We start from the raw sequence: 50,193 nt of genomic DNA, 5'->3' as shown, positions 1-50,193 counted from the left end.
ACCAAATCTCCTGCTCGTAGAGTTAATGCACAAGTTAACCATATTTTTGCTTCTATTCTTGCGGTCTTTAACATGGAAAAGCTTAAGATTAAATCCAAATTTTGCCATTCGTTCTAAACTTTATCTCAAGGCTATTCAATCTGCTTTTCAAGAACTCCAAATTTTTAAACACAAAATCCTTTCTGCGTAACTTGAGTTAATTAATACCAAAAAACCTAATTTACTGGGCTGCGACTATTCATCTATGGGTATACTTAATAATGAAGATTTCCCGATTGAAAAATTTGATTGTCCAATTTAGCCCGCGTAGGGTGTATAAGCGCAGCGTCATACACCTTTTGGAAACACAAACATATCTAAAATTTTGATATTGAATTGGCAATATGAGGAATAGGATATTTCAGCGTTGATGGATGATGCTATCGCTTACCCATTCTACATATTAATAGATAATTTACACTCAAAATTGCCAACGAACATTTAACCAATAAGAACGACCTGCTTGAGGAATTAACGAGTTTTGATAACCTAAGGAACGTTGGCTAAAGTCATCGCCTGCACTGGCGGCCTCTGCACCAGGGTGATAATAATCCTCATCTAAGGCATTTAACACCTTCAATGTGACCGAAAAAGGCTCATATTCATAACTCAAAGCGGTATTTAAAGTGAAATAATCCTCAATCACCCGTTTTCCACGCAACGGATTACGTAAGTAAGGTTCACGTTCACCCACATAATTAGCTCGTAGATTTAAATTCCAATGCGAATCCAATGGCAAATTAAGCCCCACATTCCATTTGTGTGGTGCAATATCACCTAATTCCGCTTCCCCAATAAGCCAAGCAGCTTGTTCATGATTGTAATACATAGAACTTTTTACATGGGTATAGGTGTAATTGAAATACATATCAATATCATCAGCATCTAAAAAATTATTCAATGAGCTTTGTAAACGATATTCCAAGCCGTAAATATCACGCTGTCCTGCATTTTCTGCTTCCTCCTTAATAACATCACTGTAATGGGCTTTGTAAATGGACAACTCATGAAATACATTTTCCCATTGATGTAAAATCACGGCTTCCAAATTTTGTACACGTTCAGGTTTTAAGTCCTCATTAGCCAGACGACCACTCCAGCCACCCCATAATTGTAACGGTGCAGGCTCTTGGAACGCATGTCCGTACAATAATTTGAATGTCCATGCACTATCATGTTTATAAATCGCTGAAAAACGCGGATTAATAACTTGTCCATAAATCGAGTTTTTATCATAACGCACCCCTAAATTAAAACGGAATGGCTCAACATCAAAAATTGCTTGTACATAGCCGCCAATATCATGCGTGTATGCTAAATTTGATTCAAGCATGTCTCGATAAGGTGGCGGTGGTGGTGTGTAACTTGGGTCGCTGCTGTGTCCAATACCACTGCCTGATTCTGTACTGGAACTGACTGAGGACTCCCAATAACCAGGCACATCATAGGCTTTTGTTAATTCTTTACGTTGATATTTCAAACCTGATAAGAACAACAGCGTGTCATTGAGTCGATATTCAAAATCTTGCTTAAATAACCAGCTATAATTGATAGAATTCCACTGAGTTAAACTGATAAAAGATGTAGCATTTCCATCAGGTTCAGCCTCTCCCCAATAGCCATAATGACGACTGGTTTGATGGGATATAAAGCTTTTAGATTGTAGTTTATCGCTTAAATCTGTTTCATATTCTAAATAATATTGGGCATTGAATTTATTCCAAAAAAGATTGCTCTGAGTGCGATCAGACGCATAATAACCACCATACGCTTCTTTAGTCCGCCAATTAATTAAACCTAATTTTAAACCCTTATAAGTTACATCCGCCATAACCCCATAATCATTGGTTGGGTCATAATAATGTCCAAGCTGTTGCCCTTCATGCTCAAAATCTAAAATGCTACCCCAAATAGATTGATTGCTAAGTTGCTCATTTGAGGTAAATCCCCAACGATAACTTAAATCAGCTTCGTTACTTTTAAATAATTTCGCTGCGATAGAAAAAGATAAATCTTCAACAGGTTTACCTTGAGCATTAATATCAAGCCCACGGGACTTAAAACTACCCGCTAGTGTATTGACCTCGCCTGTATATTCACCCACGTCTAAATCAGAGCCATCATACGTAATCACATTGATTACACCTAAAAACGCATTAGGCCCATACACAGCACTGGCAGGCCCATATAAGATTTCAATATGTTTGATATTGGACAATGGATATTGACGGGACAACGCGCCTTCATGTGACCACAGTAAATTATCGACGATACCATTAAACATTAATAAGGTACGACTCATAAAAGGCAGCCGATAACCACGTTGATAACTATTTGAATACATAGGCCCATTTGTGATGATGACATCAAACCCCGGTACATCTTGTAGCACTTCAACTAAGCTGTGATAACCACGCTGTGCAATCTGTTCAGCAGTTATAATCATCATACTGGCAGGCGCATCAATCAGATTTTCTTCTGTACCTGAGGCGGTTTCAACCACGATTTCAAGTAATGAGGCAAGGTCTAAACTTTGTAATTCTTTAATGGAGAGACTTTGCGCCCATAAGTTTGAGCAGAAACAGGTAACAGCTAAAGTGGCAATGGTGGCATAATCGCGCATTTGATAATACTCTAAAATATTCAAAATGTTAGTGTTTATAATTGAATGATAAACAGTATATTAAAAAATAGCAATTTACTAATATTTACGCAATATTTTAACCTGAAACAACCTTTTTATAATCTTTGGAATTATCGATTTTATATTGTTTTTTCAAGCTATCACCGATTGGGTATCGATTATTAAATAATATTTATTTTTCTGGGATTTAAATTAGCTGCTCAAATAAGTTATAAGAAAATGGCTATTATTCATAGGCTGCGATTTTACAGTTTACTCTACGCTGATGATTTACATTACAGATTCAGGTTTTCAGTATGCTGATATTTTTGCTGATTGATGAAACCACGAATCATTATAAAACTATGTTAAAATAGACGTTTAATTAGATTGAGTTTAAGCAGACCATGCCTTTGAATAGTCAACAAATTCGTAAATTACGTGCATTGGCACATCATTTAAAACCTGTCATTATGGTGGGTGATAAAGGGATTAGCGAGAATTTACTAAAAGAATTAGATCGCGCACTGGAAACTCATGAATTAATAAAAGTGAGTATTGCAGGTGCAGATAAGGCAAGTAGATTGGAAATGACACAGGCGTTATGTGAAGCCAGTAAAGCTGAAACCGTGCAAATAATTGGTCGAATCAGTATTTTATATCGTAAAAATAAAGAGCCTAAAATTCGGGTTTAACTGAGCGATTTAGGAGTGCGTGCTTTTAGCTAACAATAGGTTATTTCATCAAATAAACCTTGCACTCCTAGCACTGTTAATTTACTCAGGTAAACTGTCCCGTAATGTGTCACGGTCAACCCACCAGTCATCTTGTACCATCACGTTTAATACTTGTCCTAACCGATTCAAAAATCTAGCAGGTTCATTTAATTCCATCTTGTCAAACCATGCGTCAAATTGCGCTTGGCTTTGGATTTCACTATGACGGCGAGCCACTTTACCCAATAATTGATTAGTGAAAAATAACAAATTCTCACGCTGTTTCTCATCCTCAACCCGCAAATCACTAATATAATGTGCAGTCACTGCGGCCACCGCTGCACCGTCAGATTCAGGCGGGGTTTCATCCACAATATGTTCTAACACCATGATGGTTAATTCGGGATCAATCGGAAAAGTCACCGCCAACCATACCGCATTGCCCAAAGCCACCAACGATTCGGGCTGATTAGCTTTGAACATCACATCACAGGCTTGCACTGCTCCTTCCCAATTCTCCAGTGGGGCAAATAAACCAAAGGCCTGTCGGCCGACGCGCCAAGCTTCCTCATTTTTATCTTGGTTTTCTAATTTAAGATATTCATAACCCAACTGTAACAATAATTCACCACGCTGCTCGGCATCTGCGCCAAACCCTAAATTGACCAAATTTTGTTGTAATTCTATGATCTTTTGCTCAACAACTTCAGTCGGTTGTTTTACATCTTCCGCATCTTCCGCGCCCATTGACGCATCGCTATCATTTAAAAATTTCATATATACCCTTCCGCTCAGTAAATGATCCTTCATGAATAATGATAATGGCGAGAAAGTACTATTTTGCAAACTAAATCTTTTTCAAGCATATAGATTATTTTTATGAATGAGTCATTTTAACCAATACCGCTTTATTCATAAGGATGTAAATACAGGATAAATCTGCTATTCTACTCAGTTAAACTTATTTATGATTAAACACTTAAGTGCTGGAACACAATGGGACAAAAACTATTTATTAAAACGTTTGGCTGCCAAATGAATGAATATGATTCAGCTCGGATGGCACAAGCCTTAGAAGTATCAGACGGGGCTGAGTTGACCCAAGATGCGGAACAAGCAGATATTTTATTACTTAATACCTGTTCGGTGCGAGAAAAGCCACAAGAGAAAGTCTTCTCACAACTCGGCATGTGGCGTGAGTTAAAGAAGAAAAATCCAAATATTGTGATTGGGGTCGGTGGCTGTGTCGCAAGCCAAGAGGGTGAAGTGATTCGCCGACGTGCGCCTTATGTTGATATTGTGTTTGGCCCTCAGACTTTGCATCGTTTGCCAGAAATGCTGAAAAATGTGCGGACGGTACATAAACCCCAAATTGATATTTCATTCCCAGAAATCGAAAAATTTGATTGCCTACCTGAACCTAAAGCTGATGGCGTGAGTGCATTTGTTTCTATTATGGAAGGTTGCAGCCATTATTGTACATTCTGCGTCGTGCCTTATACCCGTGGCGAAGAAGTTAGCCGCCCGTTTGATGACGTATTAGCCGAGGTTGTTAGTTTAGCTGAACAAGACGTGCGTGAAATTCATTTGTTGGGACAAAATGTCAATGGCTATCGTGGCAAAATGGCTGATGGCGATATGGCAGATTTGGCGTTATTGATTCGCTATGTGGCAGAAGTGGAAGGCATTGAACGCATCCGTTTTACGACTTCACATCCGATTGAAATGAATGATAATTTAGTCCAAGTATTTGCCGATGTGCCGCAATTAGTTAGCTTCTTACATTTACCTGTACAAAGTGGTTCTGACCGTATTTTGATGCAAATGAAGCGTGGCCATACTCGTATCGAATATAAAAGCATGATTCGTAAATTACGCGAAGCCCGACCTGATTTAAGTTTATCTTCTGATTTTATTATTGGCTTTCCAAATGAAACGGATGAGGATTTTCAAGACACGATAGATTTAATTGCTGAAGTCGGTTTTGACCATTCTTATAGCTTTATTTATAGCCCACGTCCCGGTACACCTGCTGCGGAATTGGAAGATAATGTGCCAGCGGATGTGAAAAAACAGCGTTTGTCTATTTTACAAAATCGCATTAATCAGATGTCGATGGATATTAGTCGTGGCATGATAGGAAGCGTACAAAAAGTATTAGTTGAAAAACCGTCTAAAAAAGACCCAACTCAAATTGCTGGGCGTACGGAAAACAATCGGGTGGTGAATTTTGAAGGTTCACAGGCATTAATTGGTCAATTCGTTGAGGTGAAAATCACGAAAGCTTTGCCTAATTCTTTGCGTGGTGAACTGATTAGTTAATTGTTTTATAAATAGCGATATAAAAAGGCTGTTATTTGGGACTGTCACTGTTTTAAGAATGGGCAGTCCTAATAATTTACAAGATATAGTCAATTCTATCTTGAGTGTTAGGACTGGCAGTCCTGTTATTTTTTAAATATCAATCAGTTTTAAAATCTAAGACTGCCAGTCCTGTATCACTTTAAAGTAAAATGACTATATAAAATCAGCAACTAAGCTATCATCCACACTCGTATTAGAGAGAGTAATTTATCAGTATCTACAGGTTTTGATAAATAATCATTTGCACCTGCTTCAATACATTTAGTTGCATCGCCTTTCATGGCTTTTGCCGTCAGAGCGATAATGGGCACTTTATGATAATGGGTTTTCTCACGGATTCGGTGAATTGCTTCAAAACCATCCATTTCAGGCATCATAATATCCATCAAAATCATATCAACACTGCTCATTTTCTCTAACTCGTCTAAAGCTAATTTGCCATTACTCGCCATAAAAACTTCCATGCCTTTCTGTTCTAATACAGCAGTTAATGCAAAAATATTTCGTGCATCATCATCAACTAACAAGATTTTTTTACCCTGTAAATGCACTTCTTTATCATGCACCATTCTTAATATTCGGCGTTGTTGCTCTGGTAAACTAGATTCCACTTCATGTAAAAACAAGGTTGCTTCATCTAGTAAATGTTCTGAAGAATGTACCGCTTTCACAGTCAAATCACTGTAAGAACGCAATGCAACCTCCTCTTGTTCGGTTAATTCACGTTCGGTATAAATCACGATGGGAACTTGCAATAAATCGCTTTCTTGGCTCAGCTTACCTAATAACTCAATACCACTATCGTGTTCAATACTCACATCCACCACCATACATTCAAAGCTATGGATTAATAGTTGTTGTGCCTCTTGAATCGTGCTAACAATGCTTATATCGACTTGCTCATTATCGATCGTCTCAATAATGGATTGCTGATGCTGTGCATTATCTGTTAACAATAAGAGATTTTTGACTGTTTTATTAACAAAATGCTTCACCTAATTCCGCCATGCTCACAGGCTTCAAAGCATAGCCAATCGCCCCCATTTTTTTTGCTTCCTGATGATCTGAGCCACCAGATATAAAATGTACAGGAATATGGCGAGTATTAGGATTATCTTTTAACTGCTCCATCACACTCCAACCATCCAATTGAGGTAAACCCACATCTAACATAATTGCTTTGGGTAAATATATTTTAGCTAACTCTAAACCTGTTTTACCATCAGCCGCCCGCAAACATTTAAAAGCCTTCTCTTTTGCTAAATCCGCTAAATCCATTAAAGCTTGTGCAAAATGCTTATCATCCTCAATAATTAACAGGGTGCGATTATCAGATCGTCATTTTTGTAATCGGACCAGCAATGCTTTTACTAAAAAATAGTGCGAGAATGATTACAATACTGGCGCAAATCAATATAAACATATAAATGGCCATTTGTAAGGCTTCAGTGGTTTGATGAATTTCTTGCTCATCAATTTTGGCAATTAATATCCAATGTACATCGGGGATTGCTAATGGCATGTAGGCGGTTAAACTGAGTACATCCTGATTTAATACGTCTTGCACACCACTATGCCTTTAGCCACAGTTCAAATAGCTTCAGTTTCAGTTTTTCTGCGTAAAATAGTTTCCGAATCAAAAAACCGTGAATTCGAGCGCAATAAAAAATCATCTCCACCGACTAATAAGGTTTCACCCGTCTCACCCATGCCTGTGCTTTCTTGCATAATCTGATTAATTTTATCTATTGAGAGCTGGAAAGCTAAAACACCAATCAGTTGATTGTCTTTGAATATCGGAGAGCTAATAAAAGCGGCCGCCACACGGTTTAATGGAACATATAGATGCAAAATCTTTAAGTTGGGTAAAATGAGGATCATTCACAGCCGAGGTGATATTAAATGTTTCAGCTAAATTACTATGTGCATATTTGCCTGTTAGCAGACTTGAGCCATAATCATCTTCTTTAGAGACAGAATAAATAATAATCCCTTCATGAGGTTCGATCAGAAAAATTCAGATATTTTTTATAATTGATTGTTTTTTAAAATATTTCAATATCTCCAGTCAAAATATGAAATTCTTTATTTTTTAAATTGTTACGATTTTTGGTGGTAGGGATTTTCAAAAACTGTCTTCTGAAGTATTACTTTCATAAAACTATTGTTGTATTGAGTAGAACATAAGACGTATTTCGAACGAAAATCAATTGCTTCTCGGTATTTAAATTATGTACACTGATTACGCTCTTTTAATTTAAACTTGGTGAATATAATGATTACACTTTCTTCCGCACTGATTCAAGCTATTATTTCTCTATTTGCGGGTGTCCTAATCTTGATTAAACCTCAGATATTAAACCTTATTGTTGCGCTGTTTTTAATTGCAACAGGGGCTATTGGTATTGCGAACGCAATGGGATTCTTATAAGTTTTTGATTCAGGCAATGTGGTGAGAATTTAAACCGCAGCACATTGCCTGATTTTGAGAATACAATATCAACCCATAAAAATATATTTAAATCCGACACTATTTTCCAAGGCGATTTAAACGAATTGATGATGGAACTTAGTGTTGCTCTTTATCGATTTGACTGCCTAGCGGTTCGCTCTGGCCGATATATTTTGCATGAGATTTACTGGTATAAGGACGGGCTGACGGTGAGGTTAACGGCTCAAAACTAATTGCACAAATGCGCATATTAGGACGCAAAGCTAATGGAATCTGCCCAATATTGACGAATTCCAAAGTAATATTACCATCCCAACCAGGGTCAATCGTATGTGCGGTGATATGCACCATCAAACCTAATCGCGCCAAGCTACTACGACCATCAAGCCAACCGACTAAATCATTAGGTAAGGCCAATCTTTCTATAGTTACCCCTAATGCTAATTCACCTGAATGCAAATAAAACGCGCCATCATCAGGAATATGAATATGTTCCATCAACTGATCTGACATTGCATAAGCACTGTCGACTGCCCCTAAATCAATATAAGGACTTTTAGTTGGTTTAAAAATACGAAAATGATTACCCAAACGCAAATCAATGGAAAATGAGCCGATTTGATGGTCAGAAAGAGGAGGGTCGACGATAATTTCACCCGTTTTGATTTTTTCACGTACATGTACGTCAGACAATTTCATAGTGTTTTTTGACAATATTTTAGAGATAGATAGCGTTGCGCTTATACAGGTTATAAACACTTTGTTCAAGCTTGGGACGAGTAAAAAATGAGATGATAAGACTGGCAATCTTTGAGAAATCACCAGTCTTGAGAGATCAAATTAAACCCCTGTTAATACACTAATAAACTGATTAAATTTTCACCGTTATATACAATCGTACCATTGCTTAAACGATAACCTACAGCGATTCGAAGCACACCTGCTTGACCTGTAAAGCTGCCTTTAAAAATCTTAATCAATTCGACTTCGGTTAAAGTAACACCCGTTTGAAATGCAGTTAAAGCAGCCCCTGGTGTCCAAGCATCCAAACGTTGTGGCGTGTTATAAGTGTAATAAGTTTCTAAAGCATCTTCTGGAAATGCGGGAGTCACACCAACGACCACTAAAATATCCGCAACCTGTCCAATATGCTTAGGGTCGACATTGATATAAGCTTGGATATCCGCCACATCATCTGATAACTGGGCATTTTCAATCGTAAATACACCACCATTTACCGATGTGCCACCATGTACAGATGCTTGTTTATTTAAACTGAATTGTCCCAAAGCATCAATCATTCCCATAAAACCTAAGCTTGGTAACGAAGGCAATGGCTCAGTGATGAACATATTAGTGGATGTTTTAATCTCTTCATTGCTGGCTAACTTTCCTGATAACAAATAAGTATCTTGCAAGGTATTGGCATTGAACTGCACCGTAATTTGTCCATTGGCATTGGTCACACCATGATTGGGTTCAACGCTGCTGGCTAATATATTGCCCGCCGAATTTGTCACGCTAAAATTCACTGTTTTACCTGTGACGGTATTGCCGTAAACATCACTTAATTCAAAGATAACAGGCTTTGCAGTCCGACCCGCTGGCAACACTTGTCCAGCCCCGTCAGTCACAGTTAAACGTGCAGCTTCTGCGGCAACAATTGTTAATGGTAAAATTTGAGTAATATTCGCATCGGATGCTAAAGCCGCTCTTAAACTATAAAGGCCATCTTCGTTCAATGGTGCAAGCTGTAAAGTGACTTCGCCAAAACTATCCGTGGTGGCATTGGGGTTTAAAATCCCATCCGTCATTAATTGGCCTGAAGGATTATATAAGTAAAAAACCACACCGACATTATTGGCTAACGTACCATTGGCGTTAATCACTTTGAATCTAATATTCTCAGGTTTCGTGCCAGCAACTAAGATTGAGAAATAACCCGTTAATACGTAAATCCCTGTATTGCTATCAGTTACAATCACGCTCACTGTATCGGTTTTGCTCTTATCACTGACTAAGACAGCTTGAATCCGATAACTGCCTAATACTGACGTGGCTTTTAATTGAGTTGAGACTAAGCCTTGTTTATCAGTGGTGGCGGTTTGAACCGTGATTAAATTAGCATCTGCCTGACCCGATGGCGTTGTCATAATAAAGTTAACCACTTCGTCCCGAATCGCATTACCAAAAGCATCCACCGCTTTAAAAGTAATCGCATCAGATTCCGTATTCACAGCAAGATTTTGATCTTTAGCCGAGATTGCCACCAAATTATCCACATCCGCTGCAACCACATTCATCGTGGTATTCACTGATTTAGTACTGTCATTGGTTAGCTGGGCAATTAAAGCATAAGTCCCTAAAAGTTGAGTGGCTTGGGCTTTAATTTGAGTGGTGGCTTGTCCTTCTGGATTCACATCAATTTGTTCCAGCGTCAGCGCATCGACCGTTACTTCTCCTGCTGGATTAATCAAACTAAAGTTAACATTGATACCTGTCACAGGATTACCAAAACTATCTGATACTTGAAAAACAACAGGTTTAGAGGCCTGTCCTGCTTTGACGGTTTGCTGTGCACCAGAAGAAATCACAATATTAGAATTCGCCGCTTTAGAAATCACATTAATGGTGGTAAAGCCTGATTCTGTTGGCTCTCCAATCAAACTACTGTAAATCGTATAAGTCCCCGTGATAAAACTGCCTACTTCTGTTAATTTAGTAAACGCTTCGGCATTACTGCTGACAGGGGCTAAAGTGACGCTCAAGCCTTGAGTAGTCGGCGTGCCTAATGGGGTCAACATGGAAAATTGCATCACCACACCCGTGCGTGGATTGCCTGCTGCATCAGCGACTTTAAAAATAATATTAGTGGAAGGGCTGCCGATGGTAATGGTTTGATTACCGCCTGACACCACCCCTATATCAGCATAAGCCGCTTGCCAACATAGTCCGATCAATAACACCAAAAAACGCCCGAAAAAGGCCGCATTAGCTTGCATGATAAACCTCGCTTAAAAGTTGAAAACTAAGTCATTTAACTTAATCTAATCACAAAATGAAGGATTATAAAAGATATTTGTCATCATTCAGTGCATTTGAGTTTATAAGAGGTGTTGATTTACAAACAGATAAGTCGATGAGGTCGCGCTAAAATTTTAGATTTAAGCCAAACAAATATAAAAAAACTTTAAAAATTATGCTAGCCTAATGAGATTATCCAGTCTCGGCACGGAATCCAGTTAAAAATGTTACTAGCCAAACTCGGTATTATGTTTACTGTTTACGCAGGCGTGAAGGCTTATAAAACCTGTTTCAAAGCCAAACCAATTGCAATACAAACAAATCAATCAATACCAGAATCAGAACATAATCAGACTATTGAACATGCAAAAGCCAATCATGACCATTATTTTGCAGCCAGTTCCGTTGGTCTTGGGGTCAGCATTGCCAGTTATGCGTATCCGCCACTTATTCCTGTCAGCGTAGTGGTTGTGAGCTATACCACGATTCCTATTATTGATGATGCGGTCAAAACAATTCGAAATGAAAAACGCATTCGCAATGATACCTTGACTGCAACCACTGGGGTATTAGCCATCGCATTGAATCAAGCCTTTGCAGGGGCGATTGAAGCGTGGGTTTATCATTTTGGTGAGAAGATGGTGAGTAAGACTAAGGATACGTCTAAAAAAATCCTGACTAATGTATTTGAACAGCAGCCGAATAAAGTGTGGATATTGCGTGACAATACAGAAATTGAAGTCGATTTAGAAATCATACAATTAGATGATGTGGTGATTGTCAATACAGGTATGGTCATTCCTGTCGATGGCATTATTCAGCAAGGTATGGCAGTGATTGACCAACACGCGCTAACAGGTGAAGCCGTGCCCGTTGAATGTGGTGTTGGAGACAAAGTATTTGCCTCGACCTTATTAATCAGTGGCAAAGTGTACTTGCAGGTTGAACAAACAGGGGCTGAAACCACGGTGGCAAAATTGGGTGAATTACTCAATCATACTGCTACCTTTAAAACCAGTTTGCAGCTTGAAGGTGAAAAATGGGCTGACCAAGCATCCACACCATTATTGGCTTTCAGTGCCTTATCTGTGCCTTTCATTGGTTTATCTTCGGCCGCCTCTATTTTAATCAGTGCCCCAACCAATACAATTAAAATTTTGACTTCAATGCAAACCTTTAATTATCTCAACGTCATGGCTTCGAAAGGTATTTTGATTAAAGATGGTCGTGCATTGGAAGAATCAACCAAAGTCGACACGGTTTTATTTGATAAAACAGGCACTTTAACCACTGACCAGCCTGTTGTTGGACGAATTGTGGTGTGTGATGATTTGAATGAAGAGCAGGTTTTAACTTATGCTGCCTCGGTTGAATGTCGTTTTGCTCATCCTGTTGCTAATGCGATTTTAAATGAGGCGCAGCATTATAATTTGCCTCTGTTTAATATTGACGATGCGCATTACAAAGTGGGTTATGGCATCACCGTGCATTATCAACAGCAAGTGATTCAAGTCGGCAGTGCGCGATTTATGCAAACGGAACAGATTGAATTACCAGAAATCATTATGCAAGCTCAACAACACGCTGATGAACAAGGTTATTCTTTAATCATGGTTGCAATCGACCAGCAAGTCAAAGGCGTGTTAGAGCTACGGCCACAAGTTCGCCCAGAAGTGAAGCAGGTTTTAAAGACTTTGCGTGACAGCGGGATTCAGCACATTGCGATTGTATCAGGCGATCACAAACAAGCCACTCGTAAATTAGCCGAATCGTTGGGGATTGACGACTATTTTTACGAAGTATTACCGCAAGACAAAGCCGCTTTAGTCAAGCAATTACAGGAACAAGGCCGCCATGTGTGTTTTGTCGGTGATGGAATTAATGATGCAATTGCGATGAAACAGGCAAATGTCTCGGTTTCTCTCAGTGGTGCATCTTCGATTGCAATGGATATGGCACAAGTCGTATTACTTGATGGCAGTTTAAGCCAGTTTACCGATATATTTGAGATTTCGAATAAACTGAATAATAGTCTACGCTATAGCTTATTGTTCTGGGCGGGTTATGGGGTGACAAACTTAGCCGCTGCGTCTATTTTACGTTACAGCCTCACCCGTTCTGTGGTGATATTTTCTGGTGTATTCGGTGTTGGTGTTGGCCATGCTATGTTGCCATTACGAGAAATTGAAGCGGAAACCGTTGAAGATATTTTAGAAATGACTGAAGTTATTGTGTAAATAGAGAGAGATTTTAGTGTAAGGTATTAAGTTAAATTCTTTCTTCATTATGAGGCTGCCCATTCTTCCAAGCATAGGCAGTCTTAAGCAATCTACTGTAGTCATTTTATTTTAAGATGATATAGGACTAGCAGTCCTAGGTTTTAAAACTATTTGATATTTAAAATATTTAAGGACTGCCAGTCCTCATACTTAAGATCGAATTGATCTATAACCCTATTTTATGAATAATAATGTGTTTCGTTCCAAACAAATTGACAACACATAATCTATTTATTTTCAAACTGTGCCGTTTTTATAAATAACTCAAGTTACGCAAAAAATATCTGGTTGCAAATAATACATAATATTTATAGTGTAGGGCGGGATAGCGCAGCGTTTTCCACCAATGGGGTGGTGGGAGACTATCGCAAAAGGTGGAATACGGTGTGTGATATTATTCAAATATTTTAAGGTTTGAGGCACACCTATTCCACCCTACATTTTCAAGCTTTTTTAAATTTTGCAGAAATTGAGTTAATAATTACACGTTTGCGATGATGATAGCGATATTAAAAAATACTCTGTTCAAATGATCTAGGTAAAATAGACCAGACAGAGAGATAAAAGCCTCTATCTAATTGCATAAATTTAGACATAGAATTGACTTGAAACGCGTATTGCCCCAGATTTTAAAACTTATCAGGTTAACTTTAATCCAATGCTGTTGCACTTCGAAATAATCATCAACTATGTATAACTCATTAAAAGTCAAACAACGGTTTCATGAATTACAGCAATGGTATGCTGAGCATCGGCAACGCCATGTCAATTATTTGCAAACGATAGAACGTGGCCGGGTTGAATGGTCAATTTCACAATTGCTACAACAAAAAAACAAGTCGGTTGAAGTTTACAGCCATATTAAAACCAAAAAACTGAGAACATTGAGTAAGAAACTATTAAAACAGCATCGCTTATCTTTTCCCATTTATAGAAAATATCGACGTATTATTATTTCCCTTGTAGTCAGTTTTATGCTGGTGCTGATGATATTAACGGCCATTGTCGCGTTTAAAATGTATCATTTACGAGCAACTGAGCAATTTGCCCTGACTGAAGCGAATCGTATTCAACGTTTGCACTCAAAGTTTTTAGCCAATTTATCTGCCCAGCAAACAACACAAGGCAATGCAACCAATGGCATACTTATCGCACTGGCCGCCTTACCTGATGAACAAACTCAATATCAGCGGCCTTATAGCCCTGAAGCCGAACAACAATTATATAATGCACTGATTCAGCCGCGTGAACACCGTACTTTATTAGGGCATCAACTGACGATAGATAAAGCGATTTTTAGCCCTAATGGACAATATGTACTGACCTTAGCTAAAGACCATAGTGCACGTTTGTGGGAAGTGGCAACAGGGCAATTGATGGCGATTCTTACCCACAATCCAAATAGTTCAGCCCAATATCCAATGCAAGCCCATTTTAGCCTAAATAATCAGTGGCTGGTGACGGTAGCAGGGGATAAAACCGCTCAAGTATGGGATATACATAGTGGCGATCAAGTTTATACATTACGCCAACAACATAGTGATATTGTCACCTCTGCTGCATTTAGTCCTGATAATCAATATGTCGTCACTGGTTCAGTAGATCATACCGTGCGAATTTGGCAATTTAATACGGAGCAGTTGACTTTAGTTTTAGATCAATATCAATCTCCGATTCAACACGTCCAGTTTTCTCCCAATGGTGCTTACATTCTGGCTTCGGAACAAAATGGCATGGTCAGCGTATCGGATGCAACGACGGGGCAACTTGTTTTATCTGTTCAGTCTAGTGCCTTAAATAAGCAAAGCATTTTTAGTGCTGACAGCCAAGCGTTAATTGTCCCTATATCTGAATCTGACATTGGGGTCTGGCAACTTGACACCGCACAGCAAATACATTTATTGCCTAACTTAACTAAATTAGTTCAAATCCAGCTTGATCTTGATGGAACACAATTAGCGGCACTTTATGATAATCAAACCATTGGTATTTGGGACACCGCTACCGCTCAAATAAAGCACACTTTATATCCTCAACAAAAAATTAAAAGCATCGATTTTAGTAATGATGGGGCTTGGGTGGTTACCAGCAGTTGGGATAAAAATATTTCGATTTGGAGCACTAAAACCCAGATAAAATGCGCTGAGTTGGCAGGGCATCAAGCCATTGTCAATAATGCTTATTTCAGTCCAGATAACCGTTATATTATCAGTACAGCCAAGGATGCAACCGCTAAGCTATGGCATTTTAATAATGGAAAACAACGTGTTGCCTTTACCCATCAACCAAAGCCGATAAAATATGCTGCATTCAGTCCCAACTTAGATTATTTAGCCACGGCACATGAACAAGGTTTAATTAATTTATGGCATTTCAATGCAAGAATTAGCCAACTTAAAGGCCATGAAGCTGCGATTAATCAGGTTGCCTTTAGTATGGATAATGAGTATTTGCTCAGTGCCTCAGATGATAAAACCATGCGTTTATGGCATGTGATTACAGGTAAGCAAATTGCAATTTTATCTGATTATGAAGGTGCAGTGCATCAGGCTATGTTTAGCCCATTGGGACATCGGATGTTGAGTGTTGATGATGCCAATGCTTATTTGCATGATGTTTCTAGCCGTGAGTTGATAAAAAAATTTACAGGGCGTAACAATCCCATCACTTACACAGGTTTTAACCAAGATGGCAGTTATATTGTCAGCATAGAAAATGATACGGCCTCATTGTGGGATGGATATGATGGTGAGCCATTAACCGATTTGATTGGACATGAAAATGCGATTACACACGCTGAATTTAGTCATGACAGCCAATATCTTGCAACAACATCTTATGATAAAACCGTACGTTTATGGCATTTGCAGCGGCGTTTCCATAATATTTCCTCTATGGTATTACTTGGCCACACTAATGTTGTGACTCATGCGGCATTCAGTCCTGATGACCGTTATTTAGCCACCGCAGGATACGACAAAACTGCACGTTTATGGTCAGTAAGAACAGGTGAGGAAGTGCAAATCTTTGGTGAACACGCGGGTATGGTGGTGCATGTGGCATTTAGTCCTGATGGACAGCGTTTATTGACCATGGATTATGGCCAAAGTGCGCATTTATGGGATATCAATACAGGACATGAGGTGGTGCGATTTGCAGGGTCTGAAGCGGTACAATTTGCTTTATTCCGCCCTGATGGAGAGTATATTTTTACAGGCTTAAAAGATGGCAGCTTATTTTTATATCCTTATTTTGCTTCGACACAAGATTTAATTGAATATGCCCGTATGACAGTTTCACGCCAATTAACTGAAGTACAAAGAAAACAGTTTTTCATTGAGTGATATGGCTTTTTTATTGCTTCATTACTCTATTTTGAAGTTGTTGTAATACGATTTTATAATACTTCGGACAGTTTTTAAAAATTCCCATCGCCTAAAATTGTAACTGTTTTAAAAATAAGCAATTTTTCAGTTTAATTGGGAATTTAAATATACTAAAAAAACAAATAGTTATAAAAAATATCCGATCCATTGATTTTATCGTGTTACTGATTTTGAATGCTACACACAAACTGTTTCACAGACCAGAGGGAATATTTATGCTATGTAAAACCATAGTGTTAGGCTTGTGCCTTGCGTCCTGCTCATCGTTTGCTAACGCTGACACATGCAAAAATTTAGAAGTTGAAACTGTTACGGGGAAAGATTTTCATGTTATTTCAACGATTGTGATGGCAGAAGAGAAAGCCATTGTCGTTGATGCTCAAATGAAATTATCTCAAGCGACTAAGGTTGCTGATTTAATTGAATCCAAGGGTAAGGATTTACAAGCAATTTGGATTAGTCATGCCCATCCTGACCATTATCTTGGTTTATCGGCGTTAACCGCTCGGTTTCCAAATGCCAAAGTCTATGCCACCACATCAACTGTAGAGAAGATCAAAGCTTCAGGTCAAGGCAATATTGATCGTTACGGCAGTGATGCAGATATTAGTAATACCTTAGTTGTGCCAACACCTTATGATGAAGCTAAAGTGATTTTTGGTGACTGTTCATTTGATATTATCCGTTTTGATCGTGGTGATACTTCAGACGAAACCACGATTTATCTACCTGAGAGCAAAACCTTAATTGCAACAGACATGATATATGATCGCAATCATCTTTGGTTAGCGGAAAATAATCATGATGCTCGGATGCAGTGGATTGAAAACTTGAAAAAAATCAAGGAAAAAGCGGCTGATGTCAAAACAATTATACCAGGTCACAAACCAGTCGATGCAGGTTTAAGCGACATTAGTATTGTAGATACAATGATTGAGTATTTGAATCAATTCGATAAAATCTTGGCTGAAGGCACAAGTATCGAAGATGTTGTTGGGAAAATGAAAGCTTTATATCCTGACTATGGCTTAGTAAATTTACTAGAACTCAGTGTTAAATTACGTTTTGCTGATGAGCATCCTAAGTAGTTTTGAATAAGCTTTCGTAGAAATATAGCTCGCTATTACACTCTGGTTTTGGCGGGCTATTTTTTTGGCTCAAGATTATTGGGATATGGGAGATTTATTTGGATAGATTCTACTTTCAGATATAGTCAATTTCGGTTTATGTGTTAGGACTGGCAGTCCTTTTACACTTTAAATATCAATCAGTTTCAAAATCGAGGACTGCTAGTCCTATATCACTTTAGAATAAAATGACTATATTACATGTTTTCTGGGATAGCTAATTCATGCACCCATAACTGTTCTGTAGATTGCTGTGCAATTTCAACTAAACGGCTATGATGGGTAAAAAACAAAATCTGCATTTTCTGACTTAAGTTTCCCAATACTTCTAATGTTGCTTTTGCTCGTAAATCATCGAAATTAATCAAAATATCATCTAATACCAAAGGCAAAGTCATATTTTTCTGCAAATAATGTTCAATGCTGGCCAAACGTAATGCTAAATATAATTGGTCTCGTGTGCCATCACTCATGGCTGAGGTGGGAATGCCTTCTTGTTGTTGCAAACGTGCTCCTAAAATAATTGGCTGATCGCTACTGTTATAGCCCACGCGCAAACGCTGGAAACTACCCAAAGTTAAATGACTAAATAATTCACTGGCGCGGTTTAACAATGGGGCTTGGTGCTGCTCTCGATAACGGTCTATTGATTTGCGTAACACAGATGCTGCCAAAGTCACTTGCATATAACGCTCACTCAAATCTTGCATTTCTGCTAATGCCAATTGCGCCTCATCGGCTGCTTGTGCCGCCGTATCATTACCATCCATTTGTTTAAGCAGTGTCCGCAACTCACCAATCGTTTGGTCAAGTTCCGAGCGTTCTGATTCTAATTGCTGAACTTGTTCCTGAGTTTGTTGCAATAATGCAGGTACTTCTATCATATCAACACTGTTTACATCAGTTGCCAATTCATTGGTGGACATACCTTCACCCAATTCAAGTAGCCGTTTTTTCGTTTCTCGCTCATCATGTGATAGCGATTGTTTTTGCAGCGATAATTGTTCAGCTTGTTCCAACTCGTCTAAATGTTCACAATGTGCTTGTGATAACAAAGCATCTAATTTGACTTGAGCGTGTTGGGTCTGAGTTTGGGCTTTATTTAAATCTTGTTGCTCTGCTTGCAAACGTTGTTGGATTTGCTCGTATAAAGTTGCATCTTTTTCAGCCTGACTTAAACGGGCAGATAATTTAGGAATCACTTGTTCAACTTCTTCATTCACCCATTCAGGTACAAGTGCGGTTAATACTTTATTTACCTCATCGCGGAAGTGTTCTGCATCTTCTTCCATCCGTTCAATCCGTCGTTTTAAACCATTGATTTTGTCTAATTTATTGAGGATTTTATCCAAACTATCCAATACATTGCGCACGGTTTCAGGCCGAGTTTCAGCTTCTAGTTGCAATGGCTCAATCGCTTTTAACCAATCCCGTTGCCAATCATCCAAAGCCTGTTGAATTTGCTGTTTTGCCAATCCCCAACGTTGTTGTTCAGTATCCATCATTTTGATTTGGCGGCTTAAATCATCGCGTTGCAATTTAAGCTGATTGACTTCATCAATGCTGGCTTGAGTCTGTTCGGTTAAATCGATCAAACGAGTTAGCGGCATCACGCCTTCTGGTAATTGTGCCAATGCTTGACTTAATTCCTGACATAAATCTGCAATTAATTCCTGACGGGTTTCTAACTGCTGGCGACGTTCACGTAAAATATTAATTTGTTGACGCAATGCTAAACATTCAGCCAACCAACTGCGCATTTCCGTTGGTGACCATGGTTTAATACCCACAGATTGCCAACATTGTTCCCATTCAGCCTGTAAATCTGCTAATAATTCATCGCTTTTACGCCATTTGCGGGTTTGATTTTCTTGTTCATGTTGTGCGCTGTCCCGTTCTGCCATATAAGCAGCTTGTTCTGCAACTCGATGTGCTTCACGGCGTAAACGGTCGGATAATTCATCAACGCGCTTCATTGCTTGCTCGAACCCTTGAAACATATCTTGGGTTGGTTGTGCATGTTTGAGACTTTGCCAACGTTGGTCACGGTCTTGGCGGGCTTGGGTTAACATGCTTTCAGTCGGGACTTCTCCAGCCCAGCGCAATGCGTCAATTTTCTGTGAAGCTAAAGTATAACGTTGTCGCGCATCAAGTAATTTTTCTTTAATCCGTTGCCGATCATTTTCTTGCTCTTTAAAGCAGCGGTCAAAAGTTTCAATCCGTTCTAAATTGGGTAATGGCAATTGTTCTAATTCTTCTAATGTACCCATCCATAAACCGAGTTGTTTTAAGCTAATTTCAGCTTGAGCGGTTAATAATCGGACTTCTTTATCATCTTTTGCTAATAATTGTTCTAAATCACCTTGTCTTAAGGCGCGACTTAATGCTGCTTTCAATTGGGTTAAATCATGCGGCAAAGGTAAGGATTCTAAATTTTTCTGTAATTGTAAAAATTGCTGGGTGGTTTTATCTAAACGTTCGTGGATATTGGCTTGTTTTTCACGTAATGCGGGATAGTCATCTGCCAGTTGTTTGATTTGTTCGCGTTGTGGGTCAGTAATGGCCAAATCAGTTAAATCATGTAATGCCAATTGAGGATAGACCCGTTTTAACAAGTCTTGGGCTTCATTTTCGATGGTTCGACGTTCAGTACGGACACCAGGTAAATCGCGAGCGGCTTTTAAATGACTGCCCAGTTGTTCCCGTAAGGTATCAATGGTGGATTTTTGGCCGAGTAATTCACTAGGAATATTGATAATGGCTAATTGCGTTTGTAATTGCTCAATCAGTTGCTGACTTTGTTTGGTTTGAGCTTGAGCTGTATGCAATGCTAAATGGGCTTCGATACGTTGGGCTTTTGCGTCATCGGGTAAAATAATGACATTTGTTAATGTATCAAGTTGTTGTTGTAATTCGGTATAGCGTTGTAATAAAGGTCGTGTACGTTGAATTCGAGCCAATCTTGCTTGTTCAGCACGCGAATTTTGCAGTTGTTGGTTTAATTTGTTTTGGGTTTCATAGGCTTGCTCTAAACGAGAATCATAGTCTTTGAATTTGCTGGCGGGCAATGCGGAGCTTTTGACTTTTTGGCAGGCTTCTTTGTAATTTTTGATGGTTTGATTCAGTTTTGGTTTGCTACCGCGTGCTTTAAATAATGTATCGGCTTCTTTGTCTAAATCTGTCAGTAATTCATGTAGTTTCAGCGTACCCGTGCCTGCTTCAAATAAACTTTCGCCCACATCGCCACTACTGTTAAGTAAATCTTCACCTCCTTGAACAAGGCGTTCATGATTTAAGCAAAATAGGGCATTGTATTGGGTTTCTGTAATACCGCCAAGTAATTGTTTTAATAGTTCTTCATCGATGGGGTTGTTATTGGCAGTGAGTAGGGTATTTTTACGTCCTTTGCGTCGATAAGCGTGTAGAACTTCATCATTATATTGCAATTTCGCGCCAATTCGCAGTTTTTCATTGCTGTGATAATAGGCATCTTGGGTGCGTTCGGGAATACCAAATAATACGGCATTGATGGCACGGCGTGCAGTGCTTTTACCCGCTTCATTGTCACCATAAATAATGTGTAAACCTTGGTTTTGACTTAAATCTAAAGTTTTGTTGGTAAAATTACCGTAAGCGCTGAGTTCAAGTTGATTTAATCGCATATTTTTATTTGAAAACGGGTGTTGAGCATCAATTTAAAAAACATCATTTTATTCAGTATAATCAAATAAACGCAAGAATCAATGTAATTCATTTATATTGGGCTTTGAGTTTCAAAAATAAGGTATTTTAGATAACATTGGTTTGTAGGCTTGTTTTGGACATTGTTTGTTGTTATTTTATGATTTAAAATTGGTTTTTAATGTTGTTTGGGGATTAAATTAAAAATGAGGTGGATATGTCTTTTTCTAATTGGGTTTCGCTAATTTCTGCAATTTTAGGTATTCCTGCCGCAATATTAGCAATCTTTGCTGCATTTGGTATGACTCCTAAAGTCTTATATCGTAAAATCAAAGCTAAATTTAAACCTGCTCCACCAGACAACCCCTTTCGCAAAAAAGGACGACTTGATAATCCACAAGCTTTTTATAAACGTGAATCATTGTTGCGGGAGATTTATGGAGAGTTGAAAAAAGGCAGTAGTGTAGTGTTATTGGCTGATGAGCAAATGGGTAAGTCTTCGATTTTGTATCATATTTTTCAGCTTGGAAAACAGGAACAATCTGCTTTATCACAGCATCAATTTGTGTATTTGGATTTGAATCAGATTCATGATGGTAAGGATTTTTTTAGCGCGTTGTGTGATGAGTTGCAATTGCCTGTTGATAAGATTCCAAATTGTCGCGGTTATGATTTGCACAAGTATTTGCAGGGTAAAAAGTATGTGTTGTGTTTGGATGAAATTGAGCGTTTAACTTGTGATAAGTTTGACCGTGAGATGCGTGATGAGTTACGCGGTTTGGCAGAGGGGGAAAGTACGCCTTTTACTTTGTTGATTGCCAGTCACAAGCCTTTAAATGAGGTGTTTGCTGATTTAGCGCATTATCAGTCGCCATTAGCGAATATTTGTCATACGATTAATATCAAGCCATTGCGTTTGGATGAGGTTGTGGGTTTGATTGAGCAGTATTTGCAGGGACAGCGGATTCAGTTTAGTGAAGAAGAAATTGCAGGTATTTTTGAGCAAAGTCAGGGGCATCCGTATCAAGTGCAGCAGCTTGCTAGTGATTTGTATGTTAAAAAACAAGGTTCTTATTCAGGAGTGCAAATTTAAATTTGCAAAACGAGTTTTGCACTCCTAATGATTTTAAAGGATACCCCATGCCCACTTTTCCCACTGATGACAGTTTGCCACGTTGTTTAAATGTGTTTAATCCCACCCATCATGCCCTGTTTTTATATTGGTTATTTTTCCATCCTTCCAGTTTAAAAATCTATTTATATCAAATTGATAAAGAGTTATTTTTCAAAAAAGGCTTAGCTATTTTCAGAACTTTGATTATGCCTGCCTATTTAAATTTTTACTTGATTGCACTGGTTCAAGCGTTTTTTCTCCCAAGCATGGTTATTTTACTATTTTGGAGTTTTGAAACCCTTGTGTTGCAAGCACCTGTCAGTTATATTTTTAAAAATTTAGATATAAATATCCTGCAAACGGTTACGCCCTTGATGAATTTAGCGGTGATGTTCAAAGGAATGGCGGTCGGTGTGGCAGTCGTTGTGGCATTCGGTGTGGCAGGAGGTGTGGCAGTCGGTGTGGCAATCGGTGTGGCATTCGGTGTGGCATTCGGTGTGGCAGTCGTTGTGGCATTCGGTGTGGCATACGGTGTGGCAGGAGGTGTGGCATACGGTGTGGCATACGGTGTGGCATTAGGTGTGGCATACGGTGTGGCATTCGGTGTGGCATACGGTGTGGCATTCGGTGTGGCAGTCGGTGTGGCAGGAGGTGTGGCAGTCGGTGTGGCAGGAGGTGTGGCAGTCGGTGTGGCAGTCGGTGTGGGTAGTAGCCGTGCTATCTTTTACCCTTGGCAATGGATAATGCAACAACTAAATTTAACTCCTCAAGTTATTTATTATGATGAGTATTTAATTTTACCAATTACTCCCTCTCGTACTTATTTTGAGCAACAATGGAAAGAGTCTGAATCCGAAACTTTACTGCAACTTGCTCATATTGCAGCTAATCCTTTTCAGCGTTATCAAGCACAACGCATTTTATTCGATTATTATTTTCAAAAACCTTTACCATTACTTTACCAAATATTGCAGCAATCAGATTTAGAAACCTATGCAATTTTGCCTGTTACTAGTGTAGATACTAAAAGATTCCAAGATAAACGCGTTCTTTTATTGTCTGAATTAGCTTGTTTCTATTTTTCTGTTGCCAATTCATTTGCCGATTCATTAGACAAGTGGGTTTGGAAATTAACAAAACATCTTCGTTATACAGATTCAAATAGAGTATTAATTACTAAGCCAGAACTATTGTTACCTGCTAAATTTGGGTTGGAAAAAACTTTCAACGATTTTAAAACGCTTTTATTAAACAAAAAATTTGAAAATTCATTATTAATGATAAAAGAATTAGAATCAACGCTTGGCTATTTGTACACTAGAGCACAATGGAAGGCAGTAGGGATTATTTTTATACTTTATAAAGCAAGACCAGATAAGTTAAAAACAGAATTAAATGGCTTAATTAAAGATGATATGAGTATTGTATCATTTTTAACACTTTGTCCTTATGGTGATGAAATCGCAAACAGCTTAATTGCCTTTAAAGACTGCTTAAATATTCAACAACTTGAAGCCATTAGCCAACAACATAAATCACTGACCCAAACCCCAATCAACGACAACAACTTACGCCCCAAAGTCATCCAAGCCCAACATCAACTCGCCCGTGCCAGCCGCGACATTCAAGCCTATTGCGATGCCACCAGCCGTCAAAACAAACTCGCTGCAATTGCCCGTAGTCTCGATACGCTCGAAACCCTAGAACAAAACATCAAAACCCTGCATCAACCCGAACAAAAAATCATCCAAGCCATCATTGACCATTGGCAACCGCTACTCACAGCACAAGGCGGCACAGTCGGTCGCTTCAGCATTGAAAAACCAATTGAAAATCCTTACGTCGCTGGCAACCCCGTAACAGGAAAACTGTTTGTCGGACGTGACGATATTTTCCGCGAACTTGAATCACTATGGATGAGCAAAAACCCTGCATCCGTTGTACTCTATGGACACCGCCGCATGGGCAAAACCTCAATTCTGCACAATCTTGGCTGCCGCTTTGGCGACCAAAAACATATTATTGACTTCAACCTACAACGCATCCGCGCCAAAACCCTGCAAAGCTTGTTATATCAATTGGCTGACAGTTGCTACTTAAAAACAAAAAAAATATTCAAATTATCCAAACCTCAATCCGCCGATTTTGCTGACGACCCTTATTACAGTTTTGATTGTTTTTTACAGGAAATAAATGAACAACAAACCACTAATCATTATGAATATCTGATTGTCACACTCGACGAATTTGAAAACTTAGAAATCCGCATCAATGACGGCACACTCGACAAAGGATTACTTGAATATTTCCGCAGCGTGATTCAAACCTATCCATGGTTTATACTCGTATTTGCAGGATTGCACACACTTGACGAAATGCGTAAAGACTATTTTAATCCCCTGTTTGGCAGCATCAAAACCATCAAAGTCAGCTTTCTTGAAAACGCACCCGCACGCTTACTCATCACCGAACCCGCCGAAGACTTCCCATTAGACTACGACCAAAACGTGATTGATGAAATTATCCGACTCACTCACGGACAAGCCTATTTAATCCAACAAATATGTCACAACTTGCTGAGCCTCTATAACGAACAAAAATTTGACCAAAGCCAACAACGTGCCGACCGTTTCAGCATCAAAGACTTAGAAATGGTGCTTACTGAATCCCGTTTTTTCCAAGACAGCGATTACTATTTTACAGGCGTATGGGGACAAGCGGATGAGGTGCAAAAACAAGTTTTAATCCAATTGGCACAAGCAGATATAGATTTGAATTGTATGGAATTAACCCCAAAATTAGACATGGATCCAGAAATGCTGACCACTGCAATCGATACATTACAAAAACATGATGTGATTGCTTTAAATCAGGACAACGATTCTTTTCAAATCAAAGTCCCATTAATGCAACAATGGATAAACACCTTGGATTGATGATATTTATTTCTAACAATCAAGATAATAAATTGAAACTATTCTGAATTTGTGAGTTGAATTGCTTTTAAGATTTGTTTTTTTGCCGCCAAAATATATAAGCGTAAATTAACATTACCATGTTTCCACTGATTATCAGCGGATTCTGCTAAATCCAAAGCCCGTAATGCGGCATCCAATTCTTGCAAAACAAAATGATTTCGATCATCCTCTTCTTCGTCAAATTCATCAAAATCGTCCAATTCATCTTCAAACTCTTCAAAATCCATATTTTTTTCAATTTCTCGAAATAAATTATTAGGATGATAAGGAGCTGCCTTAGTGGTTGGCATCGAGGTTTTAGTCGGTGTGAATTGAGTTTTTTCCAGCCAAGTTATATCAATAAAGTGTTTTTCTTCTTCAGACAGTTGATTGACTAACCAATTTTGCATCATTGCAACGCTGGCTTCAGAAATTCCCCAAATCGAAAAATGTTCGCTAATCGTTGAACCCTCATCTATTTGCTCGACAAAAAGTACACCAACAGTAAAGCGAATCCCTGTAAAATAACCATAGATTTCAGGTTCTTCTTCAAAGCCACTTGCATCAAATACTTCTAAGCTGGGTTCTTCTTTGTCATAGATAAACGCATCGTCGTCGCCATACGCATCATCTTTACGTAGCAGGCGCACCATAAGCAATAAGCCATCTTCATTGGTAAGCTGTAAGGGTTTAGTCATGTGTATTCTCTTCACACCATCACGCCAACTCATAACATACTCTGTGTTTGTGATAAATTCAAGTTGGGGAAATGGCGATGATAAATCACCTTTATTTCTTGGCTAAATAGATTGATATGTGGATTGATTTGAGATTTTTCAAAAGAGGCTAAAACTGAGTTAGTCCAATTGAGAATCGAAAAAAGGTGTCGTATACAAGTAGTCAGAATCAAGTATAGCTGAGTAATTTTCTAACCTTTTCTTCAATACTTTATTCGGTGGGTCTTACTTCAATCTACCCACCCTACATGTGTAAGGTGAGTGATTCAAAAGCTTAATTTATAATCATTGTTAAAAACAAATATAAATTATCTTAATTTCCGCGAGCTTCTAACATCTCAACAGCAGGTAATTTTTTGCCTTCTAAGAATTCCAAGAACGCGCCACCACCTGTTGAAATATAAGAAATTTTATCTTCAACGCCATATTTATCCACAGCCGCTAACGTATCGCCACCGCCTGCAATTGAAAACGCATTACTTGCTGCAATTGCTTCTGCCATGGCTTTTGTGCCATCGCCAAATTGGTCAAATTCAAATACGCCAACAGGACCATTCCATACAATCGTTCCCGCATTTTTCAAAATATCGCCCAACATTTTTGCCGTGTCAGGGCCAATATCAAAAATCATATCGTCTTCAGCCACTTCATCAACTTTCTTCAATGTCGCTGGTGTTGATTCACTAAATTCTTTACCCACAACCACATCGGTCGGGACTGGAATGCTACCACCACGGGCTTCTGCTGCTGCAGTTAATTTTTGTGCTGTGCCCACTAAATCGTCTTCACACAAGGATTTACCTACGCCATGACCGATTGATTTAATAAAGGTATTCGCAATACCACCACCGACAATTAATTGATCTACTACAGTCGATAACGATTCTAAAACAGTTAATTTTGTTGAGACTTTAGAGCCTGCCACAATCGCAACCATCGGGCGAGCAGGTTCTTTCAAGGCCTTGCCTAAAGCTTCTAACTCACCCGCAAGCAAAGGTCCTGCACAGGCTACAGATGCAAATTGACCTACGCCGTGAGTCGAAGCTTGGGCACGGTGGGCAGTTCCAAACGCATCCATTACATACACATCACATAACGCGGCCATTTGTTTTGACAAAGCTTCATCATTTTTCTTTTCGCCTTTGTTAAAACGCACGTTTTCGCATAAAACCACTTCACCTTCAGCCATTTCAACGCCATCTAACCAATCTTTGACTAAACGCACTTCTTTGCCTAATAAGCGACCCATGTGATCTGCAACAGGTTGTAATGAAAATTCTTCTGCATACTCGCCTTCAGTTGGGCGGCCTAAATGCGACATTACCATCACTTTTGCGCCTGCATCTACTGCAAGTTTAATTGTGGGTAAAGAGGCAGTAATCCGTTTGTCACTGGTGACTTTGCCATCTTTGACAGGAACATTGAGGTCTTCACGAATTAAAACTCGTTTACCTTTGAGGTCTAAATCAGCCATTTTGATGATTGCCATTCAAAACATCTCCTTATAGTATTTATTAATAATATTAATATATTCTGATAGATATATTCAATTCCAGTGAATCATACAAAAAAAATTACAAATTGCTAAATATTAGTCTTTAAAAAGGGGATATTTATTTTTAAATGTTTAAATCTGATCTGATAGATGTCCGTTATCAAGTGAGCTTAGTCGTGTAGATTTGAGAGGTCTGTTTTAGAATTAAATTTTTTGCGTAACACCTGTTATTAATAAATACATTACAGCGTACAGAAATTCAAGCAGAACTTGCCAGTATTAATGCAGAAGAGAAAAAACGCCATGACGCTATTCAAATTTGGCAAACATAGGCATCACTCCCTGAGGATGAGCGCGATAAGGTGAAAGCTGTTTTAGAGCAATTTGTGAAATAGCATTTCGACTATAGCAATAGCAGTGTCATTACAGGAAAAACCATGATTAGTGCAAATCAAGCTTGTGAAACATTTGACCAATTGATTGAGGAAACGGCGGCATCCATAGGGAATGGGTCAACATTATATAATATTGACCCATTCCCCAGTTAAGCAACTAAATAAGCATTACTAATTTGTAATATGTATGAAAATGATGTAAGTAAGGCAATATTTCTATATATTGCAAAAAGTTATCTCCATGCTTTCGCTTGAAATATTGGCATTAAGCCTGATTCCTCAAACAAAACATCAAGGATGTTCCTTGCTATCAGCTCTTCAATGTCTTTTTCAAGATGTCCAAAACTTAAAAAATCTTTAAATGCTACTAGCTAAAGATAACAATCAACAAACTCACTTATAAACAATAAAATTCAAAATTTTAACAATCCAAAGTCACAAATCAAAAAACACAAGTCAAACGTCATACTGATGTCATAAAAAATAGCTACTCTAGTAGTCTATGAGTACAGCAGCCGACAAACCTTCATTCGATATCAAAAGCGCATTAAATGACCCTGCTATTGTGCGGTTACGCCATTGGCGCACGTTCAAAGACCACCTAGTACGTCATGCTATGACTATAGGTGGTCTTAGCGTCATTTTTGCGATATTGCTAATCTTCTTTTACCTCTTATATGTGGTCTTCCCGCTACTCACTCCCGCGAGTTATGAGGAAGTCAACACGGTCACTGCACCGCACCCTGAAATGGGTAAAACCGTGCATTTAGCTGTCGAAGAGAAAAATGAGATTGGTGTCCGCTTTACTGATAAAGCCCATGCAATATTTTTCAATTTAGAGCACGGCAATATCATTAAAGAACAAGCTTTAACCCCAGAAAATACTGAAGTCTCTAGCTTTGGTTATGGTGATACCGCCGTTGCATCCATTGTATATGGTTTAAGCGATGGACGTGCCGTCATAGCAAAACATGCCTACGACATCAGCTATGCCAAAGATAAAAACGATGAAAACGTGCGTACTATTGCACCTAGCGTTGAATTTCCTCTGGGACAAGAACCTCTCACCGTTGACGAACAAGGTCAAGCCTTAACCCATGTTGATGTACAGTTAACTGAAGAAGCCAATATGATTGCGGCCATCACCACAGATAATCGTTTTATTTTATCGGGTTTTGTCAAAGAAATTGATTTTTTAACTGAAGAAGAAACGTTTACACGGATTGCAGGCGAGCTAAATCTGGCAGATTTAGGACTGGGTAAAGTCACACATGTGTTATTAGACAAAGAAGAAAAACTGGCTTATTTGGCCGATGCACAAGGGTATATCGCACGGATTAATATTCAAGATAAAGAGAATCCTCAATTTATCGAGAAAAGACAAGTCGTAACAGATGGTCAAACCATTTCGGCGATTGAGTTTTTAACAGGTGATATTTCACTGTTAATTGCAAGCTCTGACGGTACAGTTGCACAATGGTTTCCTGTTCGGGATGCTGAGGGGGACAAACATTTAACCAAAATCAGAGAGTTTAAACAGCATAAAGGTCAACAAATCCTTAGTATTGCCCCTGAAGAACGTCGCAAAGGCTTTTTATTAGCAGATAATTCAGGTCAAGTGGGTATTTATCATTCAACGGCACATCGTCAATTGTTGGTAGACAGTTTCACTAAACCAGAGGAAATGCAAAATATCGCTGTATCACCGCGTGCAGATGTGGTGTTGATTGAACAAAAAGATGGCAATATTCAAGTTTGGGATATTCATAACGAACACCCTGAAATCTCATTTTACGCTTTGTGGGGCAAAGTATGGTACGAAAGCCATGAAAAACCCAAATACTTATGGCAGTCCTCTTCTGCCAGTAATGATTTCGAACCTAAATTCAGTATGATGCCTTTGGCATTTGGTACATTGAAAGCTGCATTTTACGCTATGTTAGTGGCCGTACCGATTGCGATTTTTGGTGCAATTTACGCCGCTTATTTCATGTCATCAGGTATGCGCAAAGTGGTGAAACCTACGATTGAAATCATGGAAGCATTACCGACGGTCATTTTAGGCTTCTTAGCAGGTTTATGGTTAGCCCCTGTGATTGAAATGAATTTACCTGGTGTGTTCATGTTGTTGATTATGCTGCCGACTGTAGTGTTAGCCACGGCTTATATATGGTGGAAATTCATTCCTAAACCTATTAAGTATAAAATTCCACCGGGTTGGGAAGCCGCTTTATTAATCCCGAGTATTTTATTTGCAGGCTGGTTAGCATTTACATTGAGCTACCCTGTTGAAGTCTGGTTATTTAATGGCGACATGCGTTTATGGCTTGGGTCAATCGGACTTGATTTTGACCAACGTAATGCCTTAGTGGTTGGGGTTGCGATGGGCTTAGCAGTGATTCCAAGTATTTTCTCTATCACTGAAGATGCCGTCTTTAGCGTACCGAAACATTTAACCGTAGGCTCATTGGCTTTAGGTGCAACCTTGTGGCAAACCATGATTAAAGTGGTGATTTTAACTGCCAGTCCGGGGATATTCTCAGCGGTAATGATTGGTATTGGTCGTGCGGTGGGTGAAACCATGATTGTACTGATGGCAACGGGCAATACACCTGTAATGGACTTCAGTATTTTCCAAGGCTTACGCACATTATCAGCCAATATTGCGGTTGAAATGCCAGAGTCTGAAGTGAATAGTACCCATTATCGTATTTTATTCTTGTCTGGCCTAGTGTTGTTTGTGTTTACCTTCTTCTTTAACACATTAGCGGAAATTGTCAGACATAGATTGCGCCGTAAATACAGCTCACTTTAGTCAATGAACAGTTAACCTGTTTTAGGACTGGCAGCCTGAAAATAGTTTAGATTGTTAAAATCTAAGATTGCGAGTCCTTTACATCAGGTTAATTGCTCACTGTTAACTGAATTATTCGGGATTGATTTTTATGAAAGATTGGTGGAAAAGTGGCGACCCTTGGATTTGGCTAACAGCCTCTGCGGTGTCGATTAGTATTATTGTCGTTGTCGGCTTGCTGTCGTTGATTGCAGTGCGCGGTTTAGGTCATTTCTGGCCGAGTGCAGTGGTTCAAGCCAATTACGTCAATGATGGTGAAACAACACGCTTAATCGGTGAAATCCGCAGCGAAGAAGTGCTTCCAGCCTCTCGTTTACGTGCTGCTGGCGAAAAAGATATAGAAGGCGAATGGGTAACACGCTATTTATTCAAAACAGGTAATCGTGATTTAGTCGGTTTGGATTTTCGTCCTGTCTTAGAAGATAAATTACAAGATATGACTTACCCTGAAAATATCATGGTGGTTGAACGTCATGAATGGGGTAATTTCTACGGTTATTTAAAATCAGTTAAAGAAAATGGACAAGTCATTGCTGAGGGAGATGCCGCCAAAGCCGCCTTTGTTGAGCATTTAGCACGTTCCTCTGAGTTGCATCATCAAATTTCACGGATTGAAAAACATAAAATCGGCAAAATTAATTATGCTTTAGAACGCTTACGTTTATATGAACGTCGTTTAGAACTTGATGGTCGCCAAGATGACCCCGAAGAACAAGTGTATTTAGCAGAAAAACGTTCTGAGTATGATATTCAATACCAAGCCTTACGCAAAGAACTCGCGGTATTATATCAAGACATCAAACGTGATAGCTTTACCGCTGAAGTCATGGATGGCAAGATTGTTGAAATTGCATTTTCTAAAGTGGTTTATGCTTACTGGCCAAATGCCTTATCTTTAGGTGGTAAAATAGGTCATTATGGGTGGAAAGCATGGGAATTTGTCTCAGACGAACCGCGTGAAGCCAATACAGAAGGCGGGATTTTCCCAGCTATTTTCGGTACAGTGATGATGGTGTTTATCATGTCAATCATCGTCACTCCATTTGGCGTAGTTGCTGCGGTGTATTTACGTGAATATGCGAAACAGGGCTTTATGACCCGTGCGATTCGGGTTGCAGTAAATAATCTTGCGGGCGTACCTTCTATCGTATATGGTGTGTTTGGCTTAGGATTTTTTGTGTACTTAGTCGGTGGTACGATTGACCAAGTATTTTTTCCTGAAGCATTACCCGCACCTACATTTGGCACAGGCGGTATTATTTGGGCATCACTCACATTAGCGATTTTAACTGTACCTGTGGTTATCGTTTCAACAGAAGAGGGTTTAACCCGTATTCCACGTTCGATTCGTGAAGGCAGTTTAGCACTCGGCGCGACTAAAGCTGAAACTTTATGGCGTACCGTATTACCTATGGCAAGCCCTGCAATGATGACAGGTTTGATTCTTGCGATTGCACGTGCAGCGGGTGAAGTTGCCCCTCTGATGCTAGTGGGTGTGGTAAAATTAGCCCCTTCATTAGTCGTAGATGCTAATTATCCTTTTGCTCATTTAGACAGAAAATTTATGCACTTAGGTTTTCATATTTATGACGTTGGCTTCCAAAGCCCTAACGTAGAAGCTGCCCGACCTTTGGTATATGCCACTGCGTTCTTGTTAGTTGCAGTTATTATTTTACTCAATATTTCAGCGATTTGGATTCGTAACCACTTACGTGAACAATACAAATCTTTAGAAACAATGTAACTGCTAACGCGATAATTGCCGAGACGAAATTTTAATTTTTAGGATAATATTATGAGTCAAAACAATACGCTAACTCGTGGTGTAGACATTGCTTCTATCGGACGTGGCGAGCCTGCACTTGATTTAGAAAATGAAAGCATTTGTGTAAAAGTAAAAGATTTAAATCTTTACTACGGTAATGGCGATAAGCACGCGCTTAAAGGCATTAATATGCATATTCCTGAAAAGCGTGTCACAGCTTACATCGGGCCTAGTGGTTGTGGTAAATCCACTTTATTACGCTGCTTTAACCGTATGAATGATTTAGTGGATGGGGTTAAAATCGAAGGTGAAATTTTATTACATGATGAAGAAATTCATGCACCTTCACTCAATGTGGCGGATTTACGTCGTCGCGTGGGCATGGTATTCCAAAAGCCAAATCCTTTCCCTAAATCGATTTATGAAAACGTGGCTTATGGTTTACGTTTGCAAGGGATTAACGACCGTCGTGTGTTAGATGAAGTGGTTGAGGCTTCTTTAAAAGGGGCTGCGTTGTGGGATGAAGTCAAAGATCGCTTGCATGATAATGCCCTGGGTATGTCAGGTGGTCAGCAACAACGTTTAGTGATTGCGCGTGCGATTGCAATTGAGCCTGAAATCTTGTTACTAGATGAGCCTGCTTCTGCATTAGACCCTATTTCAACCTTGAAAATTGAAGAACTGATTCATGAGTTGAAAGACCATTATACAATTGTAATTGTCACCCATAACATGCAACAAGCTGCGCGTGTATCTGATTATACCGCCTTTATGTATTTGGGCGAATTGATTGAATTTAGTGATACCAGCAGTATATTCACTAATCCACGTGAGAAACAAACTGAAGACTATATTACAGGACGTTACGGCTAACAATGTCAATTTATCAATTAACAACGATCAGTAAACAGTATCGAGGGTAAATACAGAACTGTGTTTAAATAGAAAATGACTATTTTATAAAGATGCTTGGTATTAATTGCTTGTTGTTAATTGAACATTGTTTTAAGGAGAAATTAAATATGTCAGACGTAAGAGATGTAACGCAGCACATATCACAACGTTTTAATGCTGAGTTGCGCCATTTGCATAACCAAGTGTTGGGCATGGGTGGTTTAGTTGAAGAGCAATTAGCCAATGCCATTACTGCATTAACTGATGGTGATGAGCAACTTGCTAAAAAAGTATATAACAATGACTACACGGTGAATGCCTTGGAAGTCTCTATTGATGAAGAATGTACACAAGTCATTGTACGTCGTCAGCCTGCTGCCAGTGATTTACGTTTGATTATGGCTGTGATTAAAACCATCAATGATTTAGAGCGCATTGGTGACGAAGCTGAAGGCATTGCCCGTCAATCGATTAAAATATCGGGATTGACTCAGAAACATTCCATAAGCTTTATACATTTAAGTGAGCGTGTGCGTGAAGTATTGCATGGTGCATTAGATGCATTTGCTCGTTCTGATACTGATGAAGCAGTCAATGTGATTCGTTCTACATTTAAAATTGATGATGAATATGAAAGTCTTGCCCGTCAGCTAATGACGTATATGATGGAAGACCCACGGATGATTCCCATTGTATTAAATCTACTATGGTCAGCACGAGCTTTAGAACGGATTGCAGCCCATACGCGTAACGTTTGTGAAAATATTATCTATTTTGCCAAAGGAATGGATGTCCGCCATATCAGTTTAGAGCAATTAGAACAGCAAACTCTTGAGCAAAAATAGTGTTTGCTTAATCTCGCTCCTAAATAGCCTGTTGGGAGTGAGCCTTTCTTATGGGTATTCTTTTAGCAATCCTTATCGTCAAAATAACGCATATACTTTCAAGCTTATCTAAGTCAAGCGTATTTTAAAACTGATTTGCGATCTTGCTTAAGTTCACGCTGTTTAACTTAACTATTCCCATTATCAGATTTGATAATAAGACAGACCTTGCAGATGACCACTTTAAACTGCATAATTCTTCATAAAACAATTCTAGTAGATTCATGAGGCGCATATTTTGTTGAGGAACTTCATATGTTACTCACTTATCTTTGCTCCCCTCTTTTTTTTCTTATACCTCTATTCACTTACCTTATATCCTGTACTGAGAAAATACAGTCAAAATTTTGAATCTCATTATTTCCGATAAATTTAGCTTCAATGGATTGCATTCAACTATTTGCAGTATAATATCTTGATTTGCTTAACCTTGATAAAAGCCGCATAAAGTGGTTTCTATTTAAAAAAACAATAGTTCAAATATTTACTAGAAAAATAAAAATATAATCAATGAGTTATTAAATTATTTCGAACACTATCTGAAGTATCATAAAAACGAGAGCTTAGATTAAAAATGAAAAAAAAGCCCATTCGTCGCGCACAATCCATTAAGAAGCCAGCACCACACCACCAAAATCAAGCTCTGAAAACTGCCCAACATTACCATAGCCAAAGTCAATTTTCCCAGGCGGCTCATATTTACCAACAAATTCTAAAAGCCGAGCCGAATAACCCTGATGCACTACACTTGTTTGGTGTACTGTTTGCACAAATGGGTGACTTAGCCCAAGCAGAACATCATATTCGCAAAGCAATTACACTTAACACGAAAAATGCGGATTATTACAGTCATTTAGGTAATGTATTAAAAGAGATGGGACGCTTGGAATCCGCCATTGCGCATCATGAAAAAGCCCTGAAACTTGCACCAAAAGAAGCTTCTATCCATGTCAATTTAGGGGTCTGCCTACAAGAATCAGAGCAGTTTGATTTAGCCATTGAGCACTATGAAAAAGCCTTAAAGTTAGAACCTAAAAACCCTAAAATTTTAAATAATTTAGCAACCAGTCTTTGTGATAACGAAGATTATGAACAATCGATTAAATATTATCGGCGGGCAATTAAGTTTGATCCAAAGTTCGTTGGAGCTTATGCGGGCTTAGGCAATGTATTGCGTCGTGATGAGCAAGCAGAACAGGCTTTAATTGCATGTGACAAAGCACTCTCGCTGAACCCAAACTATCTTATTGCACATATTAATAAAGGCGAAGCTCTGATTAGTTTGGAGCAGTTTGAGCAGGCGCAAATATGTTTAGAGCACGGTTTAGAGCTGAGTCCGAATAATCCTGAAGTGTTATTTAGTTTGGGTAATGTTGATGTTGGGCATAAGCAAGTTGATGCGGCTATTGCAAAATACCTACAAGTATTGGAAATGTCTCCACGACATAAAAAAGCATTACATCGCTTAGTTTACGCGTATCGTGTACAGGATAAGCTAGATTTATCTATTCAGTATTGTACGCACTTGGTTGAAATGTATCCTAAAAACATTGAATTACATAAATTGAAAGGCTTTTTATTATTACAAGCAGCTCAATTTACCAAAGGTTGGTATGAATACGGTTATCGAGAGAAACAACAAGTTTATTTTAGAGATTTTAATTTAGACCCGCATAATATTGTTCTGGTTTTGGCCTTGGATTCATTGCAGGATAAACATATTTTAATTCATCGAGAACAAGGCTTAGGGGATGAACTCTTTTTCTTGCGCTTTGTACCTGAATTAAAACGTAGAGGCGCAAACATTTCTTATGTCCCTGGTAAAAAAATAAGTGATTTAATTGCGCGTCAGCCTTGGCTTGATCGATTGGTTGGACAAAAAGAGCCACCACCAAAACATGATTATGTACTCATGGTAGGAGATTTACCTTTATCATTTCAAATGAAAACGGGAGATACTCCACCACCGCCATTGCCTTTTGCACCTCCATTAGCTGAAAAAGTACAAGAAATTGCCGCTCGGCTCAGCTCTCTTACTGATAAACCTCTTATTGGGCTGACTTGGCAAGCAGGCACTAAAAAGGAAGACCTTTTAGAGCGGGATTTACCGAAACAATTATTGTTTAAACGAGTCGATTTAGATGAATTAGGTTCGCGACTTAAAGATTTAGATGTACATTTTATTAGTGTTCAACGTGCACCCGCTGCTGATGATGTAGCACAATTGGAAACTTTGTTAGGTCGGCCTTTACATGATTTTAGTGATTTAAATGATGATATTGAGGGCATGTTAGCGCTATTAAATCGGTTGGATAATTATATTGGGGTTAGTAATACCAATATGCACTTAATGGCAGGTTTAGGCAAGACTGCAAGTGTGATTGTGCCTCGACCGTATGAGTGGCGTTGGCCGGGTAGTGGCAATAGTTCGCTGTGGTTTCCTGAGTTTAAAGTCTATCGTCAAGGTGATAATGAGGACTGGTCTAGTTGCTTAACCCAATTACAGCAGGATTTATTAGCACAATTTCAATCTGATGTTACAAAATAATAACTAGTGTGAATCAATATATACCGAATTCGGTGGGTTTCTCTTTGCTCTACCCACCCTACACGATATGTGTAAGGTGAGTTATTGAAATATCGGCATATTCTGAAAATTGTCCAAATTTAAGATAATGCCAGCAAGGGTTTATAACTATCAGGACATCGATCACGAAAAACCGCCCATTCATTGCGCATGGTTTGAATTTTATCTAAATCAAACTCGGCGATTAAAACAGATTCACTATCTCGGTTTGCTTGGATCACAATCTCGCCTGTTTCATTACAAATGAACGATGTGCCATAAAATGTAAGCTCACAACTTTCACCCACCTCTTTACCAATTCGATTAGAGCAAATCAACGGCATCATATTCGCGGCAGCGTGGCCTTGCATCGTGCGTTGCCAATGCGCTGTTGAATCTATTTTATTATGTGGCTCTGAACCAATAGCAGTTGGATAGAATAAGAGTTCTGCTCCTTGAACAGCCATTATGCGAGCAGATTCAGGAAACCATTGATCCCAGCAAATGCCAACCCCTATTTTTCCATAAGCGGTATTCCACACTTTAAATCCTGTATCACCTTGGCAAAAATAAAATTTTTCTTGATACCCAGGTCCATCGGGAATATGCGTTTTGCGATAAACACCCAGTTGCCGACCATCAGCATCAATCATCATCATAGAATTAAAATAAGCATGATTGGCACATTCAAAAAAGCTGATAGGGAGCACGACCTTAAGTTCTTTGGCCAATTGGCTAAAACGGTTTAAAAAGGGGTGTTGCTCAACAGCATAGGCCCAATCAAAATATTTAACATCTTGGTCTTTACAAAAATAAGGGGTTGCAAATAATTCTTGAATTAAAATGATTTTGCAGCCTTGTGCTGCAGCTTCTCGAACTAAGTATTCAGCTCGATCAATATTGTCTGAATGATTATCTAAACAGGCCATTTGAGTTGCAGCAACAGTCACTAAACGCATGGTATGGTTTATCCTTTAGTGAAATATAGTCAGGAGTCAATGTTTTTGCTGATTATATTTTGAGTTAAGGCAATAAGACAGATTATTTCGATAGCATTTTAGCTAAAAAATGTGCTGTGGTATCAATATAATGAAAGTTGCACCTTGTCCTAGCTTGCTTTCACACCATACACTACCGTTTAATGTGGTAATCAGTTTCCGTACGATGAATAACCCTAAACCCGTTGAATGTTCACCATTGGTGGGTTTAGCACTCAAGCGAGTGAATTTGCCAAATAATTTATTTTGATCTTCAATACTTAGACCATGACCTTCATCTTGGACTTCGACTCTAATATATTCTGCTTGTTCAAAAATACGGATATAAACTTGCCTATAAAATGGTGAATATTTGATAGCATTGGAGAGTAAATTATCCAAGATTTGATACAAAACTTTAATATCAGTGTAAGCCATATAATGAGACATTTCTGGCCTAAAATCGACAGTAATCTCTTTCATCTGAGCTTTTCTCACATACTCATCTACTACACATTGTAATGTTGGTAAAATATCAGCATGTTGTAGAGCGGCTATTATTTTACCTGCTTCAATCGCATTCACATCCAGTAAATTTGTAATCAACTCAAACATACGTTCAGCACTGATATTAATCATATTGGCAAATTCAACAACTTCTATCTTGTTATCAAACTGCTCAGATTGAATAGTGAGTTCAATTAATTCGGCTGAACCCTGAATCGCTTGTAGTGGATTTTTCAAATCATGGGCGGCAATCGCTAAAAATTCATTTTTTTCCTGATTTAAGACAGTTAATGCTTTATTATTTTGTTCTAGCTGTAGCGTACGCCGCTGAATTCTTTGTTCTAATTCTTGATTATGGCTTTCAATTTCACCTAGTGAGTTTCTCAGATTATCTAGCATTTGATTAAATATTTCAGCTAATTCACCGATTTCATTATTTTGCTTCACATCACTTCTAATATTTAAATTGCCATCTCGTGCTTGTGTTGCAGTATAAGATAATTGCTCAATAGGGTTAATAATATTATTAAATAAAAATCGAGCAGTCATTAAATAACTCAATGCGATAATACTGACAATAAGTGATGCCATCAAAAACATTGATGTTTTTAAAGATTTATAAATGATATTCTCAGGAATAATCGACACGATATACCAGCCTGCAATTTCTGTTTGAGTTGCAAAGACTTGGTGCGCTTCTCCTGCTATAAAATATTTAAAATTAATCACATCACTTTCGGAATGTTGTATTACATTTTCAGCAACTTGATTCAGAAACGAATAATTTGAATGTTGCGCATCAGGTTTGTGCATCTTAGCAAGACCTGCATTAGATCGATAATGTAATACGGCTTGGTAGTGTTTTTCGTTAACAATATCAATTTCTTGTAAATATTCAGTTATATTATTGGCAATGGCTTTGCCATTTTTATCCATCATAAAAGATAGCGTGCCTTCATATAAATTCAATTTATCAAGTAAATCTGTGGTTAATTGATCTAGGGTAATATCTTGTGAAGCAACGCCTAGGAGTTGTTGTTGACTATAAACGGGGTAAGATGCCGTAATAATCATGCCTTCACCCGATAAATCCATATGTGGCTCTTCCCAGCCTACTTGTCTATTTTCAAAGTCGGCGGCTAAATAAAAATGTTTTTGAGTGGGTTTATAGGCCTCATCGATAAAATCATAGGGTAAATAGGGATAAACCACCATCATATCATTGGCTGTTGTAAAATAAGTCCAAGAAAAATCTATTGTTTCATGAGTATTTTTTAAAGCGGAATGAATATGTTTAAATACATTTAAATGCTTGAAAACCTCATCATTAAAATCATCTTTATTAAATAATAAATAGCCCGCGTAAGGGTCTTGATAAGAAGGTTCTATTTGAGTTGGATAGGATTTAAAATGAATGGCTTTAGCTTCTTCAACTTGATAGTGAGTTTCCCAGTATTGCTTGTCTAGATCGGGTATCAGAGGTAGGGTTTCATATAAATGTGTGTATTCATTCCCAAATGACTTAACACTATTTGAAACTAAGTTAAATAAACTGTCTATATTGTAGGAAACAAGCAGACTGGTAGAAAAGAAGTTCTTATTAATATCCTGTTTTGCATGAGAAAACAATAGATTATATCCAAGAAAAAAAGTAAAAATTGCGCCAATAAACAATAGCAAAAACGACAACCAAAACCCAGTTTTAATGTTTAAATTCATTATATTTCTACCGATTCATACTAGCGTGCATACTTAATGTATATTGCATAATCAATAAGCTCTTATGGTGAAGAGTTATAATTTAGGTGTTTTAAGCAAGATATATACTCATTTCACAGATGGTTATTCAATATAATATGCAGATAATAACTAGGTAAGCGTTTGGATGAGGATTTATTTTAATCAAAAAATAATTTGGCGAAACATTTAAAGTAGGTTATTTGAATCAGAGAATACAAAACTGACCCCGCAACGATTGGGTAAATTTTACAGCCTTTTTATAAATAATATCATGCAATAATGACGTGTAAGTGACACGGCCCATGTGCGCCAAGCTGAATGCTTTGTTCAATATCAGCAGTACGTGATGGACCCGTAATAATATTGACAGTGCGAGGGGTACGGGCTTGGTGGCGAATCGTATTCCAGACATCTTCAATATATGACACAATATTTTTTTGCTCCAATAACACAATATGATTATCAGGTAAAAAATTAAAGCTGGTTGGATTGTTTTCACTTGAAAGCATTGCAATGCTACCTGTTTCTGCAACCCCTGCAAACGCATAACTTACACTGGCACTGTCTCCCGCTTTTGCTGGCCGATGCTGCAATGTCAACTCTTCAGGCCATGAACATGAAACCTTTAATTGGGCATCACATAGAATTTCTGGTTCAAGTTCATGTTGCTGCAAAAAGCGCATTACCGCATCAGGAAATTCAGTGATTGATCCAATATGCTCATATGAGCCTGAAACGGATTCTAATTGCTGAATAAAACGTTGCAGATTATCTTGTTCCCACTGGGGTTTAACATGTTGGGTCGGATTTTTTAAACTATAAGTTAAAGATTGTTCCGTGGTAACGCCAAGTACATAACGCCCAAGCGATTGGCGGATATTATTCAAAATGTCGTCGCGTGAAGTGTCCATAGCAAGCTCTTGGTTATGATGGCTCTACGGTATCAGTATCTATTAATTTCTTTGGAAAGTCACACCAAAAATGACTTCCTTCATCAACAACACTTTCAATCCGTAATTTAGCCGCATGGCGGTTCAATACATGTTTAACGATGGCTAGGCCTAAGCCTGTGCCACCTTGACTACGAGAACGCCCTACATCAACCCGATAAAACCTTTCAGTTAAACGTGGTAAATGCTCTGGAGCAATGCCATCCCCTGTATCATGCACCACAAAATGCAAATAATCCGCGCCTTCAAACCATTGAATTAAAATATGGCCACCTTCTGGTGTATAACGAACAGCATTGAAAATCAAATTAGAAAATACACTGCGTAACTCTTCCACATGCCCGCAAATAAAAGCCGGTGTTTTCACTTCCAATTCAATTTGATGATGATTTGTGCTCAATGCACGCGCCTCATCACAGATTATTTCTAATAAATTAGCAATATCAATCGGCTCTAATACATTTGCTGTGAGTTCAGATTCTAAACGCGAGAGTAATAGCAAGTCATCTACAATACTTTGCATTCGGGTGGCTTGTTGTGACATCAACATCAATGGGCGTTCCCATACCCCATTATTGAAACTGTCATCATCTTGCATGGTTTCTAAAAAGCCACCAATCACTGTTAATGGAGTCCGTAACTCATGTGAGACATTGGCCACAAAATCTTGTCTAACCTGTTCTAAACGGTGAATTTGGGTAATATCTCGCGCCAACAGTAAATAGCGATTTTTGGCATAAGGCACAATGTTAATCCGCAACATAATGTCCGCATTGGTAGGCGCATTGAGTTTAATCGATTCTTCTTTATTAATATTGGTTAGATATTGTACAAATATTGGTTGGCGAATCAGGTTAGTGATACATTGACCTTTGTCACGCGAGGATTTTAAGCCCAATAATTGCCGAGCCGCTTTGTTAACCCATTCAATTTCATGATTAGGCCCTAAGACCACGACCGCATCTGGCATCGCTGTCGTCGAACGCCGAAAGCGTTTAAGCAATGTGGCAATTTTACGTTTGCGCTTACGATTACGCTGCTGTAAACGGTAAAAATTATAAAATACTTCTCCCCAAATACCATGTGAGTTGGGTAACGCCGATTTATGTCTATTTTTAAACCATTGATCTAAATAATATAAGTTATATAAATGCCATAAGCTATAAGATAAACAGGTCAGAGCTAAGAATAATAGAGGCTGCCCAATCAAGCCCCCTAAAATTGACATCAATATAATCAGAATAATAAGTTGTCTAACTTCTTGTAACCAATAATTCATGATACTCCACGCACTGAAAAGCGATAGCCGACACCACGTACAGTTTGTACCAAATGATCGTAACCATATTGTGACAATGCTTTACGTAAACGGCGGATATGCACATCAACAGTGCGTTCTTCAATATAAACATTGCCTCCCCAAACTTGGTCAAGCACTTGATTTCGACTGTAAACTCGTTCTGGATGACGCATGAAGAAATGTAATAAACGAAATTCAGTAGGGCCAATTTGTACTTCTTTATCCCCAACTAACACACGATGTTCTGCGGGATCAAGTTGCAAATCATTGACAACGAGCTGTTCAGAATCAGAATAGGTTTGAGTACGGCGTAAAACGGCTTTGATTCTAGCAATCAACTCACGTGGAGAGAATGGTTTCGTTACATAGTCATCAGCCCCGACTTCAAGACCCCGAATTTTATCCGATTCCTCACCACGCGCCGTCAACATAATGATGGGAATTTGTTGGGTGCGATTGTCTTTTTTCAGTTGTCGAGCAAATTCAACCCCATTAGTATCCGGCAACATCCAGTCCAACAAAATTAAATCTGGAAGGCGGTTAAAAATCAGAGTTTGTGCACTGCGTACATCGGCCGCTTCTTCTAATACAAAGCCCGCTTTGCCCAATGGCAATTGTAGCATTTCACGAATATCTGCTTCGTCTTCAACAATGAGAATATGTTGTCCAGCCATAACTTACCGCTATAGTGTTGTAATAGCGCGGTATTTTGTCATAAAAGCTTGGGAAATGGAATCTGTTAAATGAAAATACGGAAAGAGAGGAAATTTTGTATCCACCTAGTCTGTCTTAATACAGCCGTTTTATTTTAAAGTGATATGGACTGGCAGTCCTCAAATTTAAAAGTGTTTGATATTTAAAGTATTGAAGGACTGCCAGTCCTAACACATAGCAAGAAATTCACTATAACATTAAACCTTTAGGATTAGCTGATAAAGGTACGTTATAATTATTTCAACAAGTCTTTAAGAGACGAGGAAAATGCTTATGTCGATTAAACTCACAACTCAAGATGATGAATTACTACAAAATATAGATTTAGAGCAGGCGGGCACTATCGTTGAGAATTTTGAAATCTTTTTTGATTTTTTAGAAGATGCACTACCGATCACTGACAAATTGAAATTTATTACAAGCAAAAATTTAATTCACTTAAATAAAGCAATGCCCAACCCATTCCAGATGAGTTTACAGCGTCCGTCTCAATCTTCTTATCCCAATATTAATGGCTTGTATTTATTAGGTTTAAGCTCTGGTTTGGTCAAAAGGCGTTTGAAAGGTAAAAAATGGTATTTAGTTCAAAATCCAATACTCTATAAAGAGTGGGATTTATTATCCTGTGAACAAAAATATTTAAATTTATTAGTTACTTGGGTCAGTGTTACGCCAAGCATTGTGGACGAGCGGATTTTTTCCTCACACCCTTTGTATTTTATTCGCTATAGTTTCGATCAATTATCTATTGGCGAATGGATTGAACCGAACCCAATTCATTTAGATTTTTTACGCAATGAGGGTTTATTTAATATTGCGTTGGCAGAAATGTTTGGGTTTATTGAGTTACAAATTGATTCGGAACAGCCTAAATGGAGCGTTAATCAAATCAAATTAACTCCACTTGGTAGTGCTTTAGGCCGATTATTATATCAAGAATTGGTTCACACTGATGCTGCTGATAGCCAGCACGATTTTTTTTGTAACAAAGAAGTCCCTACTGATACTTTTGAATATGCTTTAGTACCTTATTTTCCTCATTGGTCATATTTATCACCTTATCCAGAATCAAAATCGGCTGGCCGTTATCATTTTTTATTAACGATTACAGGTTACAGTGCTCAGGCCATCTTTTCTATTTCACATTATGCCACTTTGCATGAGTTGGCTTCGTTTATCTTAGATGAATTAGTTGACTTTGATGTAGACCACTTATATCGCTTTCATTATCAAGATGCTCGCTATCAAGATAAAGTTGCTTGTCATCCCGCGTTGTATGATGAGTATGAAGATAATAAATATGCGGACGAGCTTTCATTGCAAGACATCAATCTGGAACTAGAGCAGATGTTAAAATTTGTTTATGATTTAGGTGAAAAATGGGAGTTTCAATTGCTGGTGATTGATTTCACAGAAGGTGATGAAGATGAACCGCCTAAAATTATTGAGACTAAAGGTGAGCCGCCAGCACAGTACAATTATTATGAGGATGGCGAAAGCGATGACAAAGAAGAAGAAGAAAATGCAGAAGATTGTGACTTTGATTGAGTTTCATTTCCATAAACTATCATTTTTAGGTAAACTTTTGATAAGATAGCTTTACCCAAATTAGGGAGACAGATTTTTATGGATAGACGCTGCTGGCTTAGCGCAATGGTCTCATTTCTAGTTGTCGGTTGTGCCACCCCACAAAGTGCCGAACATCGAGGTTGTGATGTGACTGATACGGATATTCGGGGTTATTATCAAGGCCAATGTAATAGCCAAGAACAAGCGCACGGTTATGGTAAATCCGTTGGTACAGATACTTATCAGGGCGATTTTTACTCTGGTTTGAAGCATGGTAATGGTGTGTATATTTGGCGCAATGGTGATCGATATACAGGTCAATTTAAGGCTGATAAGCCACATGGTCGTGGTGTGATGATGTATATTGATGGCTCGCGTGAGGAAGGTATTTGGCAAAATGGTGTGCCCAATCAAACCAAGCTGATTCAATAAGTTAAAGACGGCTTGCCATTGTAGAATAGAGTGCTTTAAGTGGAATTAATCGAACGATTCCATTTTGATAAGCTAAGATTTTTTTGTTTAAACGAATTTAAAGGCCAAGTTGCAATAAAGTGGCTTGGCCTTTCGTTTTTACAAATGAGGATCGTGCTTTAAATTTTCATCAACTTCAGGATTGATAACGTTGTTAACTCAGAGATAAAGCAAGAAACATCAATAAAAAAGATGATCTATTTTCAAATTTATTCAACTGCTTAGAATGTACGGCCTAATTTGTTTGCAATCCGCATCCGTAGCGCATTCAATTTGATAAAGCCGCCTGCATCTTTCTGATCGTAAGCCCCTTCATCATCTTCAAACGTTGCAATATTGCTATCAAATAAGCTATCAGTATCAGACTTACGTCCTGTAACCGTTACATTACCTTTATACAATGTGACTCGTACTAAGCCGTTAACATAAACCTGTGATTCATCAATCATTTTTTGCAACAATTCACGCTCAGGACTCCACCAATAACCGTTATAAACCAATGAGGCATAACGTGGCATCAACTCGTCTTTTAAATGTGCCACTTCACGATCTAAAGTCAATGATTCGATTGCACGATGGGCTTTTAACATGATTGTGCCGCCCGGTGTTTCATAACAACCGCGTGACTTCATGCCCACATAACGATTTTCAACAATATCCAAACGTCCTACGCCATTTTCACCACCGACCTTATTCAAATAAGCCAATACTTGCGCTGGAGTCATGCTTTCGCCGTTAATCGCAACAATATCACCGTGCTTATATTCGAACTCTAAAATAGTTGGATCATTAGGGGCTTTTTCTGGAGACACTGACCAACGCCACATATCTTCTTCAGGGGCTGCCCATGGGTCTTCTAAAATATCGCCTTCATAAGAAATATGTAATAAGTTAGCGTCCATTGAATATGGGGATTTAGTACCACGCTTCATTTCAATCGGAATATTGTTCTCTTCAGCATACTTCAACAATTTATCACGCGAATTCAAATCCCACTCACGCCATGGTGCAATCACCTTAATATCTGGACGTAACGCATACGCACCCAACTCAAACCGCACTTGGTCATTACCTTTCCCCGTCGCGCCATGAGAAATCGCCTCAGCCCCTGTATCATTGGCAATCTTAATCATGTGTTTGGCAATCAATGGACGTGCAATTGAAGTCCCTAACAAATACTCACCTTCATAAATCGTATTGGCGCGGAACATCGGATAAACATAATCACGCACAAATTCTTCGCGCAAATCTTCGATAAAAATTTCTTTAACCCCAAGGGCTTCCGCTTTAGTACGTGCGGGTTCTAATTCTTCACCTTGACCAATATCAGCGGTAAACGTGACGATTTCGCAATCGTATTCATTTTGTAACCATTTAAGAATAACGGAGGTATCTAAACCACCAGAATAAGCTAATACAACTTTTTTGATTGTTGACATAATTTTTCCACGAAAATGTATGTATTATTTTTGTTTGAATAAACAATAAGGACGTTATAAACGCTATTTAGTCAGATAATACGTCTTCGATTTTAATACGAACTGCTGTTGAAATTTTGTAACTAGTGGGCTGCATTATCCAACAGTCAGACGACGGATAATATCATGATGATATGAGTTTAGTTTTCCAAATTTAGATTCTAATTGCATTATTTAGGGATTTACAGATTTCTGTAATGAACACGCGGTTAGAATATTTAAAATCAATCAGGATAAGAGTACGTCTTGTTCTCAAACAGAATGTTGAATTCAAGAACCAGAGATATAGATATGAAATCGTAATTTAATCAAAATGATCCTGCGTCTGATTTAAAAACCTTCAGAAAAACTGAACATATTTAAACTACAGCGCAGGCAATCTAATCAGTCAATATTATAAAATATACCGACTTAAATCTTCATCATTGACCAAGTCATTCAAATGTTCATTGACATAAGTCTCGTCAACAACCACTGATTGACCATCCAATGCAGGTGCATCAAAGGAAATATTTTCCAACAAATACTCCATCACCGTATGTAAACGACGTGCACCAATATTCTCAGTACGTTCATTTACTTGCCACGCCATTTCTGCTAATCGATTAATCGCTGATTGCTCAAAAGACAAATTCACGCCTTCTGTATTCAATAAAGCCATATATTGTTCAGTTAATGACGCATCAGGTTCAGTTAAAATTCGCACGAAATCTGCACTAGTCAACGCATCTAATTCCACTCGAATCGGCAAACGGCCTTGTAACTCAGGAATTAAATCAGACGGTTTCGCTAAATGGAATGCACCAGAAGCAATGAATAAAATATGATCGGTTTTGACCATACCGTATTTTGTGGTCACAGTACTGCCTTCAACCAATGGCAATAAATCCCGTTGCACACCTTCGCGTGATATATCTCCTCCACCTGAAGATTCTTGACGGCGGGTCACTTTGTCAATCTCATCAATAAACACGATGCCATTTTGCTCAACCCGTTCAACCGCGCTGGCTTTCAAATCATCTTCGTTAATCATATTGGAAGCTTCTTCTTCTTCTAATAATTTCAACGCTTCTTTGATTTTGAGTTTGCGGTTTTTAGTCCGACCACCTGACATGTTTTGAAACATGCTTTGCAATTGGTTGGTCATTTCTTCCATACCGGGAGGTGCCATGATTTCGACTCCAATACGGGTTTCATTGATTTCAATTTCAATTTCTTTTTCGTCTAGTTTGCCTTCTCGCAACATTTTGCGGAAACGTTGACGAGTACCAGACTCTTCGCGCTCTTCGTCATTTTCATCGTCGTCGTCAGAATCTCGTGCTGAGGGTAACAAAATATCCAATACACGCTCTTCAGCTGCATCTTTGGCTTTGTCTTCCACTTCAAACATGGCTTCTTCACGGGTCAATTTAATCGCCATGTCGACTAAATCACGGATAATTGACTCTACATCACGACCAACATAACCCACTTCAGTGAATTTTGTGGCCTCGACTTTAATAAAAGGAGCGCGGGCTAATTTGGCTAAACGGCGTGCAATTTCAGTTTTACCAACGCCTGTTGGCCCAATCATTAATATATTTTTAGGCGTAATTTCATTGCGTAGTGTCGCGTCGACTTGCATCCGTCTCCAACGATTTCGCAGGGCAATCGCAACTGCCCGTTTCGCTGCATCTTGACCAACAATATGCTTATTTAATTCGCTGACAATCGCTTTTGGGGTTAATTCTTCACTCATGATGTTATTTCTCAAGACGGGCTATCAATATCAAGACATTCAATAGTTAAGTTTTTATTGGTATAAATACAAATATCGGAGGCAATGTGTAACGATTTTTCAACGATTTGTTGTGCATTTAAATCACTACTATCTAACAACGCACGGGCAGCTGCTTGGGCAAAAGGCCCACCAGAACCAATGGCAATTAAGCTGTCTTCAGGTTCAATGACATCACCATTTCCAGAAATAATTAAGGATGCAGAGTGATCCGCAACAGCAAGCAGTGCTTCTAAACGGCGTAACATGCGGTCAGTCCGCCAGTCTTTTGCCAGTTCGACCGCTGCACGGGTAAGATGACCTTGATGCTTTTCTAATTTGCCTTCGAAACGCTCAAATAAGGTAAAAGCATCGGCTGTACCACCTGCAAAGCCTGCAATCACTTTATCTCGATATAATCTGCGTACTTTACGTGCATTGCCTTTCATAATTGTGTTGCCTAGTGTGACTTGCCCGTCGCCACCAATCACCACTTGTCCAGCTCTGCGGACTGATACAATCGTTGTCCCGTGAAATTGTTCCACTGTTTTCCTTTATGCGTCGAATAAAAAATTGTATTTTACATGATTAAGGCCTAAATATATAAAGGATTTATAGTAAATTTCAAGTAGAAAGCTGAGATTTGTTGTATTTACTTTGATTTCGAGATTAGTTTAAGACTAAACAACCAGCTACAAGCTGATGGGTTGAGAGCTTGGCGGCTGAAAGTCTGGATACAGGGCGATTAAGTCCTGTTGCTATTAAAAAATTAGCCTTCTGTTCTGACGTTGTCATTTTGACTAGAATTGAATTTAGCTAGACCTAAATTAGGTCTTATGTAGTAAATATCATTTTTTGATAAAGATAGTCCTTGATATAAACAATCAAATGCTTGTTTTGAATTATATTCAAAGCTTCTTACCGACATTCCGCACCCCATTTTTTAATTTGAGCATTTACTAAAAACCGCACCAAACGGGCGTTTTGCTGCTTAGCTTTCAGACAGTATAGCAATATGGAATACAAAAAAAAGACCGTCGCGTTCCTCTTTTTCAAGAAAACTTGTAAAAATGAAAATATCTATAAACTTATAACTTACTGTTTAATAATAGTTTATTAAATATATATTCATAGAAACTGGGTGCGGAATGTCGGTTCTTACATATACAGATATTTTTATTGCTTCTCTGTTTTCATTGTTTGAATCTGGATCATCTTTGATTCGACAAAAGATATTTTCATCATGGTAACAATTTTAAAAAAAAAGGTGCTTATCAACAGAGATGACAGAGCCTATAGTCATTTTATTCTAAAGTGATACAGGACTGGCAGTCCTAGATTTTGAAACTGATTGATATTTAAAGTGTAAAAGGACTGCC

General features: G+C 38.5%; 34 protein-coding genes. 15 read left to right on the top strand and 19 right to left on the bottom strand.

Annotation, left to right across the window (positions count from 1 at the left end):
• Positions 1-460 precede the first annotated feature (460 nt).
• Positions 461-2,662 (bottom strand): TonB-dependent receptor plug domain-containing protein, encoded by a 2,202-nt coding sequence (locus ABXH34_RS01880; protein WP_353570158.1) that lies wholly within the window; start codon positions 2,660-2,662, stop codon positions 461-463.
• Between the two features lie 407 nt (positions 2,663-3,069).
• Between ABXH34_RS01880 and yhbY the strand changes: the two genes are divergently transcribed.
• Positions 3,070-3,357, top strand: a complete 288-nt coding sequence (gene yhbY / locus ABXH34_RS01875) for a ribosome assembly RNA-binding protein YhbY (RefSeq protein WP_353570157.1) — start codon at positions 3,070-3,072, stop codon at positions 3,355-3,357.
• Between the two features lie 81 nt (positions 3,358-3,438).
• Here the strand turns inward: yhbY and ABXH34_RS01870 are convergent, their stop codons facing one another.
• On the bottom strand, positions 3,439-4,155 hold the full coding sequence (locus ABXH34_RS01870) for a hypothetical protein (RefSeq protein ID WP_353570156.1): 717 nt from the start codon (positions 4,153-4,155) through the stop codon (positions 3,439-3,441).
• Positions 4,156-4,374: 219 nt separating this feature from the next.
• Here ABXH34_RS01870 and miaB point away from each other — a divergent pair, with 219 nt between their 5' ends.
• The gene (gene miaB / locus ABXH34_RS01865) at positions 4,375-5,700 is read left to right on the top strand and encodes a tRNA (N6-isopentenyl adenosine(37)-C2)-methylthiotransferase MiaB (RefSeq protein ID WP_353570155.1); all 1,326 of its coding nucleotides are present in this window, start codon (positions 4,375-4,377) and stop codon (positions 5,698-5,700) included.
• 212 nt (positions 5,701-5,912) lie between these two features.
• On the opposite strand, the gene ABXH34_RS01860 is transcribed toward miaB, so the two are convergent.
• The 4 genes from ABXH34_RS01860 to ABXH34_RS01845 are packed head-to-tail and all read right to left on the bottom strand — an operon-like array spanning position 5,913 to position 7,623.
• Complete coding sequence (locus ABXH34_RS01860) at positions 5,913-6,737, bottom strand: response regulator (RefSeq protein WP_353570154.1); 825 nt, start codon at positions 6,735-6,737, stop codon at positions 5,913-5,915.
• A complete protein-coding gene (locus ABXH34_RS01855; protein WP_353570153.1) occupies positions 6,721-7,020 on the bottom strand; it encodes a response regulator in 300 nt (99 codons plus the stop codon). Before ABXH34_RS01855 ends, ABXH34_RS01860 begins: the two co-directional genes overlap by 17 nt.
• A gap of 52 nt (positions 7,021-7,072) precedes the next feature.
• Entirely contained in the window at positions 7,073-7,309 is a 237-nt protein-coding gene (locus ABXH34_RS01850) for a hypothetical protein (protein ID WP_353570152.1), read from the bottom strand.
• A 23-nt stretch (positions 7,310-7,332) separates the two neighbouring features.
• Complete coding sequence (locus ABXH34_RS01845) at positions 7,333-7,623, bottom strand: hypothetical protein (protein ID WP_353570151.1); 291 nt, start codon at positions 7,621-7,623, stop codon at positions 7,333-7,335.
• A 394-nt stretch (positions 7,624-8,017) separates the two neighbouring features.
• Here ABXH34_RS01845 and ABXH34_RS01840 point away from each other — a divergent pair, with 394 nt between their 5' ends.
• Positions 8,018-8,173, top strand: coding sequence for a DUF3096 domain-containing protein (locus tag ABXH34_RS01840; RefSeq protein ID WP_353570150.1), 156 nt, complete (start codon positions 8,018-8,020; stop codon positions 8,171-8,173).
• A 138-nt stretch (positions 8,174-8,311) separates the two neighbouring features.
• On the opposite strand, the gene dcd is transcribed toward ABXH34_RS01840, so the two are convergent.
• On the bottom strand, positions 8,312-8,893 hold the full coding sequence (dcd, locus tag ABXH34_RS01835) for a dCTP deaminase (RefSeq protein WP_353570149.1): 582 nt from the start codon (positions 8,891-8,893) through the stop codon (positions 8,312-8,314).
• Positions 8,894-9,045: 152 nt separating this feature from the next.
• A complete protein-coding gene (locus tag ABXH34_RS01830) occupies positions 9,046-11,196 on the bottom strand; it encodes an Ig-like domain-containing protein (protein WP_353570148.1) in 2,151 nt (716 codons plus the stop codon).
• A gap of 246 nt (positions 11,197-11,442) precedes the next feature.
• On the opposite strand from ABXH34_RS01830, the gene ABXH34_RS01825 reads away from it, so the two are divergent.
• From ABXH34_RS01825 to ABXH34_RS01815, 3 genes are all read left to right on the top strand, one after another.
• Complete coding sequence (locus ABXH34_RS01825; protein WP_353570147.1) at positions 11,443-13,455, top strand: heavy metal translocating P-type ATPase; 2,013 nt, start codon at positions 11,443-11,445, stop codon at positions 13,453-13,455.
• A 731-nt stretch (positions 13,456-14,186) separates the two neighbouring features.
• Positions 14,187-16,841, top strand: coding sequence for a WD40 repeat domain-containing protein (locus tag ABXH34_RS01820; RefSeq protein WP_353570146.1), 2,655 nt, complete (start codon positions 14,187-14,189; stop codon positions 16,839-16,841).
• A gap of 257 nt (positions 16,842-17,098) precedes the next feature.
• Positions 17,099-17,971 (top strand): MBL fold metallo-hydrolase, encoded by an 873-nt coding sequence (locus tag ABXH34_RS01815; protein WP_353570145.1) that lies wholly within the window; start codon positions 17,099-17,101, stop codon positions 17,969-17,971.
• Positions 17,972-18,207: 236 nt separating this feature from the next.
• On the opposite strand, the gene ABXH34_RS01810 is transcribed toward ABXH34_RS01815, so the two are convergent.
• Positions 18,208-21,672, bottom strand: coding sequence for an AAA family ATPase (locus ABXH34_RS01810; protein WP_353570144.1), 3,465 nt, complete (start codon positions 21,670-21,672; stop codon positions 18,208-18,210).
• A gap of 236 nt (positions 21,673-21,908) precedes the next feature.
• On the opposite strand from ABXH34_RS01810, the gene ABXH34_RS01805 reads away from it, so the two are divergent.
• Together ABXH34_RS01805 and ABXH34_RS01800 are read left to right on the top strand one after the other, a co-directional pair.
• Positions 21,909-22,784 (top strand): AAA-like domain-containing protein, encoded by an 876-nt coding sequence (locus ABXH34_RS01805; RefSeq protein WP_353570143.1) that lies wholly within the window; start codon positions 21,909-21,911, stop codon positions 22,782-22,784.
• A gap of 47 nt (positions 22,785-22,831) precedes the next feature.
• On the top strand, positions 22,832-25,741 hold the full coding sequence (locus ABXH34_RS01800; protein WP_353570142.1) for an ATP-binding protein: 2,910 nt from the start codon (positions 22,832-22,834) through the stop codon (positions 25,739-25,741).
• Positions 25,742-25,779: 38 nt separating this feature from the next.
• Here the strand turns inward: ABXH34_RS01800 and ABXH34_RS01795 are convergent, their stop codons facing one another.
• Both ABXH34_RS01795 and ABXH34_RS01790 read right to left on the bottom strand, forming a co-directional pair.
• Complete coding sequence (locus tag ABXH34_RS01795; protein ID WP_353570141.1) at positions 25,780-26,460, bottom strand: hypothetical protein; 681 nt, start codon at positions 26,458-26,460, stop codon at positions 25,780-25,782.
• Positions 26,461-26,812: 352 nt separating this feature from the next.
• Positions 26,813-27,988, bottom strand: coding sequence for a phosphoglycerate kinase (locus ABXH34_RS01790; RefSeq protein ID WP_353570140.1), 1,176 nt, complete (start codon positions 27,986-27,988; stop codon positions 26,813-26,815).
• Positions 27,989-28,891: 903 nt separating this feature from the next.
• Between ABXH34_RS01790 and ABXH34_RS01785 the strand changes: the two genes are divergently transcribed.
• The 5 genes from ABXH34_RS01785 (at position 28,892) to ABXH34_RS01765 (ending at position 37,334) form a co-directional block, all read left to right on the top strand.
• Positions 28,892-31,204: an ABC transporter permease family protein gene (locus tag ABXH34_RS01785; protein ID WP_353570139.1), complete on the top strand. Its 2,313-nt coding sequence runs from the start codon at positions 28,892-28,894 to the stop codon at positions 31,202-31,204.
• A 130-nt stretch (positions 31,205-31,334) separates the two neighbouring features.
• Positions 31,335-32,987: a phosphate ABC transporter permease PstA gene (gene pstA, locus ABXH34_RS01780; protein WP_353570138.1), complete on the top strand. Its 1,653-nt coding sequence runs from the start codon at positions 31,335-31,337 to the stop codon at positions 32,985-32,987.
• A 51-nt stretch (positions 32,988-33,038) separates the two neighbouring features.
• Positions 33,039-33,881 (top strand): phosphate ABC transporter ATP-binding protein PstB, encoded by an 843-nt coding sequence (pstB, locus tag ABXH34_RS01775; RefSeq protein ID WP_353570137.1) that lies wholly within the window; start codon positions 33,039-33,041, stop codon positions 33,879-33,881.
• A gap of 149 nt (positions 33,882-34,030) precedes the next feature.
• A complete protein-coding gene (phoU, locus tag ABXH34_RS01770; RefSeq protein ID WP_353570136.1) occupies positions 34,031-34,747 on the top strand; it encodes a phosphate signaling complex protein PhoU in 717 nt (238 codons plus the stop codon).
• Between the two features lie 613 nt (positions 34,748-35,360).
• Positions 35,361-37,334: a tetratricopeptide repeat protein gene (locus ABXH34_RS01765; RefSeq protein ID WP_353570135.1), complete on the top strand. Its 1,974-nt coding sequence runs from the start codon at positions 35,361-35,363 to the stop codon at positions 37,332-37,334.
• Positions 37,335-37,453: 119 nt separating this feature from the next.
• Here the strand turns inward: ABXH34_RS01765 and aguB are convergent, their stop codons facing one another.
• From aguB to phoB, 5 genes are all read right to left on the bottom strand, one after another.
• Complete coding sequence (aguB, locus tag ABXH34_RS01760; protein ID WP_353570134.1) at positions 37,454-38,311, bottom strand: N-carbamoylputrescine amidase; 858 nt, start codon at positions 38,309-38,311, stop codon at positions 37,454-37,456.
• Positions 38,312-38,413: 102 nt separating this feature from the next.
• On the bottom strand, positions 38,414-40,555 hold the full coding sequence (locus ABXH34_RS01755) for an ATP-binding protein (RefSeq protein WP_353570133.1): 2,142 nt from the start codon (positions 40,553-40,555) through the stop codon (positions 38,414-38,416).
• A gap of 290 nt (positions 40,556-40,845) precedes the next feature.
• On the bottom strand, positions 40,846-41,487 hold the full coding sequence (locus tag ABXH34_RS01750; RefSeq protein WP_353570132.1) for a LutC/YkgG family protein: 642 nt from the start codon (positions 41,485-41,487) through the stop codon (positions 40,846-40,848).
• Positions 41,488-41,500: 13 nt separating this feature from the next.
• Positions 41,501-42,805 (bottom strand): phosphate regulon sensor histidine kinase PhoR, encoded by a 1,305-nt coding sequence (gene phoR / locus ABXH34_RS01745; RefSeq protein WP_353570131.1) that lies wholly within the window; start codon positions 42,803-42,805, stop codon positions 41,501-41,503.
• A complete protein-coding gene (phoB, locus tag ABXH34_RS01740) occupies positions 42,802-43,500 on the bottom strand; it encodes a phosphate regulon transcriptional regulator PhoB (RefSeq protein WP_353570130.1) in 699 nt (232 codons plus the stop codon). Before phoB ends, phoR begins: the two co-directional genes overlap by 4 nt.
• Before the next feature lie 313 nt (positions 43,501-43,813).
• Here phoB and ABXH34_RS01735 point away from each other — a divergent pair, with 313 nt between their 5' ends.
• Entirely contained in the window at positions 43,814-45,088 is a 1,275-nt protein-coding gene (locus ABXH34_RS01735; RefSeq protein WP_353570129.1) for an IS1096 element passenger TnpR family protein, read from the top strand.
• A gap of 78 nt (positions 45,089-45,166) precedes the next feature.
• On the top strand, positions 45,167-45,541 hold the full coding sequence (locus ABXH34_RS01730) for an MORN repeat-containing protein (protein ID WP_353570128.1): 375 nt from the start codon (positions 45,167-45,169) through the stop codon (positions 45,539-45,541).
• Positions 45,542-45,801: 260 nt separating this feature from the next.
• Here ABXH34_RS01730 and ABXH34_RS01725 read toward each other — a convergent pair whose 3' ends face one another.
• The 3 genes from ABXH34_RS01725 to hslV all read right to left on the bottom strand — a co-directional run bounded on the left by ABXH34_RS01725 (position 45,802) and on the right by hslV (position 49,359).
• Complete coding sequence (locus ABXH34_RS01725) at positions 45,802-47,019, bottom strand: argininosuccinate synthase (RefSeq protein WP_353570127.1); 1,218 nt, start codon at positions 47,017-47,019, stop codon at positions 45,802-45,804.
• A gap of 433 nt (positions 47,020-47,452) precedes the next feature.
• On the bottom strand, positions 47,453-48,796 hold the full coding sequence (gene hslU, locus ABXH34_RS01720; protein WP_353570126.1) for an ATP-dependent protease ATPase subunit HslU: 1,344 nt from the start codon (positions 48,794-48,796) through the stop codon (positions 47,453-47,455).
• 11 nt (positions 48,797-48,807) lie between these two features.
• Complete coding sequence (hslV, locus tag ABXH34_RS01715; RefSeq protein ID WP_353570125.1) at positions 48,808-49,359, bottom strand: ATP-dependent protease subunit HslV; 552 nt, start codon at positions 49,357-49,359, stop codon at positions 48,808-48,810.
• Between the last annotated feature and the right edge of the window lie 834 nt (positions 49,360-50,193).

The sequence above is a fragment of the Candidatus Albibeggiatoa sp. nov. BB20 genome (assembly GCA_016744725.1).
In the GTDB taxonomy this organism is placed as follows: Bacteria; Pseudomonadota; Gammaproteobacteria; order Beggiatoales; family Beggiatoaceae; genus Albibeggiatoa.
Note: the sequence above shows the minus strand (reverse complement) of the source record. Positions and strands in the feature narration are given on the sequence as shown.

Coding starts and splice junctions, on each gene's coding strand:
- pstA (WP_353570138.1), top strand. CDS start 31,335: ATGAAAGATTGGTGGAAAAGTGGCGACCCTTGGATTTGGCTAACAGCC.
- ABXH34_RS01840 (WP_353570150.1), top strand. CDS start 8,018: ATGATTACACTTTCTTCCGCACTGATTCAAGCTATTATTTCTCTATTT.
- ABXH34_RS01795 (WP_353570141.1), bottom strand. CDS start 26,460: ATGACTAAACCCTTACAGCTTACCAATGAAGATGGCTTATTGCTTATG.
- hslU (WP_353570126.1), bottom strand. CDS start 48,796: ATGAGTGAAGAATTAACCCCAAAAGCGATTGTCAGCGAATTAAATAAG.
- ABXH34_RS01755 (WP_353570133.1), bottom strand. CDS start 40,555: ATGAATTTAAACATTAAAACTGGGTTTTGGTTGTCGTTTTTGCTATTG.
- aguB (WP_353570134.1), bottom strand. CDS start 38,311: ATGCGTTTAGTGACTGTTGCTGCAACTCAAATGGCCTGTTTAGATAAT.
- phoR (WP_353570131.1), bottom strand. CDS start 42,805: ATGAATTATTGGTTACAAGAAGTTAGACAACTTATTATTCTGATTATA.
- ABXH34_RS01870 (WP_353570156.1), bottom strand. CDS start 4,155: ATGAAATTTTTAAATGATAGCGATGCGTCAATGGGCGCGGAAGATGCG.
- ABXH34_RS01735 (WP_353570129.1), top strand. CDS start 43,814: ATGTCGATTAAACTCACAACTCAAGATGATGAATTACTACAAAATATA.
- pstB (WP_353570137.1), top strand. CDS start 33,039: ATGAGTCAAAACAATACGCTAACTCGTGGTGTAGACATTGCTTCTATC.
- ABXH34_RS01750 (WP_353570132.1), bottom strand. CDS start 41,487: ATGGACACTTCACGCGACGACATTTTGAATAATATCCGCCAATCGCTT.
- ABXH34_RS01820 (WP_353570146.1), top strand. CDS start 14,187: ATGTATAACTCATTAAAAGTCAAACAACGGTTTCATGAATTACAGCAA.
- ABXH34_RS01855 (WP_353570153.1), bottom strand. CDS start 7,020: ATGGATTTAGCGGATTTAGCAAAAGAGAAGGCTTTTAAATGTTTGCGG.
- ABXH34_RS01825 (WP_353570147.1), top strand. CDS start 11,443: ATGTTACTAGCCAAACTCGGTATTATGTTTACTGTTTACGCAGGCGTG.
- ABXH34_RS01765 (WP_353570135.1), top strand. CDS start 35,361: ATGAAAAAAAAGCCCATTCGTCGCGCACAATCCATTAAGAAGCCAGCA.
- dcd (WP_353570149.1), bottom strand. CDS start 8,893: ATGAAATTGTCTGACGTACATGTACGTGAAAAAATCAAAACGGGTGAA.
- ABXH34_RS01790 (WP_353570140.1), bottom strand. CDS start 27,988: ATGGCAATCATCAAAATGGCTGATTTAGACCTCAAAGGTAAACGAGTT.
- yhbY (WP_353570157.1), top strand. CDS start 3,070: ATGCCTTTGAATAGTCAACAAATTCGTAAATTACGTGCATTGGCACAT.
- miaB (WP_353570155.1), top strand. CDS start 4,375: ATGGGACAAAAACTATTTATTAAAACGTTTGGCTGCCAAATGAATGAA.
- phoU (WP_353570136.1), top strand. CDS start 34,031: ATGTCAGACGTAAGAGATGTAACGCAGCACATATCACAACGTTTTAAT.
- ABXH34_RS01730 (WP_353570128.1), top strand. CDS start 45,167: ATGGATAGACGCTGCTGGCTTAGCGCAATGGTCTCATTTCTAGTTGTC.
- ABXH34_RS01810 (WP_353570144.1), bottom strand. CDS start 21,672: ATGCGATTAAATCAACTTGAACTCAGCGCTTACGGTAATTTTACCAAC.
- ABXH34_RS01830 (WP_353570148.1), bottom strand. CDS start 11,196: ATGCAAGCTAATGCGGCCTTTTTCGGGCGTTTTTTGGTGTTATTGATC.
- ABXH34_RS01800 (WP_353570142.1), top strand. CDS start 22,832: ATGCCCACTTTTCCCACTGATGACAGTTTGCCACGTTGTTTAAATGTG.
- ABXH34_RS01880 (WP_353570158.1), bottom strand. CDS start 2,662: ATGCGCGATTATGCCACCATTGCCACTTTAGCTGTTACCTGTTTCTGC.
- ABXH34_RS01845 (WP_353570151.1), bottom strand. CDS start 7,623: ATGATCCTCATTTTACCCAACTTAAAGATTTTGCATCTATATGTTCCA.
- ABXH34_RS01785 (WP_353570139.1), top strand. CDS start 28,892: ATGAGTACAGCAGCCGACAAACCTTCATTCGATATCAAAAGCGCATTA.
- ABXH34_RS01815 (WP_353570145.1), top strand. CDS start 17,099: ATGCTATGTAAAACCATAGTGTTAGGCTTGTGCCTTGCGTCCTGCTCA.
- ABXH34_RS01805 (WP_353570143.1), top strand. CDS start 21,909: ATGTCTTTTTCTAATTGGGTTTCGCTAATTTCTGCAATTTTAGGTATT.
- phoB (WP_353570130.1), bottom strand. CDS start 43,500: ATGGCTGGACAACATATTCTCATTGTTGAAGACGAAGCAGATATTCGT.
- ABXH34_RS01725 (WP_353570127.1), bottom strand. CDS start 47,019: ATGTCAACAATCAAAAAAGTTGTATTAGCTTATTCTGGTGGTTTAGAT.